Origin of the sequence: Streptomyces marinisediminis (assembly GCF_026262575.1) — a bacterium.
Taxonomy (GTDB): Bacteria; Actinomycetota; Actinomycetes; order Streptomycetales; family Streptomycetaceae; genus Streptomyces; species Streptomyces marinisediminis.
In genome coordinates, this window is record NZ_JAPKFL010000007.1 from 1 (window position 1) to 57,020 (window position 57,020).

Below are 57,020 nucleotides of genomic sequence, written 5' to 3' on the forward strand. Positions count from 1 at the left end.
CGCCCGGGGACGGGTGGCCGTCTCCCTCGCCTGGGGCCCGTGGGCCGACGGGGACACGCCGCACGACGCGGCCCCCACTCCGGCGGCGCCCGCGGGCCCGGGCGCCGCGGACGAGGAGGCCGGGCTGCGCCGTCGCGGCCTGACGCCGATGGCGGCGCAGCCGGCGCTGGACTGCCTCGCGCGGGCGGTCGCGGGCGACGCGGCGACGCTGACGGTCTGCGCCGTGGACTGGGACCGGTTCGCGACCGCGTTCACCGCGCTGCGGCCCAGCCCGCTGCTGGCGGACGTGCCGGAGGTGGCGCGCCGCGCGGCACGGGCCCAGGCGGAACAGGCCGAGGACGCGGACGCCTCGACGGCGCTGCGGGAGCGGCTGGGTGCGCTGGGCGAGGCCGGGCGGGAGGCCGGGCTGGTGGCGTTGGTGCGCGAGCAGGCGGCGGCCGTGCTGGGCCTCGCGTCGGCCGAGGACGTCGAGCGCGAACAGGCGTTCCGCGAGCTGGGCTTCGACTCGCTGATGGCGGTGGAGCTGCGGAACCGGCTGACCCGGCACACCGGGCTGCCGCTGCCGGCCGGGTTCGTCTTCGACTACCCGAACGCGGTGGCCGCGGCCGGACTGCTGCGCCGACGGCTGTTCCAGGACGCGGCGGCCAGCGGCGAGGGGCTGCTCAGGGAGCTGGACCGCCTGGAGGCGTCGCTCGGCACCGCGGAGCCGGACGCGCTGACGCGGACCCGGGTGGCCGTCCGGCTCCAGGCGTTCCTGACGAAGTGGCAGGGCGAGGAGCAGGAGCGCGCCGCGGACGACGGCGGGGTCCTCGGGACGCTGGGCTCCGCCTCGGACGACGAGCTGCTCAGCTTCATCGACCGCGAGATGGGCCGCTAGCCGTACGACGGCCCCCGGCCCCGGCGCGCACGGCTGTGCGTCGGGGCCCGGCGCCCGTGCCCGCGGCGCGGCGGACGCGGCCGGTCCCGGGGCCGGGTCCGGCCGCTTCCGTCGCCGCTCCAGCCGCCCTGTAGGCGGGGTCACGAGCCTGTAGGTGGCCAGGAGTATTCCCGTCGGCGAAGAGGTCAGGGGGCGTGGTGGAACGCGACTGCCGTGAGGGGTTGGACGGTCTGGTGGCGCAGCTCGCCGCCTGCGCGGACGGGGTCGGCCAGCTCGCGCTGGTCTCGGGCGGGCTGGCGAGCGGCAAGACGCACCTGCTGCACGCGTTCGCCCGGCGGGTGAAGGACAGCGGCGCGCTGCACCTGTCGGCGACCGGCACGCGGGACGCGGCGGACTTCCCCGCCGGGTGCGCGGTGCTCGATCAGCTCTTCCGCAACCCGGACCTGCCGCCCGGGGTGGCCGAGCGCGTCGGCGCGCTGCTGGCGGACGCCCCGGCCGACCCCGAGCACGCCGACGCCTCGCGGGTGGTGCACGCGCTGTGCGTGGAACTGCTGGAGCTGGCCAGGGCGCGGCCGCTGGTGGTGAGCGTGGACGACGTGCAGTTCGTGGACCCGCTGTCGCTGCGGCTGCTGCTGCGCCTGCGTCGGCGGATCGCGTCGGCGCGGGTGATGGTCGTGCTGACCGAGTGGAGCTGGCCGCACCCGGCGATGACCCGCTTCCACGCCGAGATCACCCAGCACCCGCACCGGCGGCTGCGGTTGGCGCCGCTGACGGAGGCGGCCGTCGCGGAGCTCGCCGCCGCCCACGCCGCGACCGCCCCCGGCGACCCCGGAGCGGCACCCGGTCCCGGCGCGGCGCCGAAGGCGGCGGACGGGGTCGCCGGCGAGGCCCCGGGCGCGGCGCGGCACGCCGCGCTCGTGCGGCTGGGCGGCGGCAACCCGCTGCTCGTGCACGGGCTGCTGGAGGACAGCCGCACGCTCCCGCCCGGCGCGCCCCTGCCCGGGCCCGCCTACGGGCAGGCGGTGCTGAACTGCCTCTACCGCTGGGACGCCGCGCTGCTGACGGTGGCCCAGGGGCTCGCGGTGCTCGGTGGCGACGCGGCCTCCCCCGGCGTCGTCGGCGCGCTGGTGTCGCTGCCCGAGGACGCGGTGCGGCGCGTGGTGGACGCCCTGGCGGCCGCCGGGGTGCTGGACGGCGCCCGGTTCCGGCACCCGCTGGCGGAGCGGGCCGTGCTGGGCACCCTGGCGCCCGGGGCGCGGGCCCGGCTGCACGCGGCGGCGGCGGAGCTGCTGCACCAGCGCGGCTGCGCCCCGGAGGCCGTGGCGCGCCAGCTCGTCGCGGGCCGGGACGCGGGCCCGGCCGGGGCGTGGGTCACCGGGGTGCTGCGGGCGGCCGCCGCCCGCGCCGCCGCGCAGGACGACACCGCCGCCGTGACGGAGTGTCTGGAGACCGCGCTGGACGCCTGCGCGGACCCCGCCGAGGCCGACGCCGTGCGCCGCGAGCTGGCGCGCGCGGTGTGGCGGGCGGACCCGGCCAGGGCCGACCGCCTGCTGGCGCCCGACCGAGCGGAGCTGGCCACCGGCGCCCCGCCCCCCGCCACCGGCCCCACCCGGCACACCGGCCCCACCGCTGCCTCGCCCGCCCGCGCCCCCGAGGCCGCGCGCACCGCGCTGGCGCTGCTCAGGCAGGCGCTGTGGCAGGGCGACGAGGACACCGCCCACCGCGCCCGCGCCCGGTACGCGGAGCTGGCCGCCGTCGACGAGGCGTGCCGCGACCGGTACGCGGAGGCCGAACTGCTGCTCGCCGAGCGCTGGTTCCACGGCGGCGCCGGGTCACCGCGCGACACGCGCCCCCCGGGCGGCGCGGACCCGGACCGGGAGGACCCCTGGGTCCGGGCGGTGCGCACGGTGGCCGAGAGCAGCGCCGGGGCCAACGCCAAACTGGCGGTGCCCAGCGCCGAGCACATCGTGGAGAGCTGCCGGCTGGAGGACACGCTGCTGGAGGTGGTGCTGGCGGCGCTGCTCACCCTCGTCCGCGGCAACCAGGCGCAGCGGGCGCGGGAGCGCGCGGAGCGGCTGTACCGGGAGGCGGTCCGGCGGCGCGCCCCGGTGTGGCAGGCCGTGCTGGGGGCGGTGCGGGCGGACGTCGCGCTGCGCCACGGCGAGCTGGGCGCGGCGGCGGACGGGGCGCGGTCCGCGCTGGCGCTGCTGCCGCCCGGCGGGTGGGGGGTGCTGCGCTGGTACCCGCTGGGCACGCTGGCCTCGGCGCTGACGGCCGCCGGGGACCTGACCGGCGCCGAGGAGGCGCTGCGCCCGCTGGCCTCGGGCCGCGAGCCGGGCCTGTCCACGGCCTGGGGCCTGCGCTGCCTGTACGCCCGCGGCCAGTTCCAGCTCGCCTCCGACCGGGTGCTGGCGGCCGTCAGGGACTTCCAGACCTGCGGGCGGCTGGCCGAGGAGGCCCGGCTGGACAGCGCCGAGTTCGTGCCGTGGCGCAACGGGCTGGCCGAGGCCGACCTGCGGCTGGGCCGCACGGTGCTGGTGCGCGACCTGGTGCGCCAGCAGCTCGCCCAGGCCCGGGGCGTCAGCCTGCGCACCCAGGGCGTGTCGCTGCGGCTGCTGGCGGCGGTGAGCGACCTGACGCAGCGGCCCGGGCTGCTGCGCAAGTCGGTGAGCGCGCTGGAGGCCGCCGGGGACCGGCTGGAGCTGTCGCGCTCGCTCACCGACCTGAGCGTGGCCTGCCGGGGCGTGGGCGAGCTGGAGGAGGCGCGCGCGGTGGCCTGGCGCGCGACGCAGGAGCGCAAGCTGTGCCGGTTGGTGCCCGCCCCGGTGGCCCCGGGGGCGGCGCGCGGACCGGTCAGGGCCGAGCCGCCCGCCCCGGTCCCGGCCGCGGCCGGGCGGACGGCCGCGCACGGCTCCGGCCCGGACGCCGACGTCGGCACCGGCACCGGTGCCGGGACCGGCCCCGCCCTCGGCGCCGGCACCGGCACGGGCGTCGGCTCCCACGCGGGCGCCGGTGCCGGCACCGGCTTCGGCACGGCGCCGCTCGCGGTCTCGGCCGAGCCCGCGGGGGGCGCGCTCGCCGAGGTGCCGGGGCAGGGGGCCGAGCGGGGGGCCGGGCAGCCGCTGCTCAGCGACGCCGAGAGCCGGGTGGCGCTGCTGGCCGCCCGGGGCTACAGCAACCGCGACATCAGCCGGCAGCTCTTCATCACCGTGAGCACCGTCGAGCAGCACCTCACCCGGGTCTACCGCAAGCTGGGCGTCAGCACCCGGCGGGCCCTGCCGACCCGGCTGCTGGCCCCGTGACCGGGCACCGGGCGGCGTCGCCGGGGCCGCTTGAGAAACGCCGGTACGGCCGCTCGAAGCGGGCTCATGGATCAGGCCCGCGTCCGGCACCGGCCGTTAGCGTCGCAGGAGTGAGGGCGCCGCGAGGCGTCACCTGGTCCCGGCCGAAGGGGAGTCGCCATGGAACCGTGCCCGGCACCGCCCGTCACCCCGGACCCGGCGTCCGGTCCGGACGCCGCGCCGGGCGGGCCGCTGCGCCTGTTCGTCTTCCCGCACGCGGGCGGCTCCCGGCTGACGTTCAAGGAGTGGCCGGCCCGCTTCCCCGCGCGGTGGCGGGTGCGGCCGGTCGACTACCCCGGGCACGGCCTGCTGGCGGGTGAGCCGCCCGCCTCGGACGCGGCGGTGGTCGTCGACCGCCTGCTGCGCGACCTGCCGCTGGGCCCGCGGGAGCCGCCGTTCGCGTTCTTCGGCCACAGCATGGGCTCGCTCATCGCCTTCGAGTTCACCCGGCGCCTGGTGGCCGAGGGCCGCAGGCCGCCGGTGTGGCTGGGGCTCTCCGGCTGCGGCGCCCCGCGGCGCGGCGGCCCCGGCGAGCCGTCCGGCGGCGAGCCGTCCGACAGCGAGCCGTCCGACAGCGAGCTGCGCCGCCGCCTGGCCGAGCTGGGCGGCACCCCGGCGAAGATCCTGGACGACCCGGAGCTGTGGCGCGTCTTCGCCCCGGTCATCCGCGCGGACGTCGCCCTGGTGCGGCGGTGGCGGCCGCCCGCGCGGCCCACGGCCCTGCCGGTGCCGCTGTCGGTCTTCCACGGGGAGGAGGACACCACCGTGCCCGCCGGGCCGCTGGAGCGCTGGGCCGACTCCAGCGAGCGGTTCCTCGGCGTGCGGCGGTTCCCCGGCGGTCACTTCTTCTTCCTGGCCGATCCGGCCCCGCTGACCGCGCACATCGTCGCCGACGTGCGCGCGGCGCTGCACCGCCCCGGCGAGCGGGCGGGCGTCCGGTGACCCAGTTCCGCATCCTGGGCCCGGTGGAGGTGTACGACGCGGGGACGGGCCGCCGCGTCACCCCGCCGGGCGTCAAGCAGCGCACGCTGCTCGCGGTGCTCGCGGCGGAGGCGGGCCGGCCGGTGACGGTGGACCGGCTCGCGGACGAGCTGTGGGGCGAGGACCAGCCGCTGCGGTCGGCGAACGCCGTCCAGGCCCACGTGGCGCGGCTGCGCCGCCTGCTGGACGGCCTCGACCGCGCGGGCGGGCCCGGCTGGATCGGCACCGAGCCGCTGGGCTACGTCCTGCGCCTGGGCTCGGCGAGCACCGACGCGCGGACCTTCCAGCGCCTGTCCGACGAGGGCCGGGCCGCGGCCGCCGCCGACCCGGAGCGGGCCGTGCGGCTGCTGCGCCGGGCCCTGGCGCTGTGGCGCGGACCGGCGCTCCAGGACTGCCGGTGCGGGCCGCTGGGCGAGGCGGAGGCGGAACGGCTGGAGGAGCGCCGGCTCACCGCCCTGGAGTCGCTCTACGCGGCGCTGCTGCGCTCGGGGCGGCCCGAGGCGGTGGCGGCGGAGCTGGAGCGGCTCACCGACGAGCACCCGCTGCGGGAGAGCTTCTACGCGCTGCTGATCCGCGCGCTGGACGGCGCCGGGCGGCCGGCCGAGGCGCTCAGCGTCTACGAGCGGGCCCGGCGTCGGATGGCGCACCAGCTCGGCACGGAGCCGGGCCGGGAGCTGCGCGCGCGGCGGGACGGCCTCCTGCGCCGCCTGCCCTCCCGCTCCCCGCCGCCGCTGCTCCCGCCGCCGCCCCCGCCCCGCGCGTCCGCGCCGCCGCCCGACGGGTTCTCCGGCGCGGCCCTGCTCGACCTGGGCAGCGAACTCGTCCGGCTGCGGCAGCGGGTGGAGGAGCTCACGCGCGAGCAGGCCAGGCTGCGCCGGCGGTGCGACGAACTGGCCGCCGCGGCCCGCGCCCGTGCGGTGGCCCCGGCCCGCCCGATGGCCTGATCACCTGCCTGCCCGCCCACTCGACGGACGCGGGCGGGCGGGCAGGCGGGCGAGAACAGGCAGAGGCAGGCAGGTGCACGCGGGCACCGGCGGGCGCGGACCGGCGCGCGCGGCGTCAGCGGGCCCAGGCGCCCGGCGGGGTGAACGCCGCCGGGGCCGGGTGGCGCACCGGGCGCGGCCGGGGGGCCGGAGGGCGTGCGCCGGGTGCGGCGGCCGCGCCCAGCCCGCACAGCAGCGCCGCGAGGGCGGCCACCTCCTCGGCCGTGGGGTTGCCGCGCGTGACCCGGATCGAGGCGGCCGCCAGCGCCTCCCGCCCGCTCACAGCGGCAGGTTCCCGTGCTTGCGGCTGGGGCGCGCCGCGTGTTTGGCGCGCAGCATCTCCAGCGTGGCGGCGAGGCGGGCGCGCGTCTCGGCCGGGTCGATGACGTCGTCGACCAGGCCGCGCTCGGCCGCGTAGTAGGGGTGCATCAGCTCGGCCCGGTACTCCTTGATCTTCTGCGCGCGGGTCTCCTCGGGCTGGTCGGAGGCGGCGATCTCGCGCCGGAAGATGACGTTCGCCGCACCCTCCGCACCCATCACCGCGATCTCGTTGGACGGCCAGGCCAGCGCGACGTCGGCGCCGATCGAGCGGGAGTCCATCACGATGTAGGCGCCGCCGTAGGCCTTGCGCAGCACGAGCGAGACGCGCGGCACCGTGGCGTTGCAGTAGGCGTACAGCAGCTTCGCGCCGTGCCGGATGACGCCGTGGTGCTCCTGGCCGACGCCGGGCAGGAAGCCGGGCACGTCGACGAGCGTGACCAGCGGGATGCTGAAGGCGTCGCAGAACTGCACGAACCGCGCGGCCTTCTGCGACGCCTGGATGTCCAGCACGCCGGCCAGGTGCGCGGGCTGGTTGGCGACCAGGCCGACGACGTGCCCGCCCAGCCGGGCCAACGCGCACACCACGTTGGGCGCCCACCGCTCGTGCACCTCGAAGAAGTCGCCGTGGTCGACGATCTCCTCGATGACCTCGCGCACGTCGTAGGAGCGGTGGGGCTCGCCCGGCACCAGGTCCAGCAGCGCCTCGCAGCGCCGGTCGACCGGGTCCGTGAGGTCGCCGGCCGGGGCCAGTTCGCGGTTGTTGGCGGGCAGCAGCGACAGCAGGTGCCGCACGTCCTCCAGGCAGGCGGCCTCGTCGTCGTAGGCGAAGGCGGCCACCCCGGAGGCGGCGGCGTGGCTGTCGGCGCCGCCGAGGTGCTCCATGCTGACGGCCTCGCCGGTGACGGCCTGCACGACGTCGGGACCGGTGACGAACATCTGGGAGGTGCCGCGCACCATGAACACGAAGTCGGTGAGCGCGGGCGAGTAGGCGGCGCCGCCCGCGCACGGCCCCAGGACGACGGAGATCTGCGGGATGACCCCGGAGTTGCGCACGTTGCGCTGGAAGATGCCGCCGTACCCGGCCAGCGCCGTGACGCCCTCCTGGATGCGCGCGCCCGCCCCGTCGCACAGGCCGACGAGCGGTGCCCCGGCGGACTCGGCGAGGTCCATCAGCTTGTGGATCTTCTCGGCGTGGGCCTCGCCGAGCGCGCCGCCGAAGATGCGGAAGTCGTGCGCGTAGGCGAAGACCGTCCGGCCGTGCACGCGGCCCCAGCCGGTGACGACGCCGTCGGTGTGCGGGCGCCTGGCCTCCAGCCCGAAGCCGGTGGCCCGGTGCCGCCGCAGGCCCTCCACCTCCTGGAAGGTGCCGTCGTCGAAGAGCAGGTCCAGGCGTTCGCGGGCGGTGAGCTTGCCCTTGGCGTGCTGCGCCTCGGTGGCGCGGGCGCCGGGTCCCTCGGCCGCCCGGGCGCGCAGGGCGGCCAGCTCGGCGGTCCGCTCGCGCAGGGTCCCGGCGGGCGCGGGCTTCCCGGCGGGCGCGGGGGCCGCCCCGGAGCCGCCGTCGCCGGGCGGGGCGCCGGGGCCCTCCGTGGCGGGGGTCCGCCCGGGGCGCGCCGCGGGGCCGCTCTCCAGCGGTCTGTCCTCAACGATGCTCATCTCGTCCCCTTCGAGCCGAAGGCACCGGACGCGGCCGGTGTCGCGGCGTCCCAGCTTCGGCCGGGCGGCTCAAGCCGCGCTCGGACCGGGCACGGGAGCGGCTACGGAGCCGCTGGGGCCACCACCCGCACCGCCGTGCGGGCCGCGCCGCGCCCCGCACGGCGGTGCGGCGCGCCTCCGGTGCTCAAGGGCCGCTCAAGACCGGGTGGAGATCCGCTCGCGTCCCGGTGGAGTCCGACGGGCGCCGACGGGGCCGGGCGGGGCCCGCCGCCGCCCTGGTGCGATGGCGCGGGGAAGGCCCCAGGGGCGTCCCCGGGCGCTTTCGGCGGCGGTGCGGGGAAAGCGCGGGACCTTCCGCCACCCGCCGTTTTCCGGCCGCGTCGGCGGAATTCGGCCAGGGCCCCGCCGATTTCCCCACGGCGAAAACCGCACGGGGTGCCTGTTTTCCGTTCCGCCCGGCCGCGGGCCGCCGCGCCAAGGGCTCCCCGCCCCATTCCCCGCACCACTCCGGTCCGTCCGGCTTCCCTGAGCCGGAACCCGCCCGGAACCGCCGGTTCCACCGAATACCGCGCGCCCCGCCGAGCGCGCCGCCGCCGTCCGGTAACCGCCCCGGGCACCCGGCGGCATTTCCGTTCCCGGCCCGCCCGGCCGCCGCACGCGAGCCCCTATCCCCCGTCCGCCACCCGCGATTCCCGCCCACCGCGCCCGCGCTGACTAGGGGTTCCGCGGCCGGCAACCCCTCAGTTCCCCCGACGCCGTGGATTTCCCGCGCATTCCGGCCTAGCGTCGGCATTCCTCGACCGGTTCGCGCGAGGCGACGCTGACGAAAGTGTCTCCGGCCAGGCGGCACTGGAGGTGTCTGTGCGGGTCCAACCGATGCCCGGTGTGTGCGTCGCTTCCGTCGACGCCGACGGCTGCCTGGAACTCCTGGCGGAGTCGGCCGCCTTTCCCGGATTCTCCGGCCGCTACTGGTGCGGCCCCGTGGGCACGGCCATGTGGATCGCGCTGCTGCGGCACGACGGCGACGCGGAGGCGGCGGCGTCCTCGCTCGCGGAAATCTGGCGGACCGCGCCGGAGAACGCGCGCGCCGACCTGGAGATCTGGATCGAGGAGATGCGCGACGCCGGCCTGATGTGCGCCCGCCCCGCCCCCTGAGACGGCCGCCGCCCGCACCCGGCCCCCGGCCGGCTTCCGCCCCGGCTCGACCGCTTGTGTAGGGGTGAGGCGTCACCCTGGTCGCGGGAAACAGGGGTGGCCTACGACCACGGGGGCGAGTATGGGAACCACACGGACCGGTCGGGCGGCGGCCGCGCACGCCGTCGACACGGCGCTGGCGCGCTGCCTGGCGGGCGGCTCCGGCGTCCTGCTGGTGGAGGGCGCCACCGGCTCCGGGCGCAGCACGCTGCTGGACGCCGTGGCCGAGCGCGCCGCCGCGGCCGGTGCCACCGTGCGCACCGCGGTCGCCACACCGGCCGAGCGCCACCGTCCGCTGGGCGTCCTGCGCCAGCTCACGCACGCCCTGCCGGACGCCGCGCCCGCGCTCGCGCCCCCGGCGGGCCCTCCGGCGCCGCCCGGACCGGCCGCGGACCTGGCCGCCCTGGGCGCGTGGCTGCACGCGGGCGGCGCCGGGCGTCCCGTCGTGTGGTGCGCGGACGACCTGGAGCACGCCGACGCCGAGTCGCTGCACGCCCTGTGCCACCTGGCCCGGCACGCCCGCACGGCCCCGCTCCTGCTCGTCCTCTCCGCGCCGCCACCCGGCCACCGCCTGGAGCCGGGGACGCGCGGCGACCTGGCCCACGTCGCCGAACTGGCCCGCCGTCCGCACTTCCGCCGCGTGCGCCTCGCCCCGCTCACCCCGGCCGAGACGGCCGCCGCGCTCGCGGACCCGGAGGGCGCGCTCGCCGACCCGGACGGCCCGGCGGTCCCCGCCCCCGCGGACACCGCCGCGCTGCACCGGCTCAGCGGCGGCAGCCCCCTGCTGCTGCGGGCGCTCGCCGAGGAACGGCGGCTGGGCCTCGGCCCGGCCGCCGAAGAGGCCGACCCCGACGGCCCGTTCGCCCAGGCCGTGGCCGCCTGCCTGCGCCGCGCGGGCGCGCCCGCCCGGGCGGTGGCCCGGGCCGTCGCCGTCCTGGGCGCGCCCGGCACGGACCCGCGCGTCACCGCCCGCCTCGGCGTGGACGCCGCCACCACCGCCCGGGCCCTGACCGCGCTGACCGACGCCGGCGTGCTGGCGGGCGCCGCCTTCCGCCACCCGGCCGCGCGCGCCGCCGTGCTGCGCGACACCGGCGCGGACGTGCGCGCCCTGCTGCACCGCCAGGCCGCCCGCACCCTGCTCGCCGACGGCGCGCCCGCCGCCGACGCCGCCGCCCACCTGCTCGCCGCCCCGGCCGGACCCGCCGCCGGGGCCGACCCCGCCGCTGACCCCGCCGACGCCGCCGCAGCGGCCGCCGACGCCGAGGTGCTGTACGACGCCGCCGAAGCCCTGCTCGGCCGGGGCGAGCCGGGCCCGGCCCGCGAGCTCCTGGCCCGCGCCGGGGCCGCAGCGGGTGGTGACGCCCACGCCGCGCTGGCCCTGCGCGGGGCGGCCCTCGCCACCCGCTGCGACCCCGCCGCCGCCGACCGCCGGCTCGACGCCCTGTGCCGCGCGGCCCGCGCCGGGCGGGTCCCGGCGGGGCAGCGCACGCCGCTGGCGGCGCTGCTGCTCGCCCACGGCCGCGTCCCGGACGCCGTCGAGGTCACCGCGCCCGCCGCGCCGCCCGCGTCCGGCGACGCCGTCCACCCGGACCCGTCCGCCGCCCTCGACCCGCTCCTCGACACCGACCCGGAGGCCGCCGAGCGCCTGCTGGACTCCACCGCGCTGACCGACGCCACCCTGGCGCCGCTGGCCCAGGCCGTGCGCGGGCTGACCGGCTCCGGGTGCCCGGACCGCGCCGTGCCGTGGAGCCGCCACCTGCGCGACGAGGCCGACCGGGCGCACGCCCCGGGGTGGAGCGCGCTGTTCGGGACGCTGCACGCCGAGGCGCTGCTGCGGCTCGGCGACCCGCGCGGCGCCCACGAACAGGCCACGGCCGCCCTCGCCGCCCTGCCCGCCCCACCGGAGGGGACGGGCGCGCCGGACGGGCTGCGCTGCGCCGCGACGGCCGCCCTGGTCCACGCCTGCGCGGACCTCGGCCGGTACGCCGAGGCCGCCGCCCTGGCCGCCCGGCCGGTGCGCCGCCTGCCGCCCGGCCTGCCCGCGCTCGCGTACCTGCGCGCCCGCGGACTCCACCACCTGGCGCTCCACCAGCCCCGGTCGGCACTCGCGGACTTCACCGAGGCCGGCCGGCTCATGGCCGAGTGGGGCGTGGACCGGCCGGCGTACCTGCCCTGGCGCACGGACGCCGCGGAGGCGCTGCTGCGGCTGGGCGAGCGGCGGCAGGCCGCGCACCTGGCCGCACGGCAACTGGACCTGCCCGACGGACGGCGCCCGTGGGCGCGCGGCCAGGCGCTGCGCGTGCGGGCGCTGGCCGGCGACGCGCGGCAGCGCACCGCCACGCTGCACCAGGCCGTGGACGCGCTGCACCGCTCCGGCGACCGGGTGGCCGCCGCCCGCGCCATGGCCGACCTCGGCCGGGCGCTCCAGGCGGACGGCGCCGCCGCCAAGGGCGGCGCGATGGTGCGCACGGCGTGGAACCTGGCCCGGGACGCCGGGGCGAGCGCGCTGTGCCGCGAGATCCTGCCCGCCGCCCCGCTCACCGCCCCCCGCACCGCCGCCCCCCGCACCGCCGCGCCCCGCACCGCCGCTCCCCCGCACCCCGCGCCCCGCACCGCGCCCACTCCGTGCACCGCCCCCGACGCCACCCGGACGGCCCCGGGCGGCGCTCCGGGCGCCCTTGCGGGCGGCACCCCGGCGGCCCGGACGGCCCCGGACGGCGCCCGCCCGGCCCGCGGCACCGCCCCGGCGACCACTCAACCCGCCGGGCCCGCTGAACCCGCCGGGCCCGCGACCACCGACACCGCGCGGTCAGCACCGGCACCGGGTCCGAAGCTGAGCACGTCCGAGCAGCGCGTGGCCACGCTCGCGGCGCAGGGACTGACCAACCGGGAGATCTCCGCGAAGCTGTTCCTCACCGTGAGCACCGTCGAGCAGCACCTGACCCGGGTCTACCGCAAGCTGCGCATCAGCCGCCGCGGCGACCTGCCGCTGGACCTGCGCCAGCCGCACCGCACCCCCACCTGACCGGGCGCCGGGACGCGGCCCGGCGCCCGCGGGTCACTCCGCCCGGCGGTCGGCGTCCCGCAGCGCCCGGGCCAGGGCGCGGGCCGAGGCGTCCGTGCCGTCGGCCGCGCCGCCCAGCGCGACCGGGGGCGGACGCCAGCCGTGCGCGGCGACGCGCTGGGCCGCCGCGTAGGCGACGGCGCCGCCGCCGGAGTGGCACCCCAGCAGCAGCGGCTCCCCCGCGGCCAGCGCGGGCCGCAGCACGGCCAGGCAGGCGGCGACGTCCGCCGGGGCGGGCACGGCCAGCAGCGCCCGCGGCCCGGGGTACGCGGCGGCCAGCGGGGCGTAGCAGGCGGGGTCGGCGTCCGGCGGCGGCACGAGCACGACCGTCCCCGCACCGGGCCGCGCCGCCGCCCGCAGGACGACCGGTGCCCGGCGCTCCGGCCGGTGCGCCCGCGGCACGGCCGACTCGCCCAGCAGCTCCAGGGCCTGGGCGACGGTCGTCGACTCGCCCACCACCAGCGGCAGTTCCCGCAGCAGCAGGGTGGTCAGGGCGACCGCCCTGGCGGCGTCCCGCTCGGCGAAGCGGGACCGGTCGTACACGCCGGTCAGCACCAGCCCGCCGCCCTCGTCGTGCCGGGCGGTCAGGGACAGCGGCAGCGCGGTGGCGGCGTCGACGGTCTCCGGCCAGGTCACCCGCACGCCCTGCTCGGCCAGTTCCTCGTACAGCGGGTCCAGGCCGGGCGAGGCGGCGTGCCGCGGTGACGCGAAGGCCAGCACGCTCTGCACGGCCGGCGGCCCGGCGGGCGGCACACCGGGCGGCCCGGCCGGCCCCTCCGGCGGCCCGGGCGGGGCGGCGCTCCAGGCGTGCGCCTGCCCGGCGGACACCCACTCGTAGCCGCTCACCTCCAGGTCGCGCGCGCCGAGGTCGGCCAGCAGGCGCGCGACGGGCGCGGCCGGGTCCACCGCGACGTGCAGGGGGAGCGCGTCGCCCAGCGGGCCGGGCAGCAGGGCCGCGCCCTCCAGCAGCACGCCGCGGCCCGAGGTGGCCCGGGCGAACGCCACCGTCCGGACGGCTCCGGAGCGGTCTCCGCCTCCGGAGGGGGCCGGGTTCCCGGCGGCCCGGTAGAGCAGCAGGGCCCAGGCCGCGTGCAGCGCGGTGCTCTCGGAGATGCCGCGCCGGGCCGCCCAGTTCCGCAGCCGCGCGGCCTCGTACCGGGTCAGCGCCCGGCTGGTGCGCCCGTGCCCCGGCGGACCCGGGCGGCCACCGGGTGCGGCGGGCAGCGTGAGCGCGTCGGCGGGCGGCGCCGCCGTGGTCCACAGCGCCCGCGCGGCGGCCGGGTCCTGCCCGGCCAGCCAGTCGAGGTGGTCGCGCACGTCGGGGCGGCGCTCCCCGCCGGGCAGCGTGCCCCCGGCCGCGTAGGCGCGGTAGAAGGCGCGCTGGAGCAGGCGCACGCTGACGGCGTCCAGCAGGGCGTGGTGGTAGGTGAGGACGACGCGGGTCGCCGCCGGGGCGCCGCCGGTGCCGTCGGCCTCGGTGACGAGGGCCACCCGCAGCGGCCCGGGGCGCAGCGGCTCGAAGGGGCGCAGCCGCTCCCGGGCCAGCGCGGCGTCCGGTGCGGCGGTGTCGCCGCGCCGGTGCGCGACCTCCACCGCCGCCTCGGCGTGGACGCGCACCAGCGGCCCCGCGCCGGGTGTCGCCGGGGGCGCGAACGCGGCGCGCAGCACGGCCTCGCGGCGGGCGACGGCCTGCCAGGCCGCGCGGAACCGCGCCACGTCCAGCGGCCCGTGCCAGAGCCAGTGGAGCTGGCCCACGTGCGGGTCCGTGCCGGGCGGGGCGGTCAGGGCGTCGAGCAGCACCTCGCGCTGGTGAGCGGAGGCGGGCGGGGCGGGCGCCGGTGCGGCGGGGGGACCGGGGACATCGCTGGCGGGCAGTGCGGCCTCCTCGGCGGTCGGTGCCGTCCCCGGCCCCGACCGGGAGCCGGCGGCGGGCGGGTGACCTCCGCTGCGGGCGGCCCGCCCAGGGGACCCGGTGAGCAGGTCCGCGAGGGCCCCGGCCCGGGGCGAGTGCGGGGTCAGCCGCAGCGTGTGGCGCGTCGGCGAGTGGCGCAGCAGGTCCGGCTCGCCGGGGCCCGCTCCCGCCGCCCCGTGCGCCCAGGCGGCCAGGGCGGCGGCGAGGGACCGCCGGTCCAGCGACCCGCGCAGGTCGAGTTCGGGCCGCGCTCCGGGCGCGATGACCACCGTCATCCTGCCGGGCATGCGCTCCCCCCATTCTCAGCGCTCGGTGGCACGGAGGACGAGTGTGCACCGGGGGGCCACGCGGCGTTGACACACCGCTGACGCGCTCACCCGGACCGGTGAGCGGAGCGGGCGCGCGTCCCGGCGGCGTCGAGCACGGCCAGCGCCCGGCGGCGCAGCGTGTCGCGGACGTGCTCGCGCGCCCCGCCGAGGTCGCCCCCGCCGAGGTCGCCCCCGCCGCTCAGGAGCACCCGGTGCCGGCCCACGACGGTGACCGCCCCGCCGTCGGGCACGACGGTCCACTCCCCGGTGTGCGCGGCGACGGGCCCGCCGGCCAGGGTGTGCTTCCACACCAGGCGGCCCGCGTGCGGGAAGCACACCTGGGCGCCCTCGGCGGTGTGCCGGGAGCCGTCGGCCGCCAGGAACCCGGCGCGCAGCACCTGCACGCCGGGGCGCCGCTCGGTGACGTCGATCCGCGCGACGTCCGGCAGCAGGGCGGGCCAGTCGGAGAGGCGGTAGAGGACGTCGTAGACGGCCTCGGGCGGGCCCGGGAAGCGCGCGGTGTCCTCGAAGCTGAGCAGCAGGTCGTCCAGCCGGGGCCAGCGCTCGGCGGCGTCCCGCACGCCCGCCAGCACCTCCCGCGCGTGCGCGCCGGTGGCCCGCCGGACCCGGGCGGTGTCGGCCGCGTGGCCGTCGGCCACCGTGAAGTCGCAGGTCAGCGTGGCGCGGCTGTGCCCGGGGCCGAGCGGTTCGACGGTCCAGGTGCCGCGCAGGACGCCGACGGGCCCCTCGGACGGCTCGTGGCGGAAGTCGACGCGCAGGCCCGCCGCGTCCAGCCTGCGGTGCGCGACCCAGGAGGTGAGGGCCCCGTCGACCAGGACCCACACCAGCGAGCGCTCGGTGGCCCCGTCGAACTCCAACCGCTCGGTGTGCACCGCCGAGGGCACGAACAGCGGCCACTGCGGGGTGTCCGCGAGCACCGCGAAGACCACCCCGGCGGGAGCGGCCACGTCCACCGCGTTCCCCGTGCTGTGCAACCGGCCCACCGTCACCGCCACCCACACCCTTTCTTTCCCTCCCCGTCCGGATTCTGTAAGGCGCCGCTTGAGAACCGCTCAAGAGCGCCCGCCCGGGCGGGCGTCGGCGGGGTGCGGCGGGCACGCGCCGTGGGCGGCGGAACGGCCGGCCGGCGCGCGCCCGCCGGTGTCCACGTGCCGCGCGGGCGCGCACCGGCGCGCGCCCGCGGCACCGGCCCGCCCCGCGGACGCGCCCCCGGGCGTCAGCGGCGGACGTCCGCGCCCGGCGCGGCTCACCCCTCGGCGTCGGGCTTCCGCGCGGCCCGGCGGATGGCGGCCTCCCGGGCGCGGACGTACCACACCCCGACGAGACCCAGGCCGCCCCCGGCCAGGCACGTCCAGATCCACCACGCGTGACCCCGGTCGGCGTACCAGGAGTAGAAGGGCACCTGGGCGACGAAGAGGGCGAACCACACCGCCGTGCCGACGACGACCGTCCGCACCACGTTCCCCTCCAGCGGCTCCGGCGCCTCGTGCCGCCCGTCCAACCACCGACCCAACCGCATCGCCCACCGCGTCCTTCCGTACCGCCCGCAGCTCTCGCCCCAGCCTATCCGCGCCCCGGCCCGGGGCTCCGGGCCCGTCCGTCCAACGGCCGCGAGAGGCCACCCGCCCCGGTGGCGTGGGAGCCCGGCCGTGCCCGCACGGGCGGGCACGACCGGGACGGGCGGGCCCAGCCGGGACGGGAGGGCCCAGCCGGGACGGGAGGGCCCAGCCGGGACGGGCGGGCACACCCCCGGCCTGTCGGTGCGGGCCGGAGCGAGGGCGCCGCCACCCCGCGCCCAGCCCCGGGTGCCGTCCCCGCGGCGCCCAACCGGGGCCGTGACGAACGCCACGGCCGCGGCTGGCCGATCGGTCAGAACTGGCCGATCGGTCAGTTACCGTGGAGGGCATGGCACGTTCCGGTTCCACCCTGCGGGGCAACCTGCTCGACGCCGCGCTGCGCCTGTTCGCCGTGCACGGCTTCCGGGGGACGTCGTTGCACGACATCGCCTCCGAGGTCGGCTGCTCGAAGGCCTCGCTGCTCTACCACTTCCGCAGCAAGGAGGCGATCCTCGCCGAGCTGATGGCCCCGGCCGGGGCCGCGCTGGCCGAGCTGACCGCGCGGCTGGAGGAGCTGCCGACCGCGCGGGTGGCCGAGGCCGCCGTCACCGGGTTCGTCGACCTCGCGCTGCGGTTCCGGTTCGAGATGAAGATCCTCTTCGGCGACATCGCCGAGATCACCAGCCACCCGGCCCTCGCCGACACCCCGGACCAGGCCCAGCGGCTGGTCCACGCGCTGACCGGGCGCGTGGACGACCCGGCCGCCGAGGTGGCCGCGTGGATGGTCATCGGCGGCGTCTTCGTCACCGGCGTCAGCGACGTCGGGGTACCCGAGGCGGAGCTGCGTGCCCGCATGGTCGAGGCCGCGTCGCGGACGCTCGGCCGGTCCTGATCCCTCCAGGAGAAAGTCACTGATCGCCATGGCGACCTTCCTGTACCGGCTCGGCCGGTTCTCCTTCCGCCGACGCGGACGGGTGGCCGTTGTCTGGCTGCTGCTGCTCGCGCTGCTGGGCGGAGCCGCCGCCCTCTTCAGCGGCCCCACGTCCGACAAGTTCACCATGCCCGGCACCGAGTCGCAGCAGGCCCTGGACGCGCTCGACCGGGAGTTCCCGCAGGCCAGCGGCGCGGCCGGGCAGATCGTCATAGCCGCGCCCGAGGGCGGGCGGCTGACCCCGGAGCAGATACGGCCCATCGTCGCCGAGGCGGCCGAGGTGCCCGGCGCGGTCGCCGCCACGGACCCGTTCCAGTCCGGCGCCCTCACCCCCGACGGCCGCTACGCGCTCGTCCAGGTGCAGTTCGCCGACGACGCGCAGGAGATCACCGACGAGCAGCGCGCCGCGTTCGCGGAGGCCGGGGCCGACGCCGAGGGCGTGCGCGTCGAGCACGGCGGCGAGGTGATGTCCGCCACCGCCGTGGAGGTGGGCTCCACCGAGGTGCTCGGCGTGCTCGTCGCCGCGCTGGTGCTCGTCATCACCTTCGGCTCGCTGGTCGCCGCGGGGATGACGCTGCTCAACGCGCTCATCGGCGTCGGCGCCGGCATGGCGGGGCTGTACGCGCTCAGCGGTGCGGTGGAGCTGACGTCCACCGCGCCGATCCTGGCGCTGATGCTGGGCCTGGCCGTCGGCATCGACTACTCGCTGTTCATCACCTCCCGCTACCGCCACCTGCTGACCGAGGGCGTGCGCGCGGAGGAGGCGGCCGGGCGCGCGGTGGGCACCGCCGGGTCGGCCGTCGTCTTCGCCGGGGCCACCGTGGTCATCGCGCTCTCCGGGCTGGCGGTGGCGGGCATCCCGTTCCTGACCGTGATGGGTCTGGCCGCCGCCGCGACGGTCGCCGTGGCCGTGCTCGTGGCGCTGACGCTGCTGCCCGCCGTCCTCGGGTTCGCCGGGGCGCGCGTCCTGCCGCGCAAGCTGCGCGGCGCCGCCGCCCCCGCCACCGCCCCCGCCTCCGGGCGCGAGGGGTTCGGCTTCACCTGGGGCCGGCTGGTGAGCAGGCTGCGCGTGCCGGTGCTGCTCGTCGGCGTGCTGGGGCTGGGCGCGCTGGCGCTGCCCACGCAGGACATGCGGCTCGCCCTGCCCGACGCGAGCACCCAGGCCGAGGGCTCCCCGGCGCGGGAGGCCTACGACCTGGTCAGCGAGGGCTTCGGGCCCGGCTTCAACGGGCGCCTGCTCGCCGTCGTCTCCGGTGAGACCCCGCAGGAGACGACCGCCGCCGCGCAGGAGGCCGCCGGGATCATCCAGCGCACCGACGGCGTGCTCGCCGTCACCCCGCCCCAGCCCAACGAGGCGGGCACCACCGCGCTGCTGAGCGTCATCCCCACCACCGGGCCCACCGACGCCGCCACCGAGGACACCGTGCACGCCGTGCGCGACAACATCGAGGGCGTCGAGGGCGTCGAGGGCGCCGAGGGTGTCGAGGGCGCCGACGTGGCGCTGACCGGCGCCACCGCGCTGGGCATCGACGTCTCCGAGCAGCTCGCCGACGCGCTCCCGCCGTACCTGCTGCTCGTGGTGGGCCTGTCGGTGCTGCTGCTGATGCTCGTGTTCCGCTCGGTGCTGGTGCCGCTCAAGGCCGCGCTGGGCTTCCTGCTCACCGTGGGCGCCACCTTCGGCATCACCGTCGCCGTCTTCCAGCAGGGCACGCTGGCCGGCCTCGTCGGCGTCGACAGCCCCGGGCCGCTGATCAGCTTCCTGCCGATCCTGCTCATCGGCATCCTGTTCGGCCTGGCGATGGACTACGAGGTGTTCCTCGTCTCCCGGATGCGCGAGGACTTCGTCCACGGGGACACCGCGCGGCAGGCCACGGTCAACGGCATGGGCCACAACGCCCGCGTCGTCACCGCCGCCGCGCTGATCATGACGGCCGTGTTCGGCGGGTTCGTGTTCATGGACGACCCGATCATCAAGTCCATCGGCTTCGCCCTGGCCGTCGGCGTGGTGATCGACGCCTTCATCGTGCGCATGGCGATCGTGCCCGCCGTGATGGCGCTGCTCGGCCGGGCCGCGTGGTGGCTGCCGCGTCCGCTGGAGCGCGCGCTGCCCAACCTCGACGTCGAGGGCGAGGGGCTGCGCAGGACGCTGGAGGAGGCGCCCGAGCCGGAGCGGGCCGCATCCCGGGGGTGACCGCACGCGTGAGGCCCCCGCTCCGCCGGGCGGAGCGGGGGCCTCACGCGTACCGGGAGCCTCGCATGCCCCGGATGCCTCACGCCGCGCCGGACGCCTCGCGTGCGCCGACGCCTCGCAGGTACCGGGCGCCTCACGCGTACCGGGCGCGGGCGGCGCGGGTCACGCCAGGCCCAGCACCTGCTCGATCGGGCCGAGCAGGAAGTACACCAGGAAGCAGGCGCCCACGGCGTTCAGCAGCCAGGGCACGTCCCGCAGGCGGCCGGTGGCCGCGCGCAGCACGAGGTAGGACAGCACGCCGATGCCGATGCCGTTGGTGATGCTGTAGGTGAACGGCATGGCGATCATCGTCAGGAACGCGGGGACGGCGATCGTCAGGTCGCCCCAGTCGATGTCCCGGACGTTCGCGGCCATGATCAGCAGGCCGACGACGACGAGCGCCGGAGTCGCGGCCTGCGAGGGCACGACGGTGGCCAGCGGCGTGAAGACCAGCGCGAGCAGGAACAGCCCGCCGGTGACCAGGTTGGCCAGGCCGGTGCGCGCGCCCTCGCCCACGCCCGCCGTCGACTCCACGAAGCAGGTGTTCGCCGAGCAGGAGCCGAAACCACCGCCCGCGACGGCCAGGCCGTCGGTCATCAGGATGCGGCCCATGCCGGGAAGCTGGCCGTCGGCGTCCGTCAGCCGGGCCTCCTCGCCGACGCCGATGATGGTGCCCATCGCGTCGAAGAAGCCGGACAGCAGCACGGTGAAGACGAACAGGCACCCCGTGACGAGCCCGACCTCGGCGAAGCCGCCGAACAGACTGACCTCGCCCACCAGCGAGAAGTCCGGGACGCTCACGACCTGGTCGGGGAGGGCGGGCACGGCCAGGCCCCACGCCTCGTCGGGCACGTCCGCGACGGTGTTGACGACGACGGCCAGCACCGTCATCGCCACGATGCTCACCAGGATCGCGCCGCGCGCCTTGCGCACGACGAGCGTGAACATCAGCGCCAGTCCGAGGACGAAGACGAGCACCGGCCAGCCCTGGAGCTGCCCGCCCTGCCCGAGTCCGAGCGGCACGGTGGTGTTCGCCGCGTCGGGGTTGCGGCTGACGAACCCGGAGTCGACCAGGCCGATGAGCGTGATGAATAGCCCGATGCCGATCGCGATCGCCCGGCGCAGCCCGCCGGGGATGGCGTCCATCACCCGCTGCCGCAAACCGGAGGCCACCAGGACCATCAGCACCAGGCCGGCGAGCACCACCATGCCCATGGCGTCCGGCCAGCTCATCTGGGGCGCGAGCTGGAGCGAGACGACGGCGTTGATGCCGAGTCCGGCCGCGAGCGCGATGGGCACGTTGCCGATCACGCCCATCAGGACGGTGGTGAGCCCGGCCATCAGCGCGGTGGCCGTGACGAGCTGGGCGTTGTCGAGCTGCTGCCCGTACTTGTCGGTGCCCGAGCCGAGGATGATCGGGTTGAGCACGATGATGTAGGCCATCGCGAAGAAGGTGGCCAGCCCGCCGCGCAGTTCGCGCCCGACGGTGGAGCCGCGCTCATGGACGCGGAAGTACCGGTCGAGCACGCCGGAGGGCCGGCTCCGGTCGGACGGGGGCGGCGGTGCGCCTTCGGCTGTGGCGGCGGCAGCCGGAGAGGACATGCGGAACCTCTTGGAGAAAGCGACAACGAAGGTCGGCCGAACGGGGGTAGTTGCAGTATGAACAGACAAACTCCCGGGCGACGAGTCTCCGCGCGTAGAAAGCGGCGGGCATCACAGCGCGACCGCACCCCGCCGCCGCGGCGCCACCCCGCGTGCCCACCCGGCCCCGCCCCGACGGACGGGAACGGAAACCCCCGGCGGGCACCGTTCACCCGAACGCGTGATGCGGAACACCACCGAGCGGTTAGTCGTTAGACGAGGTAATGAGTTACGCTAAGCACCATGCCGGATCTGTCCCGCGGTGAGGACGCCGCAGCCGTGAACGCCCTGCGTACCGCGGTCATGCGGCTCTCCCGCCGCCTGAAGTCCCAGCGGGCCGACGAGTCGCTCAGCCCCACCGAGATGTCCGTGCTCGGCACCCTCGCCCGGTGCGGTTCGGCCTCCCCCGGCGAGCTGGCGCGCCGCGAGCACGTGCAGCCGCCGTCGATGACGCGCATCGTGGCCATGCTGGAGGCCAAGGGACTCGTCCGGCTCGACCCGCACCCCGAGGACCGCCGGCAGAAGGTCGTGACGCAGACCGAGCGCGCGGAGTCCGTGCTCGCCGTCGCCCGCGACAAGCGCAACCACTGGCTCGCCGAACTGGCCGGCGGACTCGACGAGGAGGAATGGGCGAGGCTGCGCGAGGCCGCGCCCGTACTGGAGAAGCTCGCGCACCTGTAGGAGACCACCGAGGACGAGGAGGCGACGCCACTTGAGTCCGGGACCCGGAGCACACTCCGCACCCGCACCGAGCGCACCCGCACCGAACGCACCCCACCGCACCACCGGCGACGCGCACCGCAAGGCGACGATGTTCGCCTCCCTGCGCGTACGCAACTACCGGCTCTTCGCCACCGGCCAGCTCGTGTCCAACACGGGCACCTGGATGCAGCGCATCGCGCAGGACTGGCTCGTCCACAGCCTCACCGGCTCGGCCACCGCCGTCGGCCTCACCGTCGCCCTGCAGTTCCTGCCCATGCTGCTGTTCGGCCTGTACGGCGGCGTGGTCGCCGACCGCTACGGCAAGCGGCGGCTGCTGCTGATCACCCAGTCGGCGATGGGCCTCACCGGCCTCGCGCTGGCCGCGCTGACGCTCTCCGGCTCCGTGCAGGTCGGGCACGTCTACGCGCTCGCCTTCGTGCTCGGCCTGGTCACCGTCGTGGACAACCCCGCGCGGCAGACCTTCGTCGCGGAGATGGTCGGCCCCGAGCAGCTCCGCAACGCCGTCTCGCTGAACTCCGCGAACTTCCAGTCGGCGCGCCTGATCGGCCCGGCCGTCGCCGGTGTGCTGATCACCGCGGCGGGCAGCGGATGGGCGTTCCTCATCAACGGCCTGTCCTTCCTCGCGCCCCTGACCGGCCTGCTCCTCATGCGCACCGCCGAGCTCACGCCCGCCGCACCCGCCGGGCGCGGCAAGGGCCAGCTCCGCGAGGGCCTGCGGTACGTGCGCAGCCGCCCGGAGCTGATCTGGCCGATCGTGCTCGTCGGCTTCATCGGCACGTTCGGGTTCAACTTCCCGATCTGGCTCACGGCGTTCACCGAGGAGGTCTTCGCCCAGGGCGCCGCCACCTACGGCCTGCTCAACGTGCTGATGGCCCTCGGCTCGCTCACCGGCGCCCTGCTCGCGGCCCGCCGCGCCACCTCGCGCATGCGGCTGCTGATCGGCGCCGCCGGGCTGTTCGGCGTGCTGCTGTCCGCCGCCGCCCTGACGCCGTGGTTCTTCGCCTTCGCGGCCCTGATGGTGCCGGTCGGCATGATCGGCATGACGTTCAACGTCACCGCCAACAGCAGCGTCCAGCTCGCCACGGAACCGGCCATGCGCGGCCGCGTCATGAGCCTGTACATGATGGTCTTCATGGGCGGGACGCCGATCGGCGGGCCGGTCATGGGCTGGATCACCGACGCCTACGGCCCGCGCGTCGGGCTGCTCGCCGGCGGCCTGATCGCCCTGCTGGCCGCCGTGGCGGTGGGCCTGCTGCTCGCCCGCACGGCGGGCCTGCGGCTGCGGGTGGACGTGCGCCGGGGACGTCGGGTGCTGGCCTTCGTGCCGCGCGAGCCCCTGCCGGTCTCCCCGGTCGCGGCGCCCACGAGCCCGGCGTCGGCGGCCCGCCCGGCGCCCGCGGAAACCGTGACCGCCGGGGCGGGCGGGAGCGCCCGGTGAGGCTGTTCGCGGCGCTGCTGCCGCCACACGACGTCGCCGACGCGCTGACCGCCGAGGTGGCCGCCCTGCGCGCGCTGCCCGGTGGCGACCGGCTCCGCTGGACGGACCCCGCGGGCTGGCACGTCACCCTCGCCTTCTACGGCGAGGTGGCCGACGACGCCTCGGCGGAGCTGCGCACCCGCCTGGCGCGGACGGCCGGACGCGGCCACCCGCTCGCGCTGCGCCTGCGCGGCGGCGGCCGGTTCGGCGACAGGGCGCTGTGGGCCGGGGTCGAAGGGGCCGCCGCCGAGGGCGCCGGGCGCGAGCCGAGCCGGGACGCCGCCCGTTCCGACCTCGCCCACCTGGCCGCCGCCGCCCGCGCGGCCGGACGCCGGGTGGGCGCCGGCCCCTCCGACGACGGCGCCTACACCCCGCACCTGACGCTCGCCCGCGCCAAGGCCGGGCCCGGCCTCGCGCCGTTCGCCCGGGCGCTGGCCGACTTCGCCTCGCCGCCCTGGCACGCCGACACCCTCGCCCTCGTCCGCAGCCACCTGCCGCGCTCCGGCGTCCCCGGCACGTCACCGCGCTACGAGACGGTGTCGACCTGGCCGCTGGACCGCTGACCCGACCGGCTACCGTGGACCGCGTGAACGCCAAGGCCCGCAAGCTCATCGTGAGCGGCACGCTGCTGCTCGTCCTGGCGGTCGTCGCCGTCGTCGCGGCCGTCGGCGGGTAGCGCGGCACGCCACCCGGACGGGCCCCGGGGCGCCGCGCGCGGCGCCGCCCGGCGCCGCCCCAGCGCCCCGAAGCCTCACCACGGCGCCTTCGGCTACCAGGCGAACGCCTCCGGCGACGGGCCCGGGCCGGGGAAGATCTCCTCCAGCCCGCTGAGCACGTCCTCGCTCAGCTCCAGCTCCACCGCGCGCAACGCCGACTCGAGCTGCTCCCCGGTGCGCGGCCCGACGATCGGCCCCGTCACCCCCGGCCGGGTCAGCAGCCACGCCAGCGCGGCCTCGCCCGGCTCCAGGCCGTGCTGGTCCAGCAGGTTCTCGTACGCCTGCACCTGCTCGCGGAACGCGGTGTTCTGCAACGCGTCCGCCGAGCGGCCCGTGGCCGAGCGCGCCGCGCCGCCCGCCTTCTCCTTGCGGATCGCCCCGCCCAGCAGCCCGCCGTGCAGCGGCGACCACGGGATGACGCCGAGCCCGTAGGCCCGCGCGGCCGGGATGACCTCCATCTCGGCCCGCCGCTCGGCCAGGTTGTACAGGCACTGCTCGCTCACCAGGCCCAGGCTGCCGCGCCGCGCGGCCGTCTCGTTGGCCTGCGCGATGTGCCACCCGGCGTGGTTGGAGGACCCGGCGTAGAGGATCTTCCCCTGCTGCACGAGCACGTCGATCGCCTGCCAGATCTCCTCCCACGGCGTGCGCCGGTCGACGTGGTGGAACTGGTAGACGTCGATGTGGTCGGTGCGCAGCCGCCGCAGGCTGGCGTCCACGGCCCGGCGGATGTTGACCGCCGACAGCCGGTCGTGGTTGGGCCAGCTCTGCCCGTCCACGCTCATGTTCCCGTACACCTTGGTCGCGAGGACGACCTTGTCACGCCGGTCCATCCCCCCGGCGAACCAGGAGCCGAGGATCTCCTCGGTCCTGCCCTTGTTCTCACCCCACCCGTAGACGTTGGCGGTGTCGACGAAGTTGACGCCGGCCTCCAGGGCGGCGTCCATGATCGCGTGTGAGGCCGCCTCGTCCGTCTGCGGCCCGAAGTTCATCGTGCCCAGCACCAGCCGGCTGACCTTGAGCCCGGTGCGGCCCAGTTGTGTGTACTTCATGTCCCCACCCAACGCCCTGCCCCGAACCCCACGCAACCACCGGCCCGACGCCGAACGACCGGTGTCGTCCCCCGCCCCGGGGCGCGCGGGCCGCCTCCCGGGGCCGGGCGCGGCCGCCCTCCGCGTCGTGCGGATCGCGACAGGGAACCGGCGGACTCCACACGCCCCGCGTCGGGTCGGTCACCGGCGGCGGTGCCGCCCGGTGACCGCGGAGGGCGGGCCGGGGCGGGGTGGGTCGGGTCACGCCCAGGCCGGGGTGGCGGCGTAGGGCGCGCCGAGGGACCAGGCGGTGTGGAGGGCGTCGGCGAAGGCGGCGGCGAGGCGGTGCTCGCCGGGGGCGGCGGGGTGGGTGCCGTCGTAGGTGTCGCGGGCCAGGTCCCAGTCGGCGGGCGGTGCCGCGAGCACCAGGGGCGAGGCGGGGGTCGTCAGCTCCGCGACGGCGCCCGCCAGCAGCGCGTTGAAGTGGGCGACCTGCGCGGCGAAGGGGGCGTCGGTGACGGCGCGCACGTTGGGTATGACGGGCAGCAGCACGGCCCGCACGGACGGGCGCGCGGCGCGGGCTCCGGCGAGGAAGCGGTGCACGTTGGCGAGCGTCTGCCCGGGGTCGGTGTAGAAGCCCAGGTCGATCAGGCCGAGGGAGACGAGCAGCACGTCGGGGCGGTGGCGGCGCACCGCGTCGCCGATCAGCGGGGCGTGGTGCAGCCAGCCCTCGCCCCACCCGGCCAGGTGGCGCCGGGCGGCGGGCGGGAAGGCCGGGTCGCCGTAGTCGGTCGAGCCCTCGTGCAGCGCGGAGCGGGGGCCGGTGAAGCGCACCGGGCCGACCGCGCTCAGGTGTCGCCAGAGGCGGTAGCGCCAGGTGAAGTCACCGGCGGCACCGATGGTCATCGAGTCCCCGACCGTCATGAAGCGCACCGGCACATTCTGCCGCGCGACCGCTCCGACCTGCGCCGTGACGCCCCTCACGCCCATCATGGACGAAGGAGGGCGTGTGCGCTCGCGCCGCACGGGTATTCGAAGCCCACGACCGAGCGGTAACGGAAAGATAACGCTCGCCGAAGGAGGCACCGTGTCCCAGCAGCCCACCCCGTCCAGGCGCCCCGTCCGACCCGCCGAGCCCGGGCAGCCGAAGAACGTCTTCGTCATCGGCCTGGACGACGAGAACACCGAGACACTGCGGGACGTGCCCCACGCCGAGGAGTACACCTTCCACCCGCTCCTGGGCCACGACGAGCTCCAGCACGGCGCGGTCGACTTCGAGGAGCTGCTCGACCGGGCGCAGCGGCGCCTGGACGCCTTCGACGGCAGCATCGACGCCATCGTCGGCTACTGGGACTTCCCCGCCTCCGTGCTCGTGCCGCTCCTGAGCGCCCGCTACGGCACGCGCAGTACCAGCCTGGAGTCGGTCGTCCGGTGCGAGCACAAGTACTGGAGCCGGCTGGAGCAGCGGAAGGTGACCGACGCGGTGCCCCACTTCGGCCTGGTGGACCTGGACGCCGACGACCCGCGTCCGCCCGAGGGCGTCCGCTACCCCATGTGGCTCAAGCCGGTGAAGTCCTTCTCCTCGGAGCTGGCCTTCGGGGTGAAGGACGACGAGGAGTTCCGCGCGGCCGTCGCCGAGATCCGCGAGGGCATCTCGCGCATCGGCGGGCCGTTCGACACGCTGATGCGGCGCATGGAGCTGCCGCCGGAGATCGCCGAGGTGGGCGGCGCCGCCTGTCTGGCCGAGGAGGCGCTCAGCGGCGAGCAGTACGCCGTCGAGGGGTACGTGCACAACGGCGAGGTCACCGTCTACGGGGCGCTGGACTCGATCGACTACGCCGACAGCCCCTGCTTCCTGCGCCACCAGTACCCCTCCGCGCTCCCGGAGTCCGTCACCGCCCGGATGGCGGACGTCTCCGAGCGGGTCATGCGCCAGCTCGGCATGGACGACGCCACGTTCTCCATCGAGTTCTTCTACGACGCGCGGACCGACGAGCTGGGCGTGCTGGAGGTCAACCCGCGGCACTCGCAGTCCCACGCGGAGCTGTTCGAGTACGTCGACGGGGTGTCCAACCACCACTGCATGGTCAGCCTGGCGCTGGGCCGGGACCCGCGCATGCCGGACCACAAGGGCGAGTACGAGGTGGCCGCCAAGTGGTACCACCGCCGCTTCGCCGACGGAGTGGTGCGCCGCGCCCCCGACCGCGCCGACGTGGAGCGCGTGGAGCGGGACGTCCCCGGGGTGAAGGTCGAGGTGAAGGTGTCGGAGGGGCAGCGCCTGTCGGAGCTGCCGGAGCAGGACAGCTACAGCTTCGAACTCGCGCACGTCTTCGTCGCGGCCCAGAGTGAGACGGAGCTGCTGGAGAAGTACGACCGCGTCATCGCGGCGCTGCCGTTCGCGTTCGACGACGTGGCCGCCGAAGCCGCCTGACCCGGACCGCCACCGCCCGGCGGCCACCCCACCGCGGCCCCGGCCGACCGCCCCGCACCGTCCGACAACCGCACCACGGCCGCCCGACACCGCACCCCGGCCGCCGACAACCGCACCGCGACCGCTCCACGACCGCACGACGCCGCACGACACCGACCGCTGGAAGGAGGCCACCCGCCCATGCGTGAGGTGACCAGCCTGCCCTACGACGTCAGGGAGGAGGAGCACGTCTGGATCCCCGTCTCCGACGGCACCCGCCTGGCCGCCCGCATCTGGCGCCCGGTGTCCTCGGACGGCGACCCGGTGCCCGGTGTGCTGGAGTACATCCCCTACCGCCAGCGCGACCTGACCTCCGTGCGCGACTCCATCCACCACCCCTACATCGCCGGCCACGGCTACGCCTGCGTCCGCGTCGACCTGCGCGGCACGGGCGACAGCGAGGGCGTCCTGACCGACGAGTACCTGGAGCAGGAGCAGCGCGACGCCGAGGACGTGCTGGCCTGGCTGGCCGAGCAGCCCTGGTGCGACGGGCGCAACGGCATGATGGGCATCTCCTGGGGCGCGTTCGCGGCGCTGCAGGTCGCCGCCCGGCGCCCGGCGAGCCTGCGGGCGGTCGTGCTGTCGTCGTTCACCGACGACCGCTACTCCGACGACATGCACTACATGGGCGGCTGCCTGCTCTCGGACAGTCTGGCCGAGGCGGGGACGATGTTCGCCCACGCCACCTGCCCACCCGACCCGGCCGTGGTGGGCGAGCGGTGGCGCGAGATGTGGCTGGAGCGGCTGGAGGCGAACGGGCCGTGGGTCGCGGAGTGGCTGCGCCACCAGCGCCGGGACGACTACTGGAAGCACGCCTCGGTGTGCGACGACTACGACGCCGTGCGGGTGCCGGTGCTGGCGTCCAGCGGCTGGGCCGACGGCTACTCCAACGCCGTGACCCGGCTGCTGTCGCGCCTGGACGTGCCCCGGCGCGGGCTGATCGGGCCGTGGTCGCACAAGTTCCCCCACCTGGGCGAGCCGGGCCCGGCGATCGGCTATCTCCAGGAGGTCGTGCGCTGGTGGGACCACTGGCTGAAGGACGCCGACAACGGGGCGATGGACGGGCCGATGCTGCGGGCCTGGATGCAGGAGAGCGTGCCGCCGTCCACGTCGTACCAGGAGCGGCCCGGGCGCTGGGTGGCCGAGCCGGTATGGCCCTCGCCGCGCGTGGAGCGCAGGGCGTACCCGTTGAGCGCGCACCACATCGAGGCGCCCGGCACCGAGGTGCCCGACCACCGGCTGCCGGTGCAGTCGCCGCTGTCGGTGGGGCAGTTCGCGGGCAAGTGGGCCTCCTACAACGCCCCGCCCGACCTCCCCTACGACCAGCGCGAGGAGGACGGCGGCTCCCTGGTCTTCGACAGCGCGCCGCTGACCGAGCGCCTGGAGATCCTGGGCGCGCCGACCGTGGAGCTGGAGCTGTCGGTCAGCGAGCCGGTGGCCATGGTCGCCGCCCGCCTCTCCGACATCGCCCCCGACGGCAAGGCCACCCGCGTCACCTACGGCCTGCTGAACCTGACCCGGGCCGACGGCGGCGAGGCGCCCGCCCCGCTCGTGCCGGGCGAGCGCTACCGGGCCACCGTCGAGCTCAACGGAGTCGCCCAGGCGTTCCCGCCGGGTCACCGGCTGCGCCTGTCGCTGTCCACCTCGTACTGGCCGCTGGCGTGGCCGCCGCCGAAGCCGGTGATGCTGGACGTGCACACCGGGTCCAGCACGCTGACCCTCCCGGTGCGCCCGGCCTCCGGGGACGAGCGGCCCACGGAGCCGTTCGGTGAGCCGGAGGGCTCCCCGCGCCGGACCACCACCCAGATCCGCACCGGCGAGCACCGCTGGAACGTGATGCGCGACCTGGTGACGTACAACCAGGCGCTGGAGATCGTCAAGGACAGCGGCATCGTGCGCTACGACGCCATCGACCTCGACGTCGGCCGCCGCGCCTACGAGCGCTACGACTCGGTCGCCGAGGACTGGGAGTCGGTGCGGGGCGAGTCGGCCTGGACGATGACCTTCAGCCGCGACGACTGGCACGTGCGCACGGTGACGCGCACGGTGCTGCGCTCCACCGAGAGCGACTTCCTCCTCCACGCCACCCTGGACGGCTACGAGGCGGGCCAGCGGGTCTTCACCCGCGTCTGGAACGAGAAGATCCCCCGCGACCTGCTCTGACCCGCCCGCCCGCACACCCGCCCGCACACCAGCCGCGCACCCGCCCGGCCCGTGGCCGCCGTCACCCCGCGCCCTCGCGCCGGGGGCGCGGTGACCGGTGCAGCGCGCGGGCGGCGGCCGTGAGCGCGGCGCCCTCGGGGCGACCGACCTCGACGTACCAGTCGCCGAGCTGGGCCAGGTACGCCAGGTCCGGCCCCGAAAGCGTGGCGCGCAGCCCGCCGTCCCGCTCGGCGCACCGCAGCAGGTTGACCTGCCAGTGGACGGCCAGGCGGCCCAGCAGGTCGCTGACCTCCGCCGGGGTGGCGGCGCAGGGCAGGCCGAGGTCGGAGCGGACGATCAGGCGCGCGGCACGAGCCCAGGGCGGCGAGCCCCCGGGGGCGTCCCAGCCGTCCTCCGGCGGGCGCAGGCCTAGGCATCCGGTGACCCAGTTGACGACCTCCGGGCGGCGGCACTCCTTGGTGAGATGCGCCAGGACGGCCGTGTGGTCGACGCCCTTCCCCTCGCCCAGCGTGCGGGTGATCCGGGCCAGCCAGCCCAGGTGGCGCCAGTGTGCCTCGGGGTCGGGCAGGAAGCGCAGGGCCGACTTGGCCGCGAGGACGTCGGCGGCGGCCCGCGCGTGCTCCCGCGCCCGTTCCGGGTCGGTCTCCGCGAGGGTGCGCAGCAGCTCCACGCCCCCACGCAGGTCAACGTGGCGCACCGCGTCCACGGGCAGTTCGGCGGCAACCCGCGCCGCGCTGCCCGGCGGCCCCCACAGGGCGAGGGCCCGCACCAGCCGGGGCGCCGCGGCCAGGTCGCCGGGCAGTCCCCGGGCGAGGCGGCGCGCGATCTGGTCGGTGTTCAAACTGGCCGCCCACTCTCGGGCGAGCTCCACCCCGGCCGGGCCGCAGGCGGCGAAGCCGCACATCAGGCTCTGGGCCACGGCGGGCGAGCGGTAGGCGTACGCCTGGGCCTTCCAGGTCCGCCCGAGCCGGTCCAGCACCTCCCCGGGCAGCTCCAGGTGCGCCTCGGCCATCATCCGCAGCAGGTTGCCGAGGTGGACGGGAGCGTCGGTGTCCACCAGGTCCAGGACCCGCTTCTCCCAGTGGTCGCTGGCCGCCAGCGCGGCGCCGATCGCGGTGCCGCCCTCCTCGTCCACCCTGCGCACGGCGTGCACGAGCTCCACCGCCTGGTCGGCGTGGACGAACTGCCGCTGCACGTAGCGCAGGAGACCGCCCAGCTCCCGCCGGTCCGCGCGCGCCCGGGCGCTGCGGCGCCGGTGCAGGTCGGCGACGCGCCGGGGGCTCGGCCCGGCCGGCAGCGGCGCGGCGCCGACCGGGGCGGGCGCCAGGACCCGGAAGCGTTCCGCCGGCCGGTGCAGCGCGTCCAGCTCGCGCAGGCACTCCACCGCGAAGCCCGGCGCGAGGCCGCGCAGCAGGTGCAGCGCCTCGCCGAGCAGCCCGGGGTGGTGGATGCCGTACAGGCGGCGGGCCCAGGCCGCGGGGTCGTCGTCCACCTCGCGCACGAGCTGTTCGGGACTGTGTGTCAGCGGCGCGTCCCGCAGGGCCAGGTCGTAGGCCCGCAGCGCCTTGAGCGCCGGGAGGGCGCCGCCGTCCCTGAGGTCCTCCAGCCAGTCGTGCCCGGCGAGCTGGTGGATGAACTCCACGTCCCGGGTGCGCCGCAGGGCGCGGGCCAGCTCCAGGTAGTAGGCACGGGCCTCGACGGACTGGCAGTGCTTCGCGCGGTGCAGCAGCAGCCCGTCCTCCAGGCGGGGGGCCAGCGTCTCCAGGAACCGGGGTCCGACGGCCTCGTGCCGTGCCAGCAGCAGTGCCAGGCGGGGGGCGTGGTCCTTCTCGTTGTCCCGGGCCTCGTCCGCCACCACCTCGGCGCACCGCTCCAGCAGGGCGCCCAGGGTGTCGGTGGCGACGCCGCCTTCGGTGAGCCCCGTCATCAGGGCAAGCACCACGCTGCCGCGCATCTCCGTCTCCAGGGCGCGGAAGACGAACGCCTCGAAGCGGGCGCACAACCGCGCTCCGACGCCGTGCCGGCCGCCCGGCCCCCAGAAGTTCTCCACCGCGGCGACGGCGTGCACGACCACCCCCACGCCCTTGAGGTCGCCCATGGTGTGCACGCACGCCACCAGCGCGTCGACGACCGCCTCGTCGACCTCGCCCTCCCCTGAGTACAGGGTCTGGACGAGGGTGGTGACGTCCACTTTGCGCAGGACGTGGAACAGGCGCGCCACCTGCCACGGCGTCACCCGCCCCGTGTCCGCGCTCGACACGGTCATGCGCAGCCACTGCGGGATCGTGGAGTGACGCACGATCGCGCGGCCGGAGCGCACGTCGACGCGTTGCAGGAGCATCAGCCCGCGGGTCACGCCGTCCGGCGGCGCGCCCGGCAGTGCGCGGCTCACCGCCTGCCCCAGCCGCTCGGGCCGCGCCCGCACGTGGTCGCCGTGGGCGCCGAGCTGGAGGGCGAGCGCGGCCTGGGCGAGCGTCAGGCCGGCGTCGTGGCGCTGGTCGGCGGCGAGCAGACGGATCAGGCCGGGGGTCTGCGCCAACCGGTCCAGGATCGCGTACCGCTGCTCCGAGCCGTACTTCAGCGCGGCGTCCACCAGGCCGACGGCCGCCTCGTAGTGGTCCACCAGCCGCGGGTCGCACCGGTGGGTGGCCGCCACGACGAGCGGGAGGACCGCCCGCGCCGTGGGCGCCTCGAAGAAGCGCCCCGCCTCGTGGACGCACAGCACGCCCTGGGCCGGGTCGCTGCGCCGCAGCACCGGCTTCAGTTCGCGCTCCACGGCGTCGAGCACCTGCCGGTAGTCGGAGCGCACGTGCCCCGAGACCTGGTCGCGGTGCGCGCGCAGCGCGGCCATGCACGTCGTCGCCTCCCGGGCCGTCAGGGAGCGCCAGCCGTTGACGACGAGGGCGCGTACCAGGGTGGCGAAGAGCTCCCGGCGCTGCCCCGGCCGGAAGTGCACCCCGCCGGCCAGCAGCGCGTGCGCCACCAGCGACGGAGGGGCGTCGACGCCGATGTGCCGGGTCAGGGTCTCGCTGACGTACGGCAGCAGCCGCCGGTGCACGGCGGGCTCCGTGGTCGAGGCGGCGGCCAGCACGGCGGTGACGAAGCTCAGCACGGTGCGGTCGTAGGCGTGCAGGTGGGGGGCGAGGAGGGCGCGCAGGGCCTCGAACTGGGCGTTGGCCGTCCGCATCCACTCCTGCCCGGTGCGGTCGGTGAGGGACTCGTCCGTGGCCAGCAGCGCCCGGCACGTCGCGCTGCGCGGGATGTGCCAGCGGCCCGCCCAGTCGCGCTCGGCGCCGGCCCGGTGGAGCTCGGCCGGCGTGATCCCGGGCAGCAGGGCGCCGGGCACGGCCACCCGCAGCAGTCCGCAGGCCGCGACCGCCCTGATGGGCGCGAGCCGGTCGGGGGCCACCTGGTCGCGCACCCGCCGCGCGAACGCCCGGCGGATGGCCGCGGCCCGGTCGGCCCCGCTGCCCGCGGTTCCCGTGGCTGGCCCCGTGCCGGGCGGGGCGGCGGGGTCCCGGGTGGCGGTGGCCGCGAGTGCCACACCGCCCGCCCCCGGCGCGACGGACGCCGGTGGCGCCGCCATGTCCGTCAGCAGGTGCACCAGGAACCAGATGTCGTTGTGCGCGGCCTGGCGCGCCACGCCCAGGCGGCCGTCGTCCACCGCCGCCATGCCGTTGAGGTCGACGAACCTGCGGCTGAAGTCGCGCACCTCCTCCTGGCGCACGAGGCTGGGCACGGTGGCCACCCGGTCGGTCGTCCACCGCGCGCCGCCGACGTAGAGGCACACGGCGATGAGGGTCGTCTCGGTGGCCTCCGCCACCGTGGGGAGCACGGCGTCGAGATCCGCCCCGCCCTCGTGGGGCAGCAGGTCCTCCAGGATCACCACCGCGCGCTCCCCCGGCGGCATCCGGTGGGCGTAGCGCGCGAGCGTGACGACGTGCCGCAGGTCGGCCTCGTCCGGCAACCTGCCCTCGTGCAGCCGCAGCTCGATGACCGGCAGGCCGCGCTCCCTGCCCCACTCCAACGCGGCCTGCCGCGCCGAGGTCGTCCGCGCCGACGCCCGGCGGCCCCCGACGACGACCGTGGTCGCGCCGCCCGCCAGCCGCTGGAGGACCTCCTCGGCCGGACGCAGGCGCACCAGCTTGAACCGCTGCCCGGCGACGGTCTCGTCCGTCCCCACGCGGACCACGGACGACGTCTCGTGGCCCAGCGTGCGCAGGCTCTCCAGCGCCGTGCGCTCCACGGCCTGCGGCCACTCCCGCGGCCACAGCCGGGAGCAGACCTCGCGCAGCGTCCACGTCGGGGACAGCGGGAGCAGCCCCAGTCCGTGGTCGGCGGCGGCCCGCGACTTGGCGGCCAGGTCCTCCTCGCCGGGCAGGGCCGTCACCCGGCCGTCCGCGGCGATGCCGCCGGTGACCAGCGTGTCCCGGACGGGCAGGCCGACCAGGTGCCGGACCACGGCCACGGCCGTCCCCACGCCCGCCGAGGTGTCGTCCACCCGGTAGCCGGGGGGTATCCCGCGCAGGCCGGTGACGGCGACCTTCTCCCACTGCTCGAGCGCCGCCGCCGGGACGCCGAGGTGACGTGCCAGGCCCAGCGCCGCGCGGTGGCCCGCGAGGACCCCCTTGCGGAACTTCTCGGTCATCTGCCCCTCGGCGTCACCGTCCGGGCCCGGCCACGGGTCGGCCCGCAGGACCAGCTCCACGAGGAAGCCATGTCCGGTGGCCGCGTGGACGACGGGGACCAGCACCTCCACGGGGTCCTGGGCGGGCACGGCGGCGGGTCCGCCCGCGTCCTCGGCACCCTGCGGCGCCTCCGGGCCGCGCGACCCCCGCGGGTCGTCCGGCGCACCGGGTTCGCCCGGCGGGTCGGATTCGCCCGGCGAGCCGGATTCGCCCGGCGAGCCGGATTCGCCCAGTGGGCCGGACTCGCCCGGCGGGCCGGGCCGTACCGGACGGCCCGAGACGGCGCACGTCTCCCAGTCGTCGAGCAGCATCTCCGGGTGTCCGTCGTGGTCCAGGCGCGCCGCGACCCGCTCCCACAGCGGGGACGCCCCCCGCAGGCGTGCCTGGAGCAGCCCGATCCCCCCGGGCGGCCCCCCGGCGTCCGTTCCCGAGGCGTCCGGGGCGGTGGCGTCCGCTCCGCGGTCACCCGGTGCGGCGTCCGCCGGCCGTGGGCCGAGCCAGGCGGGCACCCCGGTCAGGTCGGCCGTGCCCTCCTCGCGCCAGAGCGTGAGGGCGTCCCAGACCTCGCCGACCGCCCGTGCGACGTTCTCCGGAGCCTCCCGCGCGGCCGCCTCCTCTCCCGCGGCCCCCGGGTCCGCCGCGCCCCCGGAGGGCGGCGGCAGGGGGGTCGGCTGCTCCCGGCGCCGCTCGCCCTCCTGGGCCCGCCGCACACTGACGTCCAGCGCGATCAGCGCCGCCTGCAGCCGCAGGGCGTGGCGCCGGTCCCCCGTCCGGCCCCCCGCCGCGGTGGCGTCCCCGTCCATCAGCCCTCCTCGCTCAGCGCGAGCCGGTGCCTGAGCAGGGCGGAGGGCGGCTCGTCGTCGGGGTTGGGCAGGGTGAGCGGCCGCCCGCTGCACGGCAGCGGCTCCATCGTCCCGAGCACCACGACCGTGGCGTCGCCGCCGCGCTGCCACAGCCGCAGTTCGCGCACGGCCCGGGCGACCTCGACCATGGCCCCGGCGTCGGCGGCGCGCACACCGGGGTCGGGCGAGAGCTCGTAGGTCACCCGCCGCGCCCCCTGCGGCTCGTCGCCCGTGGACGCAGCGGCCAGGTCGTACGCCCCGACCGGGACGATGCGGGCGATGCGCCGCATGCGCGCTCCGAGCCGGCCGGCCTCGCATACCGCGGGGGCCTCCGGCACCTGACGGTCGGCCAGCCGCTCGGCGACGAGGGCGCCGTGCCCGGTCAGCCCCGCGTCCTCACCCTCCTCCGCCACCCGCAGCACCTCCAGCACGATCCTGGAGCCGGGGCCCAGGCTCCGCAGCGCCAGTCTCCGCCCCTCGTCGGACAGGTACGCCAGCCCCGCCAGGAAGCCCACAAGGCGTCGCGGCACCGCCCGGATGGTGTCGTCCAGCTGCGTCTGGTCGCCGGACGGGTGCGGTGGCCGCCCGGCGGGTGCTCGCCGTTCCTCGGACCATTCCATGAAACACCTCTCACTGCCTGCGCGAGTCCGATCCCCCACCGAGGGGGAGACCCTTGCCAAGTACGCGGCCGACGGCCGCCTGGCCAGCGGTTCGGGCGACCATTTCCGGTCAGCCGCTTTCCGCCAGGTAGCCCCGGAAGCGCAGCAGGGCGTTGGCGACGGTCGACTTGCTGATGCCGACCTCCTCGGCGACCGCCCGGCTGGCCGGCGCGGCGTTCGTCCGGGCCGCCAGGTCCAGCCACGCGGCGACCACCTCCAGGACCATCGCGTCCCCCTTGTCCCGCGCCCGCGTCAGCGCGCGCCGGACGGTGTCCCGGGCGGCCAGCCCGTCCACCAGCCGGGCGAAGGGGTCGCCGTCGCCCTCGCGCAGCAGCGCCGCGTCGGGCAGGGGCAACGGCTCGGGGCCGCCGCGCCGCGCGTCCCGGACGATGTTGACCGAAATGATCATGAGGTAGCCCGAGGGCGACCCGCCCGGCTTCAGACGCTGGGCGCGGGCGGCCGCGAAGAACCGGACCAGCGCCTCATGCGCCACCTCCTGTGGGTCCTGGTCCTCGGCCTGTACGCGCCGGCTCAGCAGGCGCGGCAGGACGGACCGGACGGTGCCCACGGCCGCGGCGAGTTCCTCCTCCTCGGCGCGCGCGAGTTCCCCGTCCTCCTGCCCGCCGAGTATCCGCGCGATCACGCCGCACGCGGCCGTGAACGGCGTCTGACTGGACACGGTGCCACTCATCGGCGCCCCTTCGATCGGTCGTACGCAGGGAGCCGGTCCCACCTGCGGTTGGCCATCTCCTTCGCGAGCGACTCGGCGAGGGTGAACGCCGCCTTCCGCCGGTCGCTGTCGCTCGCCTCGGGGTCGCGCAGCACGTCCATGTGCTCCCACAGCACCTCCAGGGACTCCTGGAGCTCCCGGCGCTCGCGCGCCCGGGCCCCCCTGCGCTCCTCGCCCAGCACCGCGGCGACCTCCTCGGCCGTGATCAGGAGCCGTTCCGGGTGACCGGGGCCGACCACTTTCTGCCCGTCGAGGAAGGCGATGATGCGGCGGCGTGAGAGCTCGTCGAACCGTCGGCGGAGCTGCTTGTGGGCCCAGGACAGCACGGAGTACGCCTCGCCCGGCTGCCCTTGCGCGTGCGGCGCGCGCACCCGCATGCCGCGCGCGTCCGCCCGGAGCATCGCGGCCGCGGCCGTTCCGAGCACGGCCCCGGTGATGAGCTGCTCCATCACCTCCACGCGCTCCGGCAGGATCTGTACGAGCGTCACCGCGAGCAGGGCGGGTATCACCGCGAGCAGCGTCCGCCGCCACAGGCAGCCGAAACGGCCCAACCACCGGTGCCAGTAGGCGGTGTCCCGTGGGTCGAAGGCGAGTTCGCTCAACAGCAGCGCACTCACCAGGGCTGCCAGGGTGGTTGTCACGTCGTCGCTCCCGCGGCTGTCGTCCCGTCGTCGGCGCACACAAGTACGCGGGAGGCCGGGCCCGTGGCCAGGCGCGCGGTGCGGCCCGCCGCGGGCGCGCGGCGACGGGTGCGCGGCGGGTGCGCGCGGCGCCCGGGATGGGCCGCCGCCCCGGCGGGCCGCCGCGGATGGCAGGCTGGGCGCATGTGGACACGCGTGGCCGGGGCCGGGCTCGGAATCGTGCTGGCGGCGGGCGGCCCGGCCGTCGCGGACGACGGCGGGCCGGGTTTCACCTTCGCCGACCCGGCGATCACCGAGAGCAGCGGACTGGCCGCCAGCCGCGCGCACGAGGGCGTCTACTGGACCCACAACGACAGCGCGCACAGCGCCCGGCTCTTCGCCGTGGACGGCACCAGCGGCCGGACGGTGGCCACCGTGACGCTCACCGGCGTGGCGGGCCGGGACCTCGAAGCGGTGTCCGTGGGCCCCGACGGACGCGTGTACGTCGGGGACATCGGGGACAACTTCGGCGGGAACTGGCCGCACGTGTGGATCTACGCGTTCCCCGAGCCGGAGCGGCTCGCGGACACCACCCTCACGCCGGCCGTCTACACCGTCCAGTACGCGGACGGCGCGCGGGACGCGGAGTCACTGGCGGTGCACCCCGAGACGGGGCGGGTCTACGTCGTCGGCAAGACCGAGGGCGGTGACGGGCTCTACGCGGGGCCGCCGGAGCTGTCGACGGCCGGCGTCAACACCTTCGAGCGCGTCGCCGACATCGACCTGTGGGCCACCGACGCCGCGTTCTCGCCGGACGGCAGCCGGCTGGCGGTGCGCAGCTACTTCGGCGGTCTGATGTACGCGTGGGAGGACGGCGCCCCGCGGCGGCTGGGGCGGCTGCGGGTGCCGATCCAACAGCAGGGCGAGGCCGTCGCGTTCACCCCGGACGGCCGGCACCTGCTCTACGGCAGCGAGGGCGAGGGCACGGAGGTCCGCGCCGAGGAACTGGACGGCGACCTGCGGCCGGTGAGCGTGGCCCAGGACACCGAGCCGGACGCCGCGGACCCGGAGGGGGCCGCCGGAGGCGGCGACCGGGGCGCGGGCGGGGACGACCGGGAAGCGGACGGCGACACCGTGGCCATCGGCGGCGCCGTCGTCGCCCTCGCCCTGGCCGCGTGGCTCGTCCTCCGCGGACGCCGCCGCCCGTAACCCGCCCGGCCGCGCCCCGCCGACACGAACCCGCCGCACGACCCACCCCGACCGCCGAGCGCTCCCCGCACACCCCGGCACCACGGCCCGGCGGCACGGCCCGCCACCAGGGCCTGGTACCGGCCCCACCACCACAGCCCGGCCCGGCACCGGCCCACCACCACGGCTCGCCACCGGCCCGACCCCACGCCCCGGCGGCACCACCGGCCCGCCACCACAGCCCGGCTCGGCACCACGCCCGTGTCGACGGCCCGGCACCACCGCCCACCACCACAGTCCGGCCCGGCATCGGCCCACCACCACGCCCCGGCGGCACCACCGGCCGCCACCGCGGCGGTCCGGTGTGACCGTCCGGCGGTGTTACCGCTCGGTGCGGGCGTCGATGAGGGTGGCGAAGCCGTCGAGGAGTGGTTCGAGGCCGAAGGCGAGGATGTCCAGGTCGGAGGAGAAGGCGTCGTCGGGCAGGGCCGCGATCGCCGGGTAGTCGCCGCGTTCGAGCGCCGTCTCGATGTAGGGCAGTTGCGCGTTCCAGAACTCCTCGTCGCTGACGCCGGTCTCCTCGGCCGTCTGCCGGGCGAGCACGGCCATGCGCGCGGTGCCGGTGACGAAGTTGTCGACGGTGACCAGCAGGGCCACCTTCTCCTGCCCGGTGAGGCCGATCCCGTCGAGCTCGGCGAGCGCGAAGTCGAAGGAGGCCATGCTGTTGGGGCCGAGCACGGGACGGGTCTGGTTGATCTGGAGCAGCCACGGGTGGGAGGTGTACAGCTCCCAACTGCCGCGCGCGACGAACTCCAGGGCGGCGCGCCAGCCCCTGCCGCGGAACGCGTCGGTGCCCTCGGCGGGGCCCTGCACCTTGTCGAGCATGAGGTCGAGCAGCTCGCCCTTGCCGGGCACGTACCGGTAGAGGGTCATCGTGCCGACGCCGAGCCGGGCGGCGACCTTGCGCATGGACAGCGCGCCCAGCCCCTCCGCGTCGGCCAGCTCCACGGCCGCGGTGACCACCGCGTCGAGCGTCAGGCCGGGTTTCGGGCCGCGTGCTGGCGGCTCCTTCTCGCCCCACAGGAGGGCCATGCTGCGGCTGAGGTCACCACTGCCGGTGTGCTCTGTCGTCGTCATCGTGACCGCCATCGTAATCCACTTGCCCCTCACTGCGTATGCTGTACGCTGTTTTGACTGAGTACAGCGTACCCAGTTTCCATGGCTCAAGGGGGACACTCGTGACACCCGTGCAACCGGCCCCGACCACCCGCCACGCGATCCGCGCCGAGGGCCTGCGCAAGCGCTACGGCAGCGGCAAGACCGACAAGCCGGCGCTCAGCGGCTTCGACCTGGCCGTGCCCACCGGCACCGTCTACGGCCTGCTCGGCCCGAACGGCGCCGGCAAGACCACGGCCGTGCGCATCCTGGCCACCCTGCTGCGCGCGGACGGCGGCCGCGCCGAGGTCGGCGGCCACGACGTGGCCACCCAGCCGCGCCAGGTGCGCCGCCAGATCGGCTTCGCCGGCCAGGACGCCGCCGTCGACGAGATCCTCTCCGGGCGGCAGAACCTGGAGATGTTCGGCCGCCTGTTCCACCTCGGTCCCCGCGCCGCACGGCACCGCGCGCGGGAGCTGCTGGAGCAGTTCCGGCTCACCGAGGCCGCCGACAAGGTCGTCTCGGGGTACAGCGGCGGCATGCGCCGGCGCCTGGACCTGGCCGCCTCCCTCGTCCTCGCGCCCCGCGTGCTCTTCCTGGACGAGCCGACGACGGGGCTGGACCCGCGCGCCCGCAACGAGGTGTGGGACGCGGTGCGGCGGCTCGCGGCCGACGGCACGACGGTCCTGCTCACCACCCAGTACCTGGACGAAGCCGACCAGCTCTCCGACCGCATCGCCGTGCTCTCCGCCCCGCCCGGCGAGGGCGGCCGCACCATCGCCGACGACACCCCCGAGGGCCTGAAGAACCTGGTCGGCGGCGACCGGGTCGAGGTCGTCGTCGGCGGCACGGAGCACCTCGCGGCGGCGCGGGAGGTCGTCGCCCGGGTCAGCGGCGTCACGCCCGAGTCGGACGCGGCCACCCTGCGGATCAGCGCCCCGGTCACCGACCGGGTCGAAGCGCTCACCGACGTGGCCCGCACCCTGCGCGACCGCGCCGTCGACGTCGTCGACCTCGCCGTGCGCCGCCCCACCCTGGACGACGTCTTCCTGCGCCTGACCGGCGGCACCGCCGCCCCCGTGCCCGCCCCGGCCGCCGAGCCCGCCGCGACCGGGAACACCGCACCCGAAGGAGCCGCCGCGTGAGCACCACCGCGTTGCCCGCGACCGGGCCGGAGCGCCGCCTGTACTGGGCGCTCACCGACTGCTGGACGATCGTCCGCCGCGAGCTGACCCACCTGGCGCGCCAGCCCTCGCTCATCGCCTGGCAGCTCGGGTTCCCGATCGTCTCCGTCCTGCTCTTCGTCTACGTCTTCGGCAGCGCCATGCAGGTCGGCGGCGGCGCGGACTACAGGGACTACGCCATGCCCGGCATGTTCGCGATGACCATGGCCTTCGGGTTCATGAACACCGCGATGGCCGTCGCCGTCGACAAGGACCGCGGCGTCATCGACCGCTTCCGCTCCATGCCCATGGCCCCCTCCGCCGTCGTCACCGGGCGGGGCGTGTCCGACGTGCTGCACGCGGCGCTGGACCTGGCGGTGCTCGCCGCCATCGCCCTGGTCATCGGCTGGCGACCCACCGGGGGCCTGCCCGGCGCGGTGGCCGCCTTCGCCCTGCTGCTCCTGCTGCGCTTCGCGCTGATCTGGGTCGGCGTGTGGCTCGGGCTGAAGGTGAAGAACCAGGAGGCCGCGGGCAACCTGTTCGCCGTCGCCTTCCCCTTCGGCATGGTCTCCAGCGTCTTCACCCCGCCCTCGCTGATGCCGGACTGGCTGGGCACCATCGCGATGTGGAACCCCGTCTCCGCGACGGCGGGCGCGGTGCGCGACCTCTTCGGCCAGCCCATGGCCTCGGTCGGCGACAGCTTCGTGGAGACCCACGCCCACCTGATGGCCGTGGTGTGGCCGCTGGCCATCACCGCCGCCTTCCTCCCCCTGGCCGTCCGCCGCTTCCAGCGCCTCTCGCGCTAGCCGGTCCCCCGGTCCCCGCGCGGGGGGAGTGCCGGACGGGCCGGCGTCCCGCACGCGCCCCCGCGCCGGACCGAGCGGGGGCGCGTACGGCGGGCCGGTCAGTCGCCCGGCAGGCGCAGTTCGTACAGGACCGGGCGGTCCAGCTTCAGCGCGCAGCCCAGGGGGGCGGCCAGGCCCTGCATCAGCGGGTGCCTGCGGGCCAGGCGGCGGGCCGCGTGGCGCGCCTCGGCGCCGTGCAGGCGGCGGGCGTGGGCCTTCAGCGGGGCGCCGGTCGGCGTGCCGCCGAGGGTGGCGGGCGTGATCTCCACCTCCGGGTAGCGCTCCAGGCGCTCGTTCTGCTCATCGCGGCCGCTGGTGCGCACGTAGGCGTGGTCGCCCTCGACGGCGATCTGCGTCGTCCCGGCGACGGGCGCGCCGTCGCGGGCGTACGTGCTCAGCCGGATGTGGCGTTCACCGGCGAAGTGGGCGAGTCCGGTCGTCGGCGTGGACATAAGGGTGCGGTTACCCGACACCGGCGCTACGGAAACGGGCCCGACCGGGTGGGGTCGGGCCCGTAAGCGGGCGGTGCGGGGCGGTGGCGTCAGAGCTTGCCGATGACGTAGTCCACGCAGGCCGTCAGCGCCAGGACGTCGTCCGGCTCGACCGCCGGGAACATCGCCACCCGGAGCTGGTTGCGGCCCAGCTTGCGGTAGGGCTCGGTGTCCACGACGCCGTTCGCGCGCAGCACCTTCGCGACGGCCGCGGCGTCCACCTCGTCCGCGAAGTCGACCGTGCCGACGACCTGCGAGCGCTGCGCCGGGTCCACGACGAAGGGCGAGGCGTACGCGGCCGCCTCGGCCCAGCCGTACAGGTGGCGCGCGGAGGTGGCGGTGCGGCGCACGGCCCAGTCCAGGCCGCCCTGGCCGTTGATCCAGTCGAGCTGGTCCGCCAGCAGGAAGAGGGTGGCCAGCGCCGGGGTGTTGTACGTCTGGTCCTTGCGCGAGTTGTCGATCGCCGTCGGCAGGTCGAAGAAGGCCGGGATGTGGCGCTCGGAGGCGGCGACGCGCTCGGCGCGCTCCAGCGCGGCCGCGGAGAACACGCCGATCCACAGCCCGCCGTCGGCGGCGAAGGACTTCTGCGGGGCGAAGTAGTAGACGTCCGTCTCGGCGATGTCCACGGGCAGCCCGCCGGCGCCGGAGGTGGCGTCCACGAGCACGAGCGCGCCCTCGTCGGCACCCGCGACCCGCCGCAGCGGCGCGGCCACGCCGGTGGAGGTCTCGTTGTGGGTGAGCCCGTAGGCGTCGACGCCGGCCTCGGCCCGCGGCTCGGGGTGGGTGCCGGGGGGCGCGTCGATGACCGTCGGCTCGGCCAGCCAGGGCGCGGACTTCGCGGCCTTGGCGAACTTGGCGGAGAACTCGCCGAAGGACAGGTGCTGCGACTTGCGCTCGATCAGCCCGTGCGTCGCCACGTCCCAGAACGCGGTGGAACCGCCGTTGCCGAGGACGACCTCGTACCCCTCGGGCAGCGCGAACAGCTCGCGCACGCCCTCGCGCACCCGGCCGACCAGGTTCCTGACCGGGGCCTGGCGGTGGGAGGTGCCCAGCAGGGAGGTACCCGTGGCGGCCAGGGCGCTGAGCGCCTCGGTCCGCACCTTGGAGGGACCCGAACCGAAGCGTCCGTCGGCGGGCTTGATGTCAGCGGGAATCTGGATCTCAGCCACGGTGGGAGCCTAGCGGCTCCGGAACCCGACGACGCCGGCGTCCGGGGGATGAGACACCGGAACGGGACACGGGAGCGCGGCACCGGGCGGGCGCGCCGGGGCCCGGGGCGGGCGGTGGGCCGTGGCGGGCGGTGGGCCGTGGCCCGGCGCGGGCGGTGGGCCGTGGCCCGGCGCCGGAACACCCGGGGCCGGGGCAGGGCAGGGCGTCGGGCCGGGCGGGTACGGGCGGGGCGGCCCCTCCCCCCGCCCCCGGCGTCCCGCGTCCGCGTCCTACTCGAACCACCGCGCGACCGTCAGCTCGCCGGTGCGCGAGGCGTCCTCCAGCAGCGCGGCGGCCTCGAACCGGCGCGGCCAGGCCCGCGCCGCCCAGGCCAGACCCGCGGCGACGCCCTCCAGCGTGGCGGCGTGCAGCTCGCCGTCCGGAGCGAGCCGCCACGCCACCTCGACGCCGTCGAGTACCAGTTCGTCGTGCTCGCGGTACGTCGCCGGAGCCGCCGGGCCCAGCAGCGCCCGCACGTCCTCGGGGACCTCGCGCACCGCGCCGCCGGGCGGGGCGGGCGCGGGCAGCTCCTCGCTGAGCAGGCCGACGTCCAGCACGGCGGCGAGCCGCGCGGCCAGCGCGGGGCGCACCGGCAGCAGCGCCCGGCCGGTGGCGAGCGGCAGCAGGTCGGGGGCGTCCGCGACGAGCGCGCCCTCGGCGTCCACGACGCGGACGGCGCCGTCCACCACGGCGCGCACCTCGTCGGGCAGGGTCACCTCGCGGGGGTCGAGGTCGGCGAGGAGCGTGTAGAGGCCGTGCAACTGGGCCGGGCCGACGGGCAGCGCCGGGTCGGCGAGCTTGGCCAGCAGCTCGGCGGCGCCCCCGGGCTCGTCCAGCAACGCGGCGGCGGAGGTGCGCACGCCCAGCGCGTGCAGCAGCCCCGGATCGTCGAACCCGCTGGCGTCGGCCTCCTCGTACAGCCCGGCCAGCAGCGGGTCGCCGCCCGCGGCGCGCAGCCCGGCGGGGCGGCGGCCGTCGAGCACGGGATGGCCGCGCAGCCACCAGGCGGTGTAGGGGCGGACGCTCTCGGCGGTGCCGTCGGGCAGCAGCACGCGCACCGGCGTGGTCAGCGCGTCGCGCAGCGGCGGCCGGGCGAGCAGGGCGAGGGCCTGCGGCCAGCGGTCGTCGTCGACGAGGTCGAGGTCGCGCACGGCCAGCAGCTCGGTGGCCACGGGCGGCACCGGGGTGTCGGGGAGCTGGTCGAGCACGTCCTCGCACCACACGTCGACGGCGTCGAGCAGCCCGGCGTCGTCGGGCTCGGGGTAGTCGGCCTCGCGCGGCTCCAGCTCGTCCGGGTCGAGGACCACGTCCTGGGCGCGGACGAGCGGGAAGGCGGCCAGCACCCCGGCGGCCGTCAGCGTCTGCTCACCCCACCGCTCGGCCAGTTCGGCGTCGCAGGCGAGGAGTTCACCCTCGCGGACGACGGCGGCGAAGGCGCTGCCCGGGAACAGCAGCTCCCCGGCCGGGGCCGGTTCGCCGTCCTCGTCGGGCAGGGCGAGCGCGGCCAGCCACGGTTCGTCGCCGGGGGCCAGGCCCGCGTCGCGGACGAGGCCGAGCACGGTGTCGGCCAGCTCGTCGGCGTCCAGGCCGCCCGCGTCCTCTTCCCACACCTCCCCGGCGTCCAGCGAGGCGGCGACGGCCGCGCGGACCTGCGGCGTGGTCAGCACCGCGCGCGGCGTGGCGGGGACGGCGCCGAGCCGCTCCAGCAGCGGGTGCGCGGCCTCGGTGTGCGCGACCTTCAGGCCGAGCCGGGCGAGCCGGTCGGCGCCGGCCAGGTCGGGCAGCGGGAGCAGCACGTGGCGCGGGCCGATGGTGGTGCGGCCGTCGGCGAGCGGGACGGGCAGCCCGGTCAGCCGGTCGGGGTCGACGCCCGCGAGGGAGTCGTACAGGCGGCGCCACCAGGCCGGGTCGCGCTCGACGCCCGCGAGCCGGTCGATGACCTCGCCCAGCGGGACGCGCGGCACCTCCAGGGTGCGCAGCTCGGTGCGGCGCTCCAGCCCGGCGGGCAGCAGGCTGGGGAACAGCTCGGCCAGCACCTCGACCGTCGCGCGCCCCGCGCCCTCGACCAGCTCCGCGTCGCGCGGGCGCAGGACGTACGGCTCGGCCCCGCCCCCGGCCTCGGCGCCGTCCCCGCTCTCGGCGCCGTCCCCGGCGTGGGCGTCGCCCCCGGTCTCGGCGCCGTCCCCGGCGTGGGCGCTGGGCAGGAAGGGCACGGTGGGCAGCCGCTCCAGCAGCCGTGCGCGCAGGGCGCCGTCCAGCTCGCCGCGGCCCAGCGGACCGGGGACGAGGTCGACGACGCCGGGGCCCACCGGGCGCCACTCCCGCAGCAGCCCGGCGTAGGCGTCGGCGGCGCGCGCGGTGAGGAAGTCGGTGAGCGGACCGGGCGCGGTGTGGCGGCGGGTGGGCTCCAGCGGGAAGGAGGCGATGAGCAGCGCGGGCACGCCCAGCGGTTCGTCGGTGGGCGTGGGCGCGTGCACGACCGGCGCGGTGACGGGCCGGACCGGCGCCCCCGCCCCGTCCACGGGCACGGCCCACGTCACCGACCAGTGCGGCCGCGCGCGTTCCTCCACCGGGCGGTCGGCCAGCAGCGCCGCGTCGAGCGTGCCGTGTGCGGTGGCCACGCGCCAGCGCCGGTCACCGATCACCGTGTACGCGCCGTCCCGACGCCGGGTCAGGGTGCGCTCGCCCGCCGCCGTCTCGACGGTCACCTCGCTCAGCCCGGGCAGCGCCAGCAGCAGCGCGTCGTCCACGCCGTCCAGCAGCCGCTCGGCCAGCTCCCGCGCGGCGGCGTCCCGCAGCGGCAGGACGACGGCGGTGTCGTAGCCCTCCGGCGCGCTGCCCTCCGCCGGGAACGGCAGCCGCAGCAGCGGCACGTGCCCGTCGCGGCGCCGCAGCTCCTCGGCCAGCTCGGGGGCGGCGGCCACCAGCTCACGCGCCTCCGCGAGCGACCAGCGCACGCCGCCCCCGTGGCTCACCACGGCCGGCTCGTCGCTGACCGTCAGCACCGCGGCGAACCCGACGCCGAACCGGCCGACGGTCCCCTCCTCACCCCGCTTGGCCGACGCGCGCAGGGTGGACAGCGACTCCACCCCGGCCGCGTCCAGGTGCGCCCCGGTGTTCGCCGCGACCAGCGTGCCGCCCTTCAGCGTCAGCCGCAGCCTGCCGGGCACCCCGGCGCGCGCGGCGGCGTCGGCGGCGTTCTGCGCCAGCTCCACCACCAGCCGGTCCCGGTACCCGCCGAGCGCCAGCTCCTCCTCGGCGTTGGCATCCTCCCGGAACCGCGCGGGCGACGCCGCCCACGCCTCCACGACCCGCCGCCGCAGCCCGCCGACCCCGAACACATCGTCCATGCCGCCGACCGTACCCCCACCCCCCACCCCCCACCGCCGCCGGTCGGCCAAGTTCCCCCGTCTCGCTCGCCCCGTCCCCGTGTCCTTGAACTCCCGTACGCGTGCTCGCGCGCGGCGGTGCGGTCAGGGTGAGGGGGGTGTGGGGTGGGTGGGGCGGCGGCGGTGGTGGGCGGCGGTGCGTTCGGCGGCGAAGACGTCCTCCAGGCGGTACAGCAGGGTGCGGCCCTGGCGGCCGGCCGGGGTCAGGCGGCCGAGCTGGACCCACTTGCGGATGGTCGCGGGGGCGACGGCGGCCTCGCGGGCGGCCATGGCGCCGGTGACGAGCATCAGCGCGCCTCCCCGGCGTCCGGCAGCTCGCCGTCGGGCCAGACGTGGCGGTGCGCGGGGTCGGTGCGGCAGTCGCAGTCGGCCTCGTCGCACCGGCAGGCCGGGTTGATGCACAGCACGGCGCCGCGCTCGGGGAACGCGCGCAGCGAGACCGAGCCGCACCAGGGGCACCGGGTGGCGAGCGCCGTCATCGGTTCGCTCTCGCCGAGGACGCGCGCGCACCGGCGGGCCATGCGGCGGGCCTCGTCGCGCACGTGCTCGGCCAGCACGGGGTGCTCCTGGATCTGGTCGAGCAGCGCCAGGACGCGGGCCACGCGCTGCGGCACCGTGGCCCGCCGGGCGCGGCCGAGCCGGAGCCGGTCGCGGACCGCCTCCTCCAGCTCGGTGACGCCGTCGGTGATGTCGCGCACGGCGTCGGACACGTGCAGGCGCAGCGGTGCCGTCGTCCGGCTGGGGGACGCCGGACCCGGCACGGCGCGGGGCAGGCCGGGGCTGCTGCCGCCCGGGGCGAGTTCGTCCAGCAGCTCGGGGAACTGGCGGCGCAGGGCGCCCAGCCAGTGGGCGGTGTCGGCACGGAGGTTCACGCGCGCACCCCCGGAGCGGTGCGGGTGGCCGGAGCGGTGCGGGTGGCCGGAGCGGTGCGGGGGGCCGGGGCGGTGCGGGCGGCCGGGGCGGTCGCGTCCAGGAGCAGGCGCAGCCGCACCGGGCGGCCGTTGCGCCACAGGCGGCCGGCGCTCACTCCGTCGAAGAGGCTGCGGGTGGGGTCGACGGCCGCTTCGCAGGGCCGCCGCACCGGGCAGCGCCGGCAGGCGCGCAGGGCGGGCAGCGCGTCCTTCTCCCGTCGGGCGAAGACGGTCTGCGGCGGCAGGTCGCGGCAGGCCGCCGAAGCCTGCCAGCCGAAGTACTCCCCGCGCGGCGCGCCGCCGCGCTCGGGCATGGTGGTCTGCATCGGGCACCCCCTGAGCCGGACAAACGTTCGTTGCGAGCACACACGTTCACACGTTGCGCGCTAGAGCGCAACCAAAATTCACCCAAGCCGCGCACGATCTGACCGTTTCGCTTGCGAGAGCACGTAATGCCGCGCGCGAAAGCACGCTATGCTGAGGCGTCCACGGAAGGGGACGCGCGCCCATGGCACCCACGCACGACATGGAAGACTTCGCGGCCTGGATCGAAGGGATGATCCGGGACCGCGGCTACGACATCGACAGCCCCCGCGGAGGCGGCAAGTCCAAGCTCGCGGACGCGGCCGGAGTCCACCGCGCGGCGATCACCCGCCTGCTGCAACGGCACAGCATGCCGGACCTGGAGACCATGCGGCGCCTCGCGCGGGTGCTGCGCGTCCCGGTGCGGGAGATGCTGATCCGCTCCGGCCAGCTCACGTCCGAGGAGCTGCCGGTCTCGGCCGCCGCGACGGGCGGACCGGCGCACGGGGACGCGGACGACGGCCCGCTCACCCTGGAGCGCGCCGCGGAGCTCCTCGGCGTGCCGGCGGAGCAACGCGCGATGTTCGTCCGCGTGGCGGGGCAGTTCCTGCCCGACGACGGGGCACGGGAACAGGCGCCCAGCGCCCGCCGCCGAGCGCGCTGAGCCGGCGTCCGCCCGCGCCGTAGACGTCGAACTCGGGCCGCACACCGGGGACTTACCCTGAAGCGCGGCCGCCTCCCTCTGCCCCGCACGCCCGCGCCGCGATCGCCCCCCGCAGCGTGATCCCCTGGTGACCTACGATGGTTCGTGGCCGGTACATGCTCAGGAAAACTCCTGGTCACCCCCCACCCGGCCTTCTCCGCGGGCCCGGCGGTCCCCGGAAGGCAGCGCAGTCGACGCGGGGAGAATACGTGCCCGATCGGGAGCAGGGCGAGCGGGAGGACTTCGAGCGTGACCTGCGGGCCCTGTTGACCACGCTGGACGCGCTCGCGGAGGAGCACTCCCCCGCCGACCTCGTCATCCTCACCCGGGCCGAGCTGGAGCGGCGCGAGTTCCGCGCCTACGCAGGTGGTTGGCAGGACGCCGAGGAAACGTTGCGCCCGCTGGTCGACGACGCTCGCGCCGCCGGTGCGCGACGGCTACGGCTGATCGCCTCCGAGAGCGGCCCGGCCGACGTCCTCACCTTCCCGTTCCCGTCGGACGAGGGGGCGGAGGCCGACCCCGCGTCGGAGGGCGACGACACCGGCGGGGGCGGACGGCCCGGTGGCCGCGCCCGCGCAGCCGACGGACCGCGCTCGCCCGGGCCGCACTTCGAGCGCAAGCGGCGCCGCTCCCGCGCCCCCACGATCCCTCCGCTCAGCCCCCGCGTCCCGGGCCAGCCGCGCAAGGACGCGAAGGACGAGGGGTGACGCGTCCGCGCTCGGGGTGATCGGAACGCTGCGCGGCGATCCGCGGGCGTCTCGCCAGCGCGCCCGGCGCGAGCCCCGCGGACGATCCTGGGCGCGAGCGCGCGTCCCGCGCGGTACGCGGCGCGGCATCGGCCGCCCGTGACGGCACGGCGTCGCGCGCCGCCGGCCGGGTTCCGCGCGCCTGTCCCTTCACCGGACGCCGCGACCCAAGCCCCGGGGGCGCGCCCCGCCCGACGGCGCCGGTACGCCGTCCCGATGCGTCCGCGGCGTCGCCGCGCACGGCGGCCCGCGCCCGCGTCGACCCGGTGGCGGAACCCCGCGCCTCACCGCCCCGCGGCCACTTAGTTGCGCGCTCGCACGCTATCGATCACACTAGGACGCAGCGGCGGAGCTGTACCCGGAAGCGGGTGCGGCCCGCCGTTCGTCGTGGACGGGCATCCGGCCCGTCCACCCGCCTGGGAAGGAGGACCCGTGTGGCAGGTCCACTGCTCGCGCTCCACGACGTGGAGCGCCTGATCGCCGACTTCCTCACCGACCGCCCCGAGCTGGCCGGCGTCACCGTGGACAACGTGCCGCCGTCCGGCTTCGACGGGACGCAGCGCGTGGTGCTGGTCTCCCGGGTCGGCGGTGCCTGGATCGACGATCAGCACCTCGACCACCCGCTCGTCGAGCTGGAGGTCTACGGGCCGGACAAGACCACGGCCCACGCCGACTCGCTCGGCGTCCGGGCCGCGCTGCTCACCCTGCGCGGCACCACGCACGGTACGACGACCGTCACCGACGTCGTCGAGGCGGACGGCGCCCGCTGGCTGCCCGACTACAACCGGCCGGTCGCCAACCGGTACCTGACGACCGTCCAGCTCGCGCTGACGCCCGCCTGACGGGCGCACGGCGCACCACGCGCGGGCGGCGTGCCGTGCCAGCGGCACACCGCCCCACCGGGTCGAACCCGGCCCACCGAAGGCCCCGCCGCCGGCGGGGCCTTCGTCGTACCACCGACCGCACCACCACCAACCCCACGACCAACCGTCGTACCCACCGATCAAGGAGCACTCGCATGGCAAACGTGAACCCGAACCAGATCCGCGTCGCCGGCAACGGCCGCATCCTCGTCGCCCCCGTGGGCACCGACGCCCCGGCCGACATCGTCAGCGACTGGGGCGCGGACTGGGCCGACGTCGGCTACACCAGCTCGGACGGGGTCAAGTTCGGCCGCAAGGAGAAGGTCACCAACGTCGACACCTGGCAGTCCGTCGGCCCGGCCCGGTTCATCTACGAAGACCGGGACATGACCGTGAAGTTCAGCATGCTGCAGTTCAACTCCGACACCCTGCCGCTGTACTTCGGCGGCGGCACCGTCGTGGAGACGGCCGCCGGCTCGGGCATCTACCGCTACGACGTCGCCTCCGACCCGGTGGCCGACGAGCGGGCGCTCGGCATGGAGTTCACCGACGGCGAGGACGTGATCTACCGCTTCGTCGTGCCGCGCGGCCAGGTCACCGACACCGAGGAGGTCGAGCTGAACCGCAAGGGCTCGCTGAAGCTCGGCGTCACCTTCACCGCGATGGCGCTGGACAACACCGCGCCGCTCGCCTCCTGGATCATGAAGGACGGCTCCTTCTCCTGATCCACCCGGGCGCGGGACCGGGGCCGCACGCTCCCGGCCCCGCGCCCACCCTCAGCCGTCTCCGGCACCACACGTCCACTCTCCCCAAGGAGCCCACACCATGTCACCGTCCTCTTCGTCTTCTTCGTCCTCGGCGTCCTCGGCGTCCTCCTTCAACGTCAACGCCGCCCGCGCCCAGCGCACCGAGGCGCTCGGCCGGAACTGGTCGTTCACCATCGACGACGACACCTTCGAGATGCCGAACGAGCTCAGCCGGCGCACCGCCCGGGCCCTGCGCGAGCTGGACGACAACGACATCGACGGCCTGCTGCGCCTGCTCCTGGGCGAGCAGCAGTTCGGCCGGTTCGACCGGCACGACGTCTCCATGCAGGACGTCGCCGCCATCCTGGAGGCCTACGGGAAGGCCACCGGGCTCGGCCTGGGGGAAGGCTGAGCCTCGACGCGTTCGTCGACGAACACGCCGAGGCCCTGGAAGCCGACCTGCTCCGGTACTACGGGGCCGACCTCCTCGACTGGCACCGGGACCGCAGTCTGTCCTCGCGCCGCCTGGCGGTGCTGATCCGGCACCTGCCGCGCGACAGCGCCGTCAACCTCGCCGAGCACGGTGAGGCGGCGGAGTGGGGCGTGTCCGAGCACCTGCTCGCGGCCACCGTCGACCACCTGGCCGCGGCCAACTGGATGACGGCCACGCTCCACCGCGACGAGGACGAGGAACCGCTGGAGTACCCCGAGCCGGTCCCCCGGCCGGGTCGGGCCGACGGCGGCGCGGCGGCACCGGAGGCGGCGGGGTCCGCCGACCCGGCGGCCGGCGCCCGCGCCGGAGGCGACGCGCCCGGGCGCACCGCGGCACGCGGGGACGGCGACGCCGACCTCGCGGACCCGCGGCAGCGCTCGGCCGCCGCCGGACCGTCACCCGGGGCGCTGGCCCGCTTCTTCGGCTGACGTCTCCGTCGGGGCTCCGTCGCAGGCCGGCACACGCCGCCCGCCCACCACGGCCGGGCCGCTCGGACGCCTTCACACCGCGCCCGAGCGGCCCGGCGGGCACGGCCCCCGGCCGTCACAGACGACGCGCCGAACACGTCTCAACGAATGTACGTTCGATTTTTGCCGCCCGCAGCCGTATCATGACGCTGGGTACGCACCACCGTACAAGCAGTGCGGCCCCGTACCCACACGCCGACGCATCCAGCCTGGTCGAGCGGCACCGAACCGGAAGAGTGGTGAGACGGGTGACGACACAGCGCGACGACGCGCACGAGGGGTCAGCGGCACCGGACGCGGCAGCGGAGCTGCACCGCGTGCTCGGCAGCCTGATCCAGCACCTCCAGGAGCCCGCCGCGGAGCAGTTGCTCCACGCGATACGCACCGAGCTCGACGCCCGTGACGCCCGCGCCTACGCCAGCGGCTGGCAGGACGCCATGGAGGCCGCGAGCGCGGGCCGCGCCCGGTGAGGCGCTGGGCGACTCCCCCACCGCACGACGCGTCAGCACCCGGCGTCCCCACCGAAGCGCCCCGCCCCCACGCGACCTGACGCCCCCACAGGCCACCGGACACACCGCCGCACGCCCAGCCGCCCCCGGGCCCCACCTCCCCGGCGCCGGCCCCCGGGCGCAGGCACCCCACACCGACGGACGCCCTGCCGACTCGGCACCCCGACCCCCCAGCGCCCCGGCGAAACGGCCCGCGCAGAGGCCCCCACGCCGCCACCGACCTTCGCGCGCCGCCCCGAGCCACCGACCCCACCCACACCCAGCGCCGTCGGCACGGCAGTCCCACGGCCGGGGCCCCGCGCCGCCCGGGCGCCGACGGGTCAGAGCACGGCGCCGGCACCGAGGTAGAGGACGTGCCACGCAGGTCAGAACGCAGCGCTGGCACCCAGAAGAAAGAACAGTGCGCCAAAGGCAGCCGCCACGAACACGACAAAGTATTCGACCCAACTGAACCGTTCTTCTGCCACCACGGCCTCTACGCGTGCCTGCGGATCATAGAAGACGTCGACAGGCGCACCTACCGCGTACTTGACTGACTTTTCTGGCGCGCTTCTCGTCGCGCGTCGCACGTTGGTCGCGTCGTCGTATGCGATAACGCACAACACCGACCCGCGAGTCGTCCAGTTCAAATTGACGCACCACCCCGTTGTCCGCGTTCCCCACCGAGGCAGCGTGCGCCGCCTGTCCGCTCGCACATAGAGCGGGAAAGCGCCACCGAAGCAGAAAAGCCCCAAACCGATAAGCACCCAAGCAGCCACCATGCGCGGCATGTTACGTCGACGATCCTGGGGCCAGCAACAGGAACAGCCGCCCGCGGTGCCTTCGGTAACGCGGCTCCTTCATAAACAGTGCGCGCACACACAGAAAACCAGGCAGTCCATTACAGCACGCATCTCGCCGAAGACCGATAAAGCGCTGTCACCGCAGCCAACGATCTGCTCAAGGTCACCTGAAGCGTGGAGTTCTACCTAGTTCCTCCCATTGCTCACGAGGAAGGGAGCGAGTTGCCTGGTTCTTGGCCGCTTCAACACCTCAACAGAGCTTGGCAGCGATTAGAGAATGAACATGGCGTTGACGGACGACCCGAGAATGGTCAAGCCGAAAGAGGCAAGGATGAACGCGAGGAGGTACTCCCATCGACTGGCTCCTTGCTCTGCCACCACCGCCTTCACCTTGGCCTGCGGATCGTAGAAGACGTCGACAGACTGCCCTATTGGGTAATCGATTACCTTCCCGGGTGCACTTTGGGTGGATCGTCGTACGTTCGCCGCGTCCTGGTAATCGATAACGCTCAGAACGAGCCCGTTGCTCGTCCACGTCAGGTTCACGCACTCACCTGTGGTGCGCGTACCCCACCTGGGTAGCGTAAGCCTCTTGCGCGTCTTCACGCAGCTTCGGAAAGCGAACACAAGAACAACTAGCCCTACCACAGCAAAAATCCAAGCAAACGCCATAAAGTCGAATATTACCTTAGCGGTCAGAAGATGTCAATTTAGGGAGCGTATCTGGGATGGACCCAGAAGCCAGCAAGAAGGACCCGGCACAGGCCGCAGAGGACCGGGTTAACCAAATATTCACAAGCGCCTTCGGAGGCAGTGGCGCACCGGACGAAATCGTCGCCGAGTTCGTCAGAAAAACCATCGAAGGCGATCCGAAGTTCAGCTTCGCAGGAAGTGACCACGTCGTCGGTGACGCTTTCGACAACGCGGCAGCCTTCATGAACAGCGAGGGCCAGAACGAAAGCGTTAACGCTGCGAGCCAGGCCCTGTACTACAGCACCCAGGCTGTAAAATTCGACGCCAGCTTTGCGACGATTGCTGCTGACGTTATCAAATTGGACGAGACGGGCCTCAGTATTGCGGGAGCAAGAGTTTTTGACATGCCGTGGATCGGCTCGCTCGAACGTGCGACCGGCTACACCGGGAGGCAGGAAAGAAGGGAAGACGCCCCAGTACAAGCTAGAGAATTCCGAGAAGAAATGGCGCGTATCAATACGCGTTTGAGCAATGCCTCTCGTGTTTTGAGTCCCGAAAACGCTCCGCCGCGCGCTCCGGCAATTACGAGAACAGGTCGCGTACAAAGCGAGCTGCGAAGCCTGAGAAGCCAAGTCACCAGCCTGGCCAGGGCACTGGCATGAAGCGTGTCGGCACGAAGAGGTTCTAAGTGCTGTCACGCACACTCACTTGATGGCTAAGGAATCGAGGCGACGGAATGTCACTAGCCAGCGCGTTGCAGCGGGCCTCGGGGTCGTTGCGGCAGTTCAAGAGCGCCAGCGATGTCGCGGGGCGGGCGGCGGCCGGGTTGGGGCGGCAGGCGGCGACCGCCGACCGGAGTGTGAAGAAGATCCACACCGGCGCGAAGAACACCAACAAGGAACTGAAGACGATGAAGACGGCGGCCGACAAGGCCGCCGTTTCCGTTTCCAAGCTCGGCAAGCAGGCGGTCAAGACCGGGCCGCAGATGAACAAGATGAACCAGGGGGTGAAGAAGGCCACCGGCGGGTTCAAGTCGCTCAACAAGGAGATGAAGGGAAACATCTTCGGGCTGCTGCTGTCCCTCATCACCCCGATCATCGAGAAGATCGTCGCGATGGCGACCCAGTCGAAGACCATGCAGAAGGTGATGAAGAAGGTCTTCGCGGTCGTCGGGGAGATCCTGAAGAAAGCGATGAAGATCATCGGGCCTCTGCTGAAGAGCCTGGGGAAGATCTTCAAGTCGGTCTTCAACGGGATCAAGACGGCGGTCATGGTGGTCGTGAAGATCATCGTCAAGTACGTGCAGACGTACTTCGCGATCTGGAAGGCCGTCATCACCGGGGCCGTGAAGGCCGTGCGGAACGTCATCAGCGCGGTGATGAGCGGGATCAAGAAGGTGATCTCGCCCGTCGTCGGGTGGATCACGCGCACGGTGCCGGCGGCCTTCCGGACGGTGCGGGACAAGATGACCGAGATCTGGGGCAAGTTGTCCGGGATCGCCAAGACCGCGTTCGACAAGGTGAAGAACGGGGTCAAGGGGCCGGTCAACGGCGTCATTGACATCATCAACTCGGCGGTCCGCAAGATCAACGGCATCAAGGTGTCGATCCCGGGCTGGGTGCCGATGGTGGGCGGCAAGACGTTCGGCGTCAACCTGCCGACGATCCCGAAGCTGGCCGAGGGCGGTGTGGTCACGCCGCGCTCGGGTGGCGTGCCGGCGATTCTCGCGGAGGCGGGGGAGGCGGAGGCCGTGCTGCCGCTGTCGAAGCTGGACGCGCTGCTGGGGCGGACGGCGGCCCGGGCCCGCACCGGGCTGCCGGGTCCCTACGGCGGCCCGGCGGCGGCCGCGGCCGGGGCCGGCGGGCTGCACATCGAGCACTACTACGCCACCGAGGTCAGCGACCCGCAGGAGACCGCGGACGCGCTCATGTTCCTGGCCAAAGCGCGAGGGTGAAAGGCGGTGACGCGGCATGGCGATCGCGATGCTCGCACAGGCGGGCCCGGGCTTCCGGACGTTCGGCGGTGCGCTGGGCCAGGCCCGTAGCGGGCTGGCCGCCAACCGGCGGGCCGTCGAGGCGGCGTCCCGCGCCGCCGGGGCCATCCGCGGCGGTGCGCAGCGCGCCCAGGCGGAGCTGCGACGGGTGGTGCCCTCGGCCTCGCTCGCCGGCCAGGGGCTGCTCGGCTTCGGACGCCGGGCGGGTGCCGTCCGGCCGCAGCTCGACGTCGGGCGGGCGAAGTTCAAGGCCACCAACCGGGAGCTGAAGCGGCTCCAGCAGGAGGCCGGACGGTCGGACAAGCTGGCGGGCGGGATCGGCAAGAGCGCCGGGATCGTCGGCAAGCTCGGCGGCGTCTTCGGCATCGGGCTCAAGCTCGGCGCCGGGGTGATGAAGCTCGTCAACACCGTGATGAAGGCCAACCCGTGGGGGTTGGTGCTCACGCTCGTGGCGCCGCTGGTGGTGTACCTCGTGGACGCCGCCATGCAGTCCACCGCGGGCCAGAAGATCATCCAGACCGTCTCGACCGTGGTCATGCAGACGGTGGAGACGGTGCTGAAAGTGATCATGCCCGTGGTGACGGTGGTGGCGAAGATCGCCATCACCTACATCCAGGGCTACCTCACCGTCATCACCACGGTGGTGCGGTGGATCGCGGACGCCGCCCGGGACCCGATGGGCACGATGCGGCGCGTCGTCGGCGGCGTGGGCGACCGGCTGCGGTCGCTGGCCGACCGGGCGTTCGGCGGGCTGCGGGACAAGGTGAGCGACGCGCTGGAGTGGATCCGCACCAAGCCGCGGGAGATGTTCGACCGCGTCCTGGGCGCCATGCGCGGCACGCTGGGCGGTATCGCCGGCTTCCTGGAGACGGGCATGCAGCTCGTGCTGGACGTCGTCAAGGGGCCCGTCAACGGCGTCATCGCCTTCGCCAACCGGGCCATCGACGGGCTGAACAGCCTCAGCGTCAGCGTCCTGGGCAAGAAGTTCGGCGTCAACCTCTCCAAGATCCCGCAGCTCGCGCACGGCGGTGTCGTGCTGCCGCGCCGCCGGGGCGTGCCCGCGATCGTCGCGGAGGCGGGCGAGGCCGAGGCCGTCGTCCCGCTGCCGGTGCTGCGCCGGCTGATGGACCGCACCGCCCGCCACGCCGCCTCGACGGCGGCCCGGGGCGGCTGGATCGAGCACTACGCGGAGCCCGCCGAACGCGGGCCGCTGGGCGTCGCCGAGGACCTGCTCTTCCTCGC

Annotated in this window: 47 protein-coding genes (1 of these 47 running past the window's edge); 26 read left to right on the forward strand and 21 right to left on the reverse strand. The window is 75.9% G+C overall.

What is annotated here, in order from left to right; genetic code table 11:
• The 4 genes from OSB71_RS07555 to OSB71_RS07570 form a co-directional block, all read left to right on the forward strand.
• Window positions 1-877, forward strand: an 877-nt coding sequence (locus OSB71_RS07555) for a phosphopantetheine-binding protein (protein ID WP_265945616.1), incomplete at its 5' end; no start/stop codon positions are given.
• Between the two features lie 194 nt (window positions 878-1,071).
• Window positions 1,072-4,179 (forward strand): helix-turn-helix transcriptional regulator, encoded by a 3,108-nt coding sequence (locus tag OSB71_RS07560; protein WP_265945618.1) that lies wholly within the window; start codon window positions 1,072-1,074, stop codon window positions 4,177-4,179.
• Window positions 4,180-4,338: 159 nt separating this feature from the next.
• Window positions 4,339-5,160: a thioesterase II family protein gene (locus tag OSB71_RS07565; RefSeq protein WP_265945620.1), complete on the forward strand. Its 822-nt coding sequence runs from the start codon at window positions 4,339-4,341 to the stop codon at window positions 5,158-5,160.
• Entirely contained in the window at window positions 5,157-6,143 is a 987-nt protein-coding gene (locus OSB71_RS07570) for an AfsR/SARP family transcriptional regulator (protein ID WP_265945623.1), read from the forward strand. Before OSB71_RS07565 ends, OSB71_RS07570 begins: the two co-directional genes overlap by 4 nt.
• Before the next feature lie 115 nt (window positions 6,144-6,258).
• Here the strand turns inward: OSB71_RS07570 and OSB71_RS07575 are convergent, their stop codons facing one another.
• Window positions 6,259-6,465, reverse strand: a complete 207-nt coding sequence (locus OSB71_RS07575) for an acyl-CoA carboxylase epsilon subunit (protein ID WP_265945625.1) — start codon at window positions 6,463-6,465, stop codon at window positions 6,259-6,261.
• The gene (locus OSB71_RS07580; protein WP_265945627.1) at window positions 6,462-8,156 is read right to left on the reverse strand and encodes an acyl-CoA carboxylase subunit beta; all 1,695 of its coding nucleotides are present in this window, start codon (window positions 8,154-8,156) and stop codon (window positions 6,462-6,464) included. The genes OSB71_RS07575 and OSB71_RS07580 overlap by 4 nt, the downstream gene beginning before the upstream one ends.
• An 876-nt stretch (window positions 8,157-9,032) precedes the next feature.
• On the opposite strand from OSB71_RS07580, the gene OSB71_RS07585 reads away from it, so the two are divergent.
• On the forward strand, window positions 9,033-9,311 hold the full coding sequence (locus OSB71_RS07585) for a PqqD family peptide modification chaperone (RefSeq protein WP_265946063.1): 279 nt from the start codon (window positions 9,033-9,035) through the stop codon (window positions 9,309-9,311).
• 121 nt (window positions 9,312-9,432) lie between these two features.
• Window positions 9,433-12,375 (forward strand): helix-turn-helix transcriptional regulator, encoded by a 2,943-nt coding sequence (locus tag OSB71_RS07590; protein ID WP_265945630.1) that lies wholly within the window; start codon window positions 9,433-9,435, stop codon window positions 12,373-12,375.
• A 33-nt stretch (window positions 12,376-12,408) separates the two neighbouring features.
• On the opposite strand, the gene OSB71_RS07595 is transcribed toward OSB71_RS07590, so the two are convergent.
• From OSB71_RS07595 to OSB71_RS07605, 3 genes are all read right to left on the reverse strand, one after another.
• The gene (locus tag OSB71_RS07595; protein ID WP_265945633.1) at window positions 12,409-14,613 is read right to left on the reverse strand and encodes a condensation domain-containing protein; all 2,205 of its coding nucleotides are present in this window, start codon (window positions 14,611-14,613) and stop codon (window positions 12,409-12,411) included.
• Window positions 14,614-14,699: 86 nt separating this feature from the next.
• A complete protein-coding gene (locus tag OSB71_RS07600) occupies window positions 14,700-15,650 on the reverse strand; it encodes an aromatase/cyclase (RefSeq protein WP_265945635.1) in 951 nt (316 codons plus the stop codon).
• Between the two features lie 251 nt (window positions 15,651-15,901).
• Window positions 15,902-16,174 carry a DUF2530 domain-containing protein gene (locus OSB71_RS07605; protein ID WP_265945637.1) on the reverse strand — a complete coding sequence of 91 codons (273 nt, stop codon included), beginning with the start codon at window positions 16,172-16,174 and terminating at the stop codon, window positions 15,902-15,904.
• Between the two features lie 386 nt (window positions 16,175-16,560).
• Here OSB71_RS07605 and OSB71_RS07610 point away from each other — a divergent pair, with 386 nt between their 5' ends.
• Together OSB71_RS07610 and OSB71_RS07615 are read left to right on the forward strand one after the other, a co-directional pair.
• Window positions 16,561-17,103: a TetR/AcrR family transcriptional regulator gene (locus OSB71_RS07610; RefSeq protein WP_265945639.1), complete on the forward strand. Its 543-nt coding sequence runs from the start codon at window positions 16,561-16,563 to the stop codon at window positions 17,101-17,103.
• 28 nt (window positions 17,104-17,131) lie between these two features.
• Complete coding sequence (locus OSB71_RS07615; protein ID WP_265945641.1) at window positions 17,132-19,333, forward strand: MMPL family transporter; 2,202 nt, start codon at window positions 17,132-17,134, stop codon at window positions 19,331-19,333.
• A 162-nt stretch (window positions 19,334-19,495) separates the two neighbouring features.
• On the opposite strand, the gene OSB71_RS07620 is transcribed toward OSB71_RS07615, so the two are convergent.
• Window positions 19,496-20,974 carry an NCS2 family permease gene (locus tag OSB71_RS07620; RefSeq protein ID WP_265945643.1) on the reverse strand — a complete coding sequence of 493 codons (1,479 nt, stop codon included), beginning with the start codon at window positions 20,972-20,974 and terminating at the stop codon, window positions 19,496-19,498.
• A 282-nt stretch (window positions 20,975-21,256) separates the two neighbouring features.
• Between OSB71_RS07620 and OSB71_RS07625 the strand changes: the two genes are divergently transcribed.
• Genes OSB71_RS07625 through OSB71_RS07635 form a run of 3 tightly spaced genes read left to right on the forward strand, consistent with a single transcriptional unit; the run spans window position 21,257 to window position 23,776 of the window.
• On the forward strand, window positions 21,257-21,694 hold the full coding sequence (locus OSB71_RS07625) for a MarR family winged helix-turn-helix transcriptional regulator (RefSeq protein ID WP_265945645.1): 438 nt from the start codon (window positions 21,257-21,259) through the stop codon (window positions 21,692-21,694).
• A 31-nt stretch (window positions 21,695-21,725) separates the two neighbouring features.
• Window positions 21,726-23,174: an MFS transporter gene (locus tag OSB71_RS07630; RefSeq protein WP_265945647.1), complete on the forward strand. Its 1,449-nt coding sequence runs from the start codon at window positions 21,726-21,728 to the stop codon at window positions 23,172-23,174.
• On the forward strand, window positions 23,171-23,776 hold the full coding sequence (locus OSB71_RS07635) for a 2'-5' RNA ligase family protein (RefSeq protein WP_265945649.1): 606 nt from the start codon (window positions 23,171-23,173) through the stop codon (window positions 23,774-23,776). The genes OSB71_RS07630 and OSB71_RS07635 overlap by 4 nt, the downstream gene beginning before the upstream one ends.
• Before the next feature lie 206 nt (window positions 23,777-23,982).
• On the opposite strand, the gene OSB71_RS07640 is transcribed toward OSB71_RS07635, so the two are convergent.
• Both OSB71_RS07640 and OSB71_RS07645 read right to left on the reverse strand, forming a co-directional pair.
• Window positions 23,983-24,978: an aldo/keto reductase gene (locus OSB71_RS07640; protein ID WP_265945650.1), complete on the reverse strand. Its 996-nt coding sequence runs from the start codon at window positions 24,976-24,978 to the stop codon at window positions 23,983-23,985.
• A gap of 240 nt (window positions 24,979-25,218) precedes the next feature.
• Window positions 25,219-25,881 (reverse strand): GDSL-type esterase/lipase family protein, encoded by a 663-nt coding sequence (locus tag OSB71_RS07645; protein ID WP_265946065.1) that lies wholly within the window; start codon window positions 25,879-25,881, stop codon window positions 25,219-25,221.
• Window positions 25,882-26,044: 163 nt separating this feature from the next.
• On the opposite strand from OSB71_RS07645, the gene OSB71_RS07650 reads away from it, so the two are divergent.
• Together OSB71_RS07650 and OSB71_RS07655 are read left to right on the forward strand one after the other, a co-directional pair.
• Window positions 26,045-27,388 (forward strand): ATP-grasp domain-containing protein, encoded by a 1,344-nt coding sequence (locus OSB71_RS07650; RefSeq protein ID WP_416237214.1) that lies wholly within the window; start codon window positions 26,045-26,047, stop codon window positions 27,386-27,388.
• Between the two features lie 180 nt (window positions 27,389-27,568).
• Window positions 27,569-29,590: a CocE/NonD family hydrolase gene (locus OSB71_RS07655; RefSeq protein ID WP_265945653.1), complete on the forward strand. Its 2,022-nt coding sequence runs from the start codon at window positions 27,569-27,571 to the stop codon at window positions 29,588-29,590.
• A 61-nt stretch (window positions 29,591-29,651) separates the two neighbouring features.
• On the opposite strand, the gene OSB71_RS07660 is transcribed toward OSB71_RS07655, so the two are convergent.
• The 4 genes from OSB71_RS07660 to OSB71_RS07675 form a co-directional block, all read right to left on the reverse strand.
• Window positions 29,652-35,081: a collagen-like protein gene (locus OSB71_RS07660; RefSeq protein ID WP_265945655.1), complete on the reverse strand. Its 5,430-nt coding sequence runs from the start codon at window positions 35,079-35,081 to the stop codon at window positions 29,652-29,654.
• A complete protein-coding gene (locus tag OSB71_RS07665; protein ID WP_265945657.1) occupies window positions 35,081-35,650 on the reverse strand; it encodes a hypothetical protein in 570 nt (189 codons plus the stop codon). Before OSB71_RS07665 ends, OSB71_RS07660 begins: the two co-directional genes overlap by 1 nt.
• Before the next feature lie 199 nt (window positions 35,651-35,849).
• Window positions 35,850-36,470 carry an RNA polymerase sigma factor gene (locus OSB71_RS07670; protein ID WP_265945659.1) on the reverse strand — a complete coding sequence of 207 codons (621 nt, stop codon included), beginning with the start codon at window positions 36,468-36,470 and terminating at the stop codon, window positions 35,850-35,852.
• On the reverse strand, window positions 36,467-37,150 hold the full coding sequence (locus OSB71_RS07675; RefSeq protein ID WP_265945661.1) for a hypothetical protein: 684 nt from the start codon (window positions 37,148-37,150) through the stop codon (window positions 36,467-36,469). The genes OSB71_RS07670 and OSB71_RS07675 overlap by 4 nt, the downstream gene beginning before the upstream one ends.
• A 183-nt stretch (window positions 37,151-37,333) precedes the next feature.
• Between OSB71_RS07675 and OSB71_RS07680 the strand changes: the two genes are divergently transcribed.
• Window positions 37,334-38,338 (forward strand): esterase-like activity of phytase family protein, encoded by a 1,005-nt coding sequence (locus tag OSB71_RS07680; protein ID WP_265945663.1) that lies wholly within the window; start codon window positions 37,334-37,336, stop codon window positions 38,336-38,338.
• Window positions 38,339-38,698: 360 nt separating this feature from the next.
• Here the strand turns inward: OSB71_RS07680 and OSB71_RS07685 are convergent, their stop codons facing one another.
• Window positions 38,699-39,454: a TetR/AcrR family transcriptional regulator gene (locus OSB71_RS07685; protein WP_265945665.1), complete on the reverse strand. Its 756-nt coding sequence runs from the start codon at window positions 39,452-39,454 to the stop codon at window positions 38,699-38,701.
• Window positions 39,455-39,555: 101 nt separating this feature from the next.
• Here OSB71_RS07685 and OSB71_RS07690 point away from each other — a divergent pair, with 101 nt between their 5' ends.
• Both OSB71_RS07690 and OSB71_RS07695 read left to right on the forward strand, forming a co-directional pair.
• Window positions 39,556-40,617: an ATP-binding cassette domain-containing protein gene (locus OSB71_RS07690; protein ID WP_265945667.1), complete on the forward strand. Its 1,062-nt coding sequence runs from the start codon at window positions 39,556-39,558 to the stop codon at window positions 40,615-40,617.
• Window positions 40,614-41,441, forward strand: coding sequence for an ABC transporter permease (locus OSB71_RS07695; RefSeq protein WP_265945669.1), 828 nt, complete (start codon window positions 40,614-40,616; stop codon window positions 41,439-41,441). Before OSB71_RS07690 ends, OSB71_RS07695 begins: the two co-directional genes overlap by 4 nt.
• Window positions 41,442-41,539: 98 nt before the next feature.
• On the opposite strand, the gene OSB71_RS07700 is transcribed toward OSB71_RS07695, so the two are convergent.
• The 6 genes from OSB71_RS07700 to OSB71_RS07725 form a co-directional block, all read right to left on the reverse strand.
• The gene (locus OSB71_RS07700; protein WP_265945671.1) at window positions 41,540-41,932 is read right to left on the reverse strand and encodes a hypothetical protein; all 393 of its coding nucleotides are present in this window, start codon (window positions 41,930-41,932) and stop codon (window positions 41,540-41,542) included.
• Window positions 41,933-42,021: 89 nt separating this feature from the next.
• Complete coding sequence (serC, locus tag OSB71_RS07705; RefSeq protein ID WP_265945673.1) at window positions 42,022-43,140, reverse strand: phosphoserine transaminase; 1,119 nt, start codon at window positions 43,138-43,140, stop codon at window positions 42,022-42,024.
• 270 nt (window positions 43,141-43,410) lie between these two features.
• A complete protein-coding gene (locus OSB71_RS07710; protein WP_265945675.1) occupies window positions 43,411-46,530 on the reverse strand; it encodes a sacsin N-terminal ATP-binding-like domain-containing protein in 3,120 nt (1,039 codons plus the stop codon).
• Between the two features lie 123 nt (window positions 46,531-46,653).
• On the reverse strand, window positions 46,654-46,857 hold the full coding sequence (locus OSB71_RS07715) for a hypothetical protein (protein ID WP_265945677.1): 204 nt from the start codon (window positions 46,855-46,857) through the stop codon (window positions 46,654-46,656).
• Entirely contained in the window at window positions 46,857-47,441 is a 585-nt protein-coding gene (locus tag OSB71_RS07720; protein ID WP_265945679.1) for a hypothetical protein, read from the reverse strand. The genes OSB71_RS07715 and OSB71_RS07720 overlap by 1 nt, the downstream gene beginning before the upstream one ends.
• Window positions 47,438-47,806 (reverse strand): WhiB family transcriptional regulator, encoded by a 369-nt coding sequence (locus OSB71_RS07725; protein WP_265945681.1) that lies wholly within the window; start codon window positions 47,804-47,806, stop codon window positions 47,438-47,440. The genes OSB71_RS07720 and OSB71_RS07725 overlap by 4 nt, the downstream gene beginning before the upstream one ends.
• A 182-nt stretch (window positions 47,807-47,988) precedes the next feature.
• Between OSB71_RS07725 and OSB71_RS07730 the strand changes: the two genes are divergently transcribed.
• The 7 genes from OSB71_RS07730 to OSB71_RS07760 all read left to right on the forward strand — a co-directional run bounded on the left by OSB71_RS07730 (window position 47,989) and on the right by OSB71_RS07760 (window position 52,271).
• The gene (locus tag OSB71_RS07730; RefSeq protein WP_265945683.1) at window positions 47,989-48,447 is read left to right on the forward strand and encodes a helix-turn-helix domain-containing protein; all 459 of its coding nucleotides are present in this window, start codon (window positions 47,989-47,991) and stop codon (window positions 48,445-48,447) included.
• A 248-nt stretch (window positions 48,448-48,695) separates the two neighbouring features.
• On the forward strand, window positions 48,696-49,193 hold the full coding sequence (locus tag OSB71_RS07735) for a hypothetical protein (RefSeq protein WP_265945685.1): 498 nt from the start codon (window positions 48,696-48,698) through the stop codon (window positions 49,191-49,193).
• Between the two features lie 473 nt (window positions 49,194-49,666).
• On the forward strand, window positions 49,667-50,074 hold the full coding sequence (locus tag OSB71_RS07740; protein ID WP_265945687.1) for a hypothetical protein: 408 nt from the start codon (window positions 49,667-49,669) through the stop codon (window positions 50,072-50,074).
• Between the two features lie 176 nt (window positions 50,075-50,250).
• The gene (locus OSB71_RS07745) at window positions 50,251-50,820 is read left to right on the forward strand and encodes a phage tail tube protein (RefSeq protein ID WP_265945689.1); all 570 of its coding nucleotides are present in this window, start codon (window positions 50,251-50,253) and stop codon (window positions 50,818-50,820) included.
• Between the two features lie 100 nt (window positions 50,821-50,920).
• On the forward strand, window positions 50,921-51,253 hold the full coding sequence (locus OSB71_RS07750; RefSeq protein WP_265945690.1) for a hypothetical protein: 333 nt from the start codon (window positions 50,921-50,923) through the stop codon (window positions 51,251-51,253).
• 119 nt (window positions 51,254-51,372) lie between these two features.
• Window positions 51,373-51,762, forward strand: coding sequence for a hypothetical protein (locus tag OSB71_RS24590; protein ID WP_416237215.1), 390 nt, complete (start codon window positions 51,373-51,375; stop codon window positions 51,760-51,762).
• 287 nt (window positions 51,763-52,049) lie between these two features.
• Entirely contained in the window at window positions 52,050-52,271 is a 222-nt protein-coding gene (locus tag OSB71_RS07760; protein ID WP_265945693.1) for a hypothetical protein, read from the forward strand.
• 404 nt (window positions 52,272-52,675) lie between these two features.
• On the opposite strand, the gene OSB71_RS07765 is transcribed toward OSB71_RS07760, so the two are convergent.
• Together OSB71_RS07765 and OSB71_RS07770 are read right to left on the reverse strand one after the other, a co-directional pair.
• Window positions 52,676-53,071: a DUF3592 domain-containing protein gene (locus tag OSB71_RS07765; RefSeq protein ID WP_265945695.1), complete on the reverse strand. Its 396-nt coding sequence runs from the start codon at window positions 53,069-53,071 to the stop codon at window positions 52,676-52,678.
• A gap of 291 nt (window positions 53,072-53,362) precedes the next feature.
• On the reverse strand, window positions 53,363-53,638 hold the full coding sequence (locus tag OSB71_RS07770) for a DUF3592 domain-containing protein (RefSeq protein ID WP_265945697.1): 276 nt from the start codon (window positions 53,636-53,638) through the stop codon (window positions 53,363-53,365).
• 182 nt (window positions 53,639-53,820) lie between these two features.
• Between OSB71_RS07770 and OSB71_RS07775 the strand changes: the two genes are divergently transcribed.
• The 3 genes from OSB71_RS07775 to OSB71_RS07785 form a co-directional block, all read left to right on the forward strand.
• Window positions 53,821-54,447, forward strand: a complete 627-nt coding sequence (locus tag OSB71_RS07775) for a hypothetical protein (RefSeq protein ID WP_265945698.1) — start codon at window positions 53,821-53,823, stop codon at window positions 54,445-54,447.
• Window positions 54,448-54,521: 74 nt separating this feature from the next.
• Complete coding sequence (locus OSB71_RS07780) at window positions 54,522-55,739, forward strand: phage tail family protein (RefSeq protein WP_265945700.1); 1,218 nt, start codon at window positions 54,522-54,524, stop codon at window positions 55,737-55,739.
• 16 nt (window positions 55,740-55,755) lie between these two features.
• Window positions 55,756-57,020 carry the 5' portion of a tape-measure protein gene (locus OSB71_RS07785; protein ID WP_265945702.1) on the forward strand. It continues 52 nt past the right edge of the window, so only the first 1,265 of its 1,317 coding nucleotides appear in the window; it begins with the start codon at window positions 55,756-55,758; its stop codon lies beyond the right edge, outside the window.

What these genes read in the sequence shown, in the direction of transcription:
- OSB71_RS07565 (WP_265945620.1), top strand. Translation starts at nt 4,339, where the DNA reads ATGGAACCGTGCCCGGCACCGCCCGTCACCCCGGACCCGGCGTCCGGT.
- OSB71_RS07580 (WP_265945627.1), bottom strand. Translation starts at nt 8,156, where the DNA reads ATGAGCATCGTTGAGGACAGACCGCTGGAGAGCGGCCCCGCGGCGCGC.
- OSB71_RS07585 (WP_265946063.1), top strand. Translation starts at nt 9,033, where the DNA reads ATGCCCGGTGTGTGCGTCGCTTCCGTCGACGCCGACGGCTGCCTGGAA.
- OSB71_RS07590 (WP_265945630.1), top strand. Translation starts at nt 9,433, where the DNA reads ATGGGAACCACACGGACCGGTCGGGCGGCGGCCGCGCACGCCGTCGAC.
- OSB71_RS07595 (WP_265945633.1), bottom strand. Translation starts at nt 14,613, where the DNA reads ATGCCCGGCAGGATGACGGTGGTCATCGCGCCCGGAGCGCGGCCCGAA.
- OSB71_RS07605 (WP_265945637.1), bottom strand. Translation starts at nt 16,174, where the DNA reads ATGCGGTTGGGTCGGTGGTTGGACGGGCGGCACGAGGCGCCGGAGCCG.
- OSB71_RS07610 (WP_265945639.1), top strand. Translation starts at nt 16,561, where the DNA reads ATGGCACGTTCCGGTTCCACCCTGCGGGGCAACCTGCTCGACGCCGCG.
- OSB71_RS07615 (WP_265945641.1), top strand. Translation starts at nt 17,132, where the DNA reads ATGGCGACCTTCCTGTACCGGCTCGGCCGGTTCTCCTTCCGCCGACGC.
- OSB71_RS07620 (WP_265945643.1), bottom strand. Translation starts at nt 20,974, where the DNA reads ATGTCCTCTCCGGCTGCCGCCGCCACAGCCGAAGGCGCACCGCCGCCC.
- OSB71_RS07625 (WP_265945645.1), top strand. Translation starts at nt 21,257, where the DNA reads ATGCCGGATCTGTCCCGCGGTGAGGACGCCGCAGCCGTGAACGCCCTG.
- OSB71_RS07640 (WP_265945650.1), bottom strand. Translation starts at nt 24,978, where the DNA reads ATGAAGTACACACAACTGGGCCGCACCGGGCTCAAGGTCAGCCGGCTG.
- OSB71_RS07645 (WP_265946065.1), bottom strand. Translation starts at nt 25,881, where the DNA reads ATGACGGTCGGGGACTCGATGACCATCGGTGCCGCCGGTGACTTCACC.
- OSB71_RS07655 (WP_265945653.1), top strand. Translation starts at nt 27,569, where the DNA reads ATGCGTGAGGTGACCAGCCTGCCCTACGACGTCAGGGAGGAGGAGCAC.
- OSB71_RS07660 (WP_265945655.1), bottom strand. Translation starts at nt 35,081, where the DNA reads ATGGACGGGGACGCCACCGCGGCGGGGGGCCGGACGGGGGACCGGCGC.
- OSB71_RS07670 (WP_265945659.1), bottom strand. Translation starts at nt 36,470, where the DNA reads ATGAGTGGCACCGTGTCCAGTCAGACGCCGTTCACGGCCGCGTGCGGC.
- OSB71_RS07680 (WP_265945663.1), top strand. Translation starts at nt 37,334, where the DNA reads ATGTGGACACGCGTGGCCGGGGCCGGGCTCGGAATCGTGCTGGCGGCG.
- OSB71_RS07685 (WP_265945665.1), bottom strand. Translation starts at nt 39,454, where the DNA reads ATGACGACGACAGAGCACACCGGCAGTGGTGACCTCAGCCGCAGCATG.
- OSB71_RS07700 (WP_265945671.1), bottom strand. Translation starts at nt 41,932, where the DNA reads ATGTCCACGCCGACGACCGGACTCGCCCACTTCGCCGGTGAACGCCAC.
- OSB71_RS07710 (WP_265945675.1), bottom strand. Translation starts at nt 46,530, where the DNA reads ATGGACGATGTGTTCGGGGTCGGCGGGCTGCGGCGGCGGGTCGTGGAG.
- OSB71_RS07715 (WP_265945677.1), bottom strand. Translation starts at nt 46,857, where the DNA reads ATGCTCGTCACCGGCGCCATGGCCGCCCGCGAGGCCGCCGTCGCCCCC.
- OSB71_RS07725 (WP_265945681.1), bottom strand. Translation starts at nt 47,806, where the DNA reads ATGCAGACCACCATGCCCGAGCGCGGCGGCGCGCCGCGCGGGGAGTAC.
- OSB71_RS07730 (WP_265945683.1), top strand. Translation starts at nt 47,989, where the DNA reads ATGGCACCCACGCACGACATGGAAGACTTCGCGGCCTGGATCGAAGGG.
- OSB71_RS07745 (WP_265945689.1), top strand. Translation starts at nt 50,251, where the DNA reads ATGGCAAACGTGAACCCGAACCAGATCCGCGTCGCCGGCAACGGCCGC.
- OSB71_RS07750 (WP_265945690.1), top strand. Translation starts at nt 50,921, where the DNA reads ATGTCACCGTCCTCTTCGTCTTCTTCGTCCTCGGCGTCCTCGGCGTCC.
- OSB71_RS07765 (WP_265945695.1), bottom strand. Translation starts at nt 53,071, where the DNA reads ATGGTGGCTGCTTGGGTGCTTATCGGTTTGGGGCTTTTCTGCTTCGGT.
- OSB71_RS07775 (WP_265945698.1), top strand. Translation starts at nt 53,821, where the DNA reads ATGGACCCAGAAGCCAGCAAGAAGGACCCGGCACAGGCCGCAGAGGAC.
- OSB71_RS07780 (WP_265945700.1), top strand. Translation starts at nt 54,522, where the DNA reads ATGTCACTAGCCAGCGCGTTGCAGCGGGCCTCGGGGTCGTTGCGGCAG.